At 69.9% G+C, this 42,419-nt stretch carries 39 protein-coding genes and 1 other RNA gene (1 of these 40 only partly in view); 14 read left to right on the top strand and 26 right to left on the bottom strand.

Annotation, left to right across the window (positions count from 1 at the left end; genetic code table 11):
• The coding region (locus BIU99_RS05180; RefSeq protein ID WP_175484353.1) for a 2-oxo acid dehydrogenase subunit E2 at positions 1 to 1,006 on the top strand (1,006 nt) is incomplete at its 5' end.
• A 30-nt stretch (positions 1,007 to 1,036) separates the two neighbouring features.
• On the opposite strand, the gene BIU99_RS05175 is transcribed toward BIU99_RS05180, so the two are convergent.
• Entirely contained in the window at positions 1,037 to 2,551 is a 1,515-nt protein-coding gene (locus BIU99_RS05175) for a hypothetical protein (protein ID WP_175484352.1), read from the bottom strand.
• Positions 2,552 to 2,682: 131 nt separating this feature from the next.
• Between BIU99_RS05175 and BIU99_RS05170 the strand changes: the two genes are divergently transcribed.
• Positions 2,683 to 3,387, top strand: coding sequence for a DUF4191 domain-containing protein (locus BIU99_RS05170; RefSeq protein ID WP_071260054.1), 705 nt, complete (start codon positions 2,683 to 2,685; stop codon positions 3,385 to 3,387).
• An 88-nt stretch (positions 3,388 to 3,475) separates the two neighbouring features.
• Here the strand turns inward: BIU99_RS05170 and BIU99_RS05165 are convergent, their stop codons facing one another.
• On the bottom strand, positions 3,476 to 3,907 hold the full coding sequence (locus BIU99_RS05165; RefSeq protein ID WP_064293768.1) for an RDD family protein: 432 nt from the start codon (positions 3,905 to 3,907) through the stop codon (positions 3,476 to 3,478).
• A gap of 139 nt (positions 3,908 to 4,046) precedes the next feature.
• On the opposite strand from BIU99_RS05165, the gene glnA reads away from it, so the two are divergent.
• On the top strand, positions 4,047 to 5,471 hold the full coding sequence (gene glnA, locus BIU99_RS05160) for a type I glutamate--ammonia ligase (RefSeq protein ID WP_056005986.1): 1,425 nt from the start codon (positions 4,047 to 4,049) through the stop codon (positions 5,469 to 5,471).
• A gap of 78 nt (positions 5,472 to 5,549) precedes the next feature.
• Here the strand turns inward: glnA and BIU99_RS05155 are convergent, their stop codons facing one another.
• The 4 genes from BIU99_RS05155 to BIU99_RS05140 all read right to left on the bottom strand — a co-directional run bounded on the left by BIU99_RS05155 (position 5,550) and on the right by BIU99_RS05140 (position 12,272).
• Positions 5,550 to 8,543 (bottom strand): bifunctional [glutamine synthetase] adenylyltransferase/[glutamine synthetase]-adenylyl-L-tyrosine phosphorylase, encoded by a 2,994-nt coding sequence (locus BIU99_RS05155; protein ID WP_071260052.1) that lies wholly within the window; start codon positions 8,541 to 8,543, stop codon positions 5,550 to 5,552.
• A 21-nt stretch (positions 8,544 to 8,564) separates the two neighbouring features.
• A complete protein-coding gene (locus BIU99_RS05150) occupies positions 8,565 to 9,920 on the bottom strand; it encodes a glutamine synthetase family protein (protein ID WP_064293766.1) in 1,356 nt (451 codons plus the stop codon).
• A 97-nt stretch (positions 9,921 to 10,017) separates the two neighbouring features.
• Positions 10,018 to 11,982 (bottom strand): hypothetical protein, encoded by a 1,965-nt coding sequence (locus BIU99_RS05145; protein ID WP_071260050.1) that lies wholly within the window; start codon positions 11,980 to 11,982, stop codon positions 10,018 to 10,020.
• 104 nt (positions 11,983 to 12,086) lie between these two features.
• Positions 12,087 to 12,272: a hypothetical protein gene (locus tag BIU99_RS05140; RefSeq protein ID WP_071260048.1), complete on the bottom strand. Its 186-nt coding sequence runs from the start codon at positions 12,270 to 12,272 to the stop codon at positions 12,087 to 12,089.
• Positions 12,273 to 12,306: 34 nt separating this feature from the next.
• Here BIU99_RS05140 and map point away from each other — a divergent pair, with 34 nt between their 5' ends.
• Both map and ppgK read left to right on the top strand, forming a co-directional pair.
• Positions 12,307 to 13,209, top strand: a complete 903-nt coding sequence (map, locus tag BIU99_RS05135) for a type I methionyl aminopeptidase (RefSeq protein ID WP_071260046.1) — start codon at positions 12,307 to 12,309, stop codon at positions 13,207 to 13,209.
• Positions 13,210 to 13,218: 9 nt separating this feature from the next.
• Positions 13,219 to 13,995: a polyphosphate--glucose phosphotransferase gene (gene ppgK, locus BIU99_RS05130; protein ID WP_071260044.1), complete on the top strand. Its 777-nt coding sequence runs from the start codon at positions 13,219 to 13,221 to the stop codon at positions 13,993 to 13,995.
• A gap of 139 nt (positions 13,996 to 14,134) precedes the next feature.
• Here the strand turns inward: ppgK and rnpB are convergent.
• From rnpB to BIU99_RS05110, 4 genes are all read right to left on the bottom strand, one after another.
• An RNA gene (rnpB, locus tag BIU99_RS05125) (RNase P RNA component class A) lies at positions 14,135 to 14,501 on the bottom strand.
• A gap of 71 nt (positions 14,502 to 14,572) precedes the next feature.
• Entirely contained in the window at positions 14,573 to 15,310 is a 738-nt protein-coding gene (locus BIU99_RS05120; protein ID WP_064293761.1) for a zinc ribbon domain-containing protein, read from the bottom strand.
• Between the two features lie 44 nt (positions 15,311 to 15,354).
• On the bottom strand, positions 15,355 to 16,170 hold the full coding sequence (locus tag BIU99_RS05115; RefSeq protein ID WP_064293760.1) for a Nif3-like dinuclear metal center hexameric protein: 816 nt from the start codon (positions 16,168 to 16,170) through the stop codon (positions 15,355 to 15,357).
• A gap of 36 nt (positions 16,171 to 16,206) precedes the next feature.
• Entirely contained in the window at positions 16,207 to 16,824 is a 618-nt protein-coding gene (locus tag BIU99_RS05110) for a LysE/ArgO family amino acid transporter (RefSeq protein WP_064293759.1), read from the bottom strand.
• 68 nt (positions 16,825 to 16,892) lie between these two features.
• Here BIU99_RS05110 and BIU99_RS05105 point away from each other — a divergent pair, with 68 nt between their 5' ends.
• The 3 genes from BIU99_RS05105 (at position 16,893) to BIU99_RS19905 (ending at position 18,520) form a co-directional block, all read left to right on the top strand.
• Positions 16,893 to 17,792, top strand: a complete 900-nt coding sequence (locus BIU99_RS05105; protein ID WP_071260042.1) for a LysR family transcriptional regulator ArgP — start codon at positions 16,893 to 16,895, stop codon at positions 17,790 to 17,792.
• Positions 17,793 to 17,855: 63 nt separating this feature from the next.
• Entirely contained in the window at positions 17,856 to 18,275 is a 420-nt protein-coding gene (locus BIU99_RS05100; protein ID WP_064293757.1) for an organic hydroperoxide resistance protein, read from the top strand.
• Positions 18,276 to 18,355: 80 nt separating this feature from the next.
• Positions 18,356 to 18,520 carry a hypothetical protein gene (locus tag BIU99_RS19905; protein WP_153303432.1) on the top strand — a complete coding sequence of 55 codons (165 nt, stop codon included), beginning with the start codon at positions 18,356 to 18,358 and terminating at the stop codon, positions 18,518 to 18,520.
• A gap of 14 nt (positions 18,521 to 18,534) precedes the next feature.
• On the opposite strand, the gene BIU99_RS05095 is transcribed toward BIU99_RS19905, so the two are convergent.
• The 3 genes from BIU99_RS05095 to BIU99_RS05085 form a co-directional block, all read right to left on the bottom strand.
• Positions 18,535 to 18,774 carry a hypothetical protein gene (locus tag BIU99_RS05095; RefSeq protein ID WP_064293756.1) on the bottom strand — a complete coding sequence of 80 codons (240 nt, stop codon included), beginning with the start codon at positions 18,772 to 18,774 and terminating at the stop codon, positions 18,535 to 18,537.
• Between the two features lie 133 nt (positions 18,775 to 18,907).
• On the bottom strand, positions 18,908 to 19,834 hold the full coding sequence (locus BIU99_RS05090; protein ID WP_064293755.1) for an aldose 1-epimerase family protein: 927 nt from the start codon (positions 19,832 to 19,834) through the stop codon (positions 18,908 to 18,910).
• A gap of 22 nt (positions 19,835 to 19,856) precedes the next feature.
• Positions 19,857 to 21,143: a kynureninase gene (locus BIU99_RS05085; RefSeq protein ID WP_071260040.1), complete on the bottom strand. Its 1,287-nt coding sequence runs from the start codon at positions 21,141 to 21,143 to the stop codon at positions 19,857 to 19,859.
• A 71-nt stretch (positions 21,144 to 21,214) separates the two neighbouring features.
• On the opposite strand from BIU99_RS05085, the gene BIU99_RS05080 reads away from it, so the two are divergent.
• The gene (locus BIU99_RS05080) at positions 21,215 to 21,859 is read left to right on the top strand and encodes an FMN-dependent NADH-azoreductase (RefSeq protein WP_064293753.1); all 645 of its coding nucleotides are present in this window, start codon (positions 21,215 to 21,217) and stop codon (positions 21,857 to 21,859) included.
• Between the two features lie 90 nt (positions 21,860 to 21,949).
• Positions 21,950 to 23,521, top strand: a complete 1,572-nt coding sequence (locus tag BIU99_RS05075) for a molybdopterin-dependent oxidoreductase (RefSeq protein WP_064293752.1) — start codon at positions 21,950 to 21,952, stop codon at positions 23,519 to 23,521.
• A gap of 24 nt (positions 23,522 to 23,545) precedes the next feature.
• On the opposite strand, the gene BIU99_RS05070 is transcribed toward BIU99_RS05075, so the two are convergent.
• From BIU99_RS05070 to BIU99_RS05055, 4 genes are all read right to left on the bottom strand, one after another.
• Positions 23,546 to 24,322: an SGNH/GDSL hydrolase family protein gene (locus tag BIU99_RS05070; RefSeq protein ID WP_071260038.1), complete on the bottom strand. Its 777-nt coding sequence runs from the start codon at positions 24,320 to 24,322 to the stop codon at positions 23,546 to 23,548.
• 45 nt (positions 24,323 to 24,367) lie between these two features.
• Positions 24,368 to 25,411, bottom strand: coding sequence for an LLM class flavin-dependent oxidoreductase (locus BIU99_RS05065; RefSeq protein ID WP_064293750.1), 1,044 nt, complete (start codon positions 25,409 to 25,411; stop codon positions 24,368 to 24,370).
• 69 nt (positions 25,412 to 25,480) lie between these two features.
• Positions 25,481 to 25,816, bottom strand: coding sequence for a hypothetical protein (locus tag BIU99_RS05060; protein ID WP_217634973.1), 336 nt, complete (start codon positions 25,814 to 25,816; stop codon positions 25,481 to 25,483).
• Between the two features lie 192 nt (positions 25,817 to 26,008).
• Positions 26,009 to 26,668, bottom strand: a complete 660-nt coding sequence (locus BIU99_RS05055; RefSeq protein WP_231884250.1) for a ThuA domain-containing protein — start codon at positions 26,666 to 26,668, stop codon at positions 26,009 to 26,011.
• Between the two features lie 211 nt (positions 26,669 to 26,879).
• On the opposite strand from BIU99_RS05055, the gene BIU99_RS05050 reads away from it, so the two are divergent.
• Both BIU99_RS05050 and BIU99_RS05045 read left to right on the top strand, forming a co-directional pair.
• Positions 26,880 to 28,235, top strand: a complete 1,356-nt coding sequence (locus BIU99_RS05050; protein WP_064293748.1) for an O-acetylhomoserine aminocarboxypropyltransferase/cysteine synthase family protein — start codon at positions 26,880 to 26,882, stop codon at positions 28,233 to 28,235.
• On the top strand, positions 28,232 to 29,563 hold the full coding sequence (locus tag BIU99_RS05045; RefSeq protein ID WP_064293747.1) for an LLM class flavin-dependent oxidoreductase: 1,332 nt from the start codon (positions 28,232 to 28,234) through the stop codon (positions 29,561 to 29,563). The genes BIU99_RS05050 and BIU99_RS05045 overlap by 4 nt, the downstream gene beginning before the upstream one ends.
• A 12-nt stretch (positions 29,564 to 29,575) precedes the next feature.
• Here BIU99_RS05045 and BIU99_RS05040 read toward each other — a convergent pair whose 3' ends face one another.
• Positions 29,576 to 30,562, bottom strand: coding sequence for an NAD(P)-dependent oxidoreductase (locus BIU99_RS05040; protein ID WP_064293746.1), 987 nt, complete (start codon positions 30,560 to 30,562; stop codon positions 29,576 to 29,578).
• A 111-nt stretch (positions 30,563 to 30,673) separates the two neighbouring features.
• Positions 30,674 to 31,096 (bottom strand): alternative ribosome rescue aminoacyl-tRNA hydrolase ArfB, encoded by a 423-nt coding sequence (gene arfB, locus BIU99_RS05035; RefSeq protein ID WP_064293745.1) that lies wholly within the window; start codon positions 31,094 to 31,096, stop codon positions 30,674 to 30,676.
• A gap of 79 nt (positions 31,097 to 31,175) precedes the next feature.
• On the opposite strand from arfB, the gene BIU99_RS05030 reads away from it, so the two are divergent.
• On the top strand, positions 31,176 to 32,183 hold the full coding sequence (locus BIU99_RS05030) for a diacylglycerol kinase family protein (protein WP_071260036.1): 1,008 nt from the start codon (positions 31,176 to 31,178) through the stop codon (positions 32,181 to 32,183).
• Positions 32,184 to 32,190: 7 nt separating this feature from the next.
• Here BIU99_RS05030 and BIU99_RS05025 read toward each other — a convergent pair whose 3' ends face one another.
• The 7 genes from BIU99_RS05025 to BIU99_RS04995 form a co-directional block, all read right to left on the bottom strand.
• Positions 32,191 to 32,895: a cyclodeaminase/cyclohydrolase family protein gene (locus BIU99_RS05025; RefSeq protein ID WP_083397222.1), complete on the bottom strand. Its 705-nt coding sequence runs from the start codon at positions 32,893 to 32,895 to the stop codon at positions 32,191 to 32,193.
• Positions 32,896 to 32,925: 30 nt separating this feature from the next.
• The gene (locus BIU99_RS05020; protein WP_071260034.1) at positions 32,926 to 33,936 is read right to left on the bottom strand and encodes a LacI family DNA-binding transcriptional regulator; all 1,011 of its coding nucleotides are present in this window, start codon (positions 33,934 to 33,936) and stop codon (positions 32,926 to 32,928) included.
• 49 nt (positions 33,937 to 33,985) lie between these two features.
• A complete protein-coding gene (locus BIU99_RS05015) occupies positions 33,986 to 36,238 on the bottom strand; it encodes a beta-L-arabinofuranosidase domain-containing protein (protein ID WP_071260032.1) in 2,253 nt (750 codons plus the stop codon).
• Positions 36,239 to 36,240: 2 nt separating this feature from the next.
• The gene (locus BIU99_RS05010; RefSeq protein ID WP_071260030.1) at positions 36,241 to 38,601 is read right to left on the bottom strand and encodes a beta-glucosidase; all 2,361 of its coding nucleotides are present in this window, start codon (positions 38,599 to 38,601) and stop codon (positions 36,241 to 36,243) included.
• Complete coding sequence (locus tag BIU99_RS05005) at positions 38,598 to 39,491, bottom strand: carbohydrate ABC transporter permease (protein WP_079002436.1); 894 nt, start codon at positions 39,489 to 39,491, stop codon at positions 38,598 to 38,600. Before BIU99_RS05005 ends, BIU99_RS05010 begins: the two co-directional genes overlap by 4 nt.
• Positions 39,491 to 40,450 carry a carbohydrate ABC transporter permease gene (locus BIU99_RS05000; protein WP_064293740.1) on the bottom strand — a complete coding sequence of 320 codons (960 nt, stop codon included), beginning with the start codon at positions 40,448 to 40,450 and terminating at the stop codon, positions 39,491 to 39,493. The genes BIU99_RS05005 and BIU99_RS05000 overlap by 1 nt, the downstream gene beginning before the upstream one ends.
• A gap of 82 nt (positions 40,451 to 40,532) precedes the next feature.
• On the bottom strand, positions 40,533 to 41,792 hold the full coding sequence (locus BIU99_RS04995; protein ID WP_158596573.1) for an ABC transporter substrate-binding protein: 1,260 nt from the start codon (positions 41,790 to 41,792) through the stop codon (positions 40,533 to 40,535).
• A 258-nt stretch (positions 41,793 to 42,050) separates the two neighbouring features.
• Here BIU99_RS04995 and BIU99_RS04990 point away from each other — a divergent pair, with 258 nt between their 5' ends.
• Positions 42,051 to 42,419: the 5' end (the start) of a LacI family DNA-binding transcriptional regulator gene (locus tag BIU99_RS04990; protein ID WP_071260028.1), read on the top strand. It continues 630 nt past the right edge of the window; only the first 369 of its 999 coding nucleotides appear in the window; the start codon lies at positions 42,051 to 42,053; its stop codon lies beyond the right edge, outside the window.

The raw sequence follows: 42,419 nt of genomic DNA, 5'->3' as shown, positions 1-42,419 counted from the left end.
TGCTGCTGCACCGGCTCCCGCTGCTGCACCGGCACCTGCTACTGCTCCGGCACCTGCTGCTCCCGCTGCTCCGGCACCTGCCGCCGCTTCGACGCCCGCCGCCGGCGGGGTCGTCAACTCCGGCTACGTCACGCCGCTGGTGCGTCGTCTCGCCAACCAGCACGGGGTCGACCTCAGCACGGTCACCGGCACCGGTGTCGGCGGACGTATCCGCAAGGAAGACGTCCTGCAGGCTCAGAGCGCCGATGGCGCCACGGAGTCGCCCGCTGCTCCGACCGTCCAGGTCTCCGAGCTGCGTGGCACGAGCAAGGCCATGTCGCGTCTGCGCAAGGTCGTCGCCGAGCGCGCCGTCGCTTCGATGCAGGGCACCGCCCAGCTGACGAGCGTCGTCGAGGTCGACGTCACGAAGGTCGCGGCACTCCGCACGGCCGTCAAGGACGAGTTCCTCGCCAAGACCGGCAACAAGCTGTCGTTCCTGCCGTTCTTCGCCCTTGCTGCCAGCGAGGCGCTCCAGACGTACCCGATCATCAACGCCACCGTCGACGGCGACCAGATCGTGTACCCGGAGACGGAGAACCTCGCGATCGCCGTGGACACCGAGCGTGGCCTGCTGACGCCGGTCATCCGCAACTCGGGCTCCAAGTCGATCGCCGAGCTCGGCGCCGAGATCGCCGACCTCGCGCAGCGCACCCGCGACAACAAGCTGCAGCCCGATGAGCTCTCGGGCGGCACGTTCACGCTGACCAACACCGGTTCGCGCGGCGCACTGTTCGACACCCCGATCGTGTTCCTGCCGCAGTCGGCGATCCTCGGTACGGGTATCGTCACGAAGAAGCCGGTCGTCGTGACGGTCGACGGTGCAGACGCGATCGCGATCCGTTCGACGGTCTACCTCGCGCTGAGCTACGACCACCGCATCATCGACGGCGCGGACGCTGCACGCTTCCTCGTCCAGGTGAAGAACCGCCTCGAAGCAGGCGACTTCCGCGGCTCGCTCGGGATCTGATCCCGAACCGACCGCACCGTGTCCACCGCCTCACCCGGCGGTGAACACCTCTCGCAGACGCCAGCCCGTCTCGCCCCTCACCACGAGGAGCGTGACGGGCTGTCGTCGTCCTGCGGTGGCGTCGTTCGTCTCGGACGGCTCGGCCGTGCCGCGAAGGACCGCCGCGTCGCCCTGACGGTCGACGAGGTCCAGACTCGCCGCATCGATCGAGCCGATCCCGACACCGAGGTGCTCGTCGTCGTCGAACGGGGACCCGCGTTCGACGGAGTCCCAGACGCACCCCTCCTCCCCCGTCGTGCGGCACTCATCACGTCGACGGACGAGCTCGCGGGCCGCGGCCGCCGGATCGTCACCGGTGACCACGTCGACGTCGCCGGCTTCGTCCGCCGCTGACGTCGGTGTCTCCACCGGTGGCGCGACCGTCGTGACCGCCGCGGACGCCGGGCCGCCCGGACCGGCCGGCGTCGGTGCGATCGCGGTGCTCGGGTCTTCGGACGGCAGGAACACCATCGCCGCCGACACCAGTGCCGCTGCCGCGCCTGCCGCTCCGATCATGAGTCGACGACGTCTCGGGCCGGTGTCGACGGACAGCGTCGAGCCGGTGGCCGCGGCCCGGGTACCTCGCCCGGGTCGCCAAGCCAGACGGCGGCGCAGCCGCGACACAGGATGCCGCGACAGACGCCTCGATTCGACCGCGGCTCGTCGGGTCGGCGGGAGCGGAGCGGCCCGCTGCGCGCGATCGGCGGAAGCACGGATGACATCGGCAGGCGATGCGGACGACGAATCGACCCGGTCGAGCAGGACCGGGAGCGGTCGTGCCAGGGCGTGGATCCGCTGTTGCAGTCGATTGGCGATCTCGTGGTCGGCGAGTTCATCCACGACGTCGGCCCAGGCCACGGTCGTGGGGGCTTCATCGGGGTCGGTCGCCTGCAGGACACCGTCCATGAGCCCTGCGAACGCCGTCCAATCGGCGGCGAACGCCGGCGCGGTGCGTCCGAGCCCACCATCGATGCTCTGTTGGTCCACGGGAGCTGCGCTCGACCACCCGGAGAGGACCGGTCGGCCATCGTCGGCGAAGCGCACGGCCGAAGCGCTGATCGACCCGTGACTGATCCCGGAGAGGTGCGCCGCGCGGATGGCGTCGACCAGCGGTGCCAGGATCGTGACGGCCTCACCGGGAGCGATCGACTCCCGGCGGCGCAGCAGTTCTCCCAACGTGCCGCCAGCGAGCCGCTCGACCAGCAGGCACGGGAGGCCGGTGGGATCCTCGGCGACGTCGACGAGTCTCACGATGTGCGGGTGGTCGAGTCGGGACAGGATGGCCGCGCGACGCCAGATGTCGCGTTCGGCGGCGTCGGCCCTCGCTCGGAGCAGCACGGCGTCGCCCGCCGGGGAGGCCTGGTCGGTACGCCCTCCGTGCGCGGAGCCGGCGTGGGCGAGCACCGTCGAGTAGGCCGTCCACTCCCGGCCCTCACCCAGGCACCGGACGAGACGACGGCCGGCCACTCGGGTCGTGGTCGCGGACGGGTCTGGCAGTGTTTCCATAGCTCGATCCTCCGACGCGGAGTCCCGTCCGACGGCGTCGGCGCACGCGGCTGTGGACAAGGTCCCCGCGTCACCGGCCTGTGGAGCAGAACGCAGCATCAGGACCCTCCGTCACCGGCTATCCTGGGAGCATGGCTCAGAAGGACGCGCCCCCGGCGGCGCAGAAGGAACCAGGGCGGATCAAGCAGCTCTGGCAGGTGTTCCAGCTCACCCGTCGCCACGACAAGGCGGCGCAGTGGTTGATGCTCGGCGGCTTCATCCTGCCGGTGCTCATCGGTGTCGCGGTCGCACTGCTGTTCTCGGCGGGCAACATCTTCGCGCTCGTCATGTGGATCATCGCGGGTGTGCTCGCCGGTATCCTCGCGGCCCTGTTCATCCTCACCCGGCGCGCGGACAAGGTCGTCTACACGCAGATCGAGGGTCGGCCGGGCGCGGTGGGCCAGGTGCTCCGCGCTGCTCCGCGCTCGTGGCAGACCAGCGAGATGCCCGTCGCCGTGAACCCGAAGACCCAGGACGCGATCTACCGGGCCGTCGGCCGCGGTGGCGTCGCACTGATCGCCGAAGGACCCCGATCGCGGACCTCACGCCTGCTCGAGGACGAGAAGCGCAAGGTCACCCGCATCCTCCCGAACGTGCCGATCACGGTGTTCCACGTCGGGCCCGACGCCGACTCGGTGCAGCTCCGTCAGCTCTCCGGCGCCCTCCGGAAGGTGAAGAAGTCCTTGACCAACCCCGAGGTGCTCGCGGTCAGCAACCGTCTGTCCTCCTTCGGTACGCAGCTCCCCATCCCGAAGGGTGTCGACCCGATGCGGGTCCGCCCGCAGCGCGCGCGCTGACCCACCGGCACCGCTCGGAACACTTCGCGGTGTCGGAACGACGGCCGCCCTCCTGACGGAGGGCGGCCGTTCGCGGTTCCGGCTGCGTTCAGCGCACCCGCAGGAGCACCGTGCCGGCCACTTTGTCGTGGAAGCCACGCTGGTCCGAATCCCAGACGAGCGCCGGAACGACCACGCAGAGGAGCACGGTTCGCACGGCCGGCCGCCAGAGCCCGACCCACCCGCCGGTCAACGGCATCAGACGCATCCCGCAGAGGCGATGGCCGAGACTGCCGCCGATGGTCGGGATGAACACGAACTGCATGATGGCGAAAATCACGAGTGTCGCGGTGGCGTCGTAGGCGAAGAACGCGACCGAGAGGACGACCGCCACGGCCCAGTCGATGACGAGCGCGGTGATCCGCCGACCGACCCGCGCGACCGATCGGACGCCGCTCTCCGGGAGTCCCAGGCGTTCACCGGGGAAGGCGCTGGGAGGAAGCTCTCCGAAGGTCCGTGGATTCTGCGGGGTGTGGGGCACTGTGCCATTCTATTCGGGCGGGGATTCTCGTAACATCCACGAAACATGGGTGTCATGGTGGGGTAACCCCCTCCCCGTAGTCTCACAGATGGCTGCGCTGTGCAGCCTCCCTGTACCAACCCCATTTGGAGCCATTCACATGTTCAGTGATTCTTCCGAAGTGCTCAAGTTCATCAAGGACACCGATGTCAAGTTCCTCGACATCCGCTTCACGGACCTTCCCGGCGTGCAGCAGCACTTCAACATCCCGGCCAGCACCGTCGACGAGGAGTTCTTCACCGTCGGCCAGCTCTTCGATGGTTCGTCCATCCGTGGCTTCGCCAACATCCACGAGTCGGACATGCAGCTCATCCCGGATGTCTCCACCGCTTACATCGACGCCTTCCGTGCCGAGCGCACGCTCATCATGGTGTTCGACATCTACAACCCCCGCAACGGCGAGATCTACTCCAAGGACCCGCGTCAGGTCGCCAAGAAGGCTGAGAAGTACCTCGCCTCGACCGGCATCGCCGACACCGCGTTCTTCGCCCCCGAGGCCGAGTTCTACATCTTCGACGACGTCCGCTACGAGGTGAACCAGCACTCGAGCTTCTACTCGGTGGACTCCGAAGAGGGAGCCTGGAACACCGGCCGCGCCGAAGAGGGCGGCAACCTCGGCAACAAGACCCCGTACAAGGGTGGCTACTTCCCCGTCAGCCCCGTCGACAAGCAGGCAGACCTCCGCGACGACATCAGCCTCAAGCTGATCGACGCCGGCCTCATCCTCGAGCGTGCGCACCACGAGGTGGGCACCGGCGGCCAGGCTGAGATCAACTACCGCTTCGACACCATGGTCGCCGCGGCGGACGACATCCTCAAGTTCAAGTACATCGTGAAGAACACGGCCGAGCTGTGGGGCAAGACCGCGACCTTCATGCCGAAGCCGCTCTTCGGCGACAACGGCTCGGGCATGCACACGCACCAGTCGCTGTGGAGCGACGGCAAGCCGCTCTTCTACGACGAGAACGGCTACGGCGGCCTCTCCGACCTCGCCCGCTGGTACATCGGCGGCCTGCTGAAGCACGCCCCGGCCGTCCTGGCGTTCACGAACCCGACGGTGAACTCGTACCACCGCCTGGTCCCCGGCTTCGAGGCTCCCGTCAACCTGGTCTACTCGGCCGGTAACCGCTCGGCGTCGATCCGTATCCCGATCACGGGCACGAACCCGAAGGCCAAGCGCATCGAGTTCCGCGCGCCCGACGCGTCCGGCAACCCGTACCTCGCGTTCGCCGCTCAGCTGATGGCGGGCCTCGACGGCATCAAGAACCGCATCGAGCCGCACGAGCCCGTCGACAAGGACCTCTACGAGCTTCCCCCCGAGGAGGCCAAGAACATCCCGCAGGTGCCCGCATCGCTCGGCGCTGCGCTCGAGGCGCTCGAGGCGGACCACGAGTTCCTCCTCGCCGGCAACGTCTTCACGCCGGAGCTCATCGAGACCTGGATCCAGTACAAGCGCGAGAACGAGATCAAGCCGCTGGCCCAGCGCCCGCACCCGTTCGAGTTCGAGCTCTACTACGGCGTCTGACGACCCCTGCTGCACCGCGAACCGCCCGCCATCCTCTCGGATGGCGGGCGGTTCCGTGTTGTGGTCGACGCGATCGGCTCAGATGCCGTAGAAGCCGAGCTCGAAGACCGTCCGGGCGCGCCGGGTGGCCGCGAGGTAGTCCTGTTCCAGGAGACTCGCCGATCCGGTCGGGTACTCCAGGAGTCGCGCCACGCCTTCGAGCTGTTGTCGGTCGCTCGGCAGCACGTCCTGCGTCTTGTTCAACCACAGCGTCATGGCCGAGCGGATCCGCGACGCGAGGATCCAGGCCTCTCGGAGTCGTTCGGCGGACTCCCGATCGACGAGATCCGCCTCCACCGCCGCGTCGAGCGCTCGGAGCGTCGAGGTGGTGCGCAACGATGGCACCGCCGCACCGTGCTCGAGCTGGAGGAGCTGCACGAACCACTCGACGTCGCTGAGCGAGCCGCGCCCGAGCTTCAGGTGTCTCGTCGGGTCGGCGCCCTGCGGCAGCCGCTCGTTCTCGACGCGTGCCTTGATCCGCTTGACCTCGCGGACGGACTGCTCGCTGATCGCGGCTGGGTAACGGACCGTGTCCGCCACCTCGGTGAACGCCTCGACGAGCTCGGTGTCGCCCACCACCCCGGCGGCGCGGAGCAGCGCCTGCGCCTCCCAGGTGAGGGACCAGCGCGCGTAGTAGTTCCGGTAGGAGTCGAGGGAGCGCACGAGTGGACCGTTCTTCCCCTCGGGACGGAGGTCGAGGTCGAGGTCGAGCGGGAGCCGGGCGTCCTCGCTCAGACGCTTGAGCTCTGCGGCGATCGCTCCGGCCTGGCGCTGTGCATCCTGGGTGTCGACCCCGTCCTTCGGACGGAACACGTAGAGGACGTCGAGGTCCGAACCGAGTCCGAGCTCTGCGCCGCCGTAGCGGCCCATGGCGATGATGGCGAACTCGATGTCCGCGCCGAGGCCGCCGATGCGTCTGACGGCGCCGAGGAGCCCTGCGAGCGTCGCCGACGACACGTCCGTCAGTCCGGCGGCGAGGCCCTGCACGTCCAGCATGCCGACGGTCGACGACATCGCCAGCCGGAGGACTTCGCGTCGCCGTACCGCTCGGATGGCGGCGGCTGCGGTGTCCGGTGAGTCGTGTCGTCTGAGGATGGCGGCGATCTCCTCACCGAGCGCGGTCGACGATCGCGGCAGGAGGTCCTCGTCTCCGGCGAGCCAAGCGGCCGACTCGGGGATGCGGTCCATGAGCTCTCCGATGAACCGGGACCCCGAGAGGACCCGTGTGAGCCGCTCGGCCGCGCCTGAGGAGTCGCGGAGCATCCGCAGGAACCAGTGCGACTCGCCGAGGGACTCGCTGAGCCGCCGGAACGCGAGCAATCCGTAGTCGGGATCAGCGCCGTCCGCGAACCAGCCGAGCATGACGGGGAGCAGATGCCGCTGGATGTTGGCGCGCCGCGACACGCCGGCGGTGAGCGCCCCGATGTGGGCGAGCGCGCCGCGGGGGTCGACGAAGCCGATCGCCGCGAGTCGCGCCTCCGCCTGACCGCTCGTCAGACTCAGACCGCTCTCGGGCAAGGCCGCGACCGCCGAGAGCAGCGGCCGGTAGAACAACCGCTCGTGCAGCTGCCGGACACCGTGTTTCGTGGTCTCCCATCGCGTGACGAGGGCCTGTGCGGTCGTCGCGAGCGTGCTCGACCGGGCCAGGGATCGGAGGGACGGCTCGTCGCGCGGCATCATGTGCGTGCGCTGCAGTCGCGTCAGCTGCAGGCGGTGTTCGAGCACGCGCAGCAGGCGGTAGTCATGAGCGAACTCCTGCGCCTCGGCGCGACCGATGTACCCGGCGGTCGCGAGGCCGTCGAGGGCGGCGAGGGTGCCGCGTTGATGCACGGAGTCGTCGAGCTGTCCGTGGACGAGCTGGAGCAGTTGCACCGTGAACTCGATGTCGCGGAGCCCGCCCGGGCCGAGCTTCAGTTGGTAGTGGACGTCTTCCGCGGGGATGTGTTCGGTGACCCGTTCGCGCATGCGCTGGACCGACTCGACGAACCCCTCGCGGGACGCACTCCCCCACACCTTCGGCTGCACCGCCTCGATGTAGCGGGCGCCGAGCTCGGGATCGCCGGCGAGGGCCCGTGCCTTGAGGAGCGCCTGGAACTCCCAGCTCTTCGCCCAGCGGTCGTAGTACACGAGATGCGACTCGAGCGTGCGGACGAGGGCGCCGGCCTTCCCCTCCGGGCGGAGGTTCGGATCGACCTCCCACAGGCTCGGTTCGAGACCCGCCTGTCCGAGACCGCGCATGGTGAGGACCGCGAGCCGGGTGGCGATCTCGACGGCACGCCCGTTGTCGAGCCCGTCCTCGCCGTCGCCCGAACCCTCACCGACGAAGATGACGTCGACGTCGGAGACGTAGTTCAGCTCCCGTGCGCCCGCCTTGCCCATGCCGATGATGGCGAAGCGGGTGGCCGCGACCTCCTCGCGCGGGTACACGCCGGGACCCCTCGGGCCGCTCGTCTGCGTGCGCGCGACGGCGATGGAGGCCTCCAACGCACCGGCAGCGAGGTCGGAGAGGGCACTGGCCACCCGGTCGAGCACGACGATCGGATCCGGGGCGCAGAGGTCGAAGAGGGCGACCTCGGCGAGCAGTCGTCGGTAGACCACGCGGATCGCGTCCCAGGCCGGCTCCTCGACCATCGCGGCGAAGCCGTCCTCGGCGCCGACGCTCGCGAGCAGTTCGTCGCGCGCCTCCTGCAGCGTCGGGACGCGGGTGACGGGCAACTCGAACACCGACAGCTGGTCGGGGTGGCGGAGGAAGAAGTCGATGAACCCCTGCGAGGCGCCGAACAGTCGGAACAGCCGCTCGGCCGAGGCCTGATCCGCCAGAAGGGCTGAGAGCTCGTCGGGTGACTTCCGACCGACCATCAGCACACCGACCAGCGCGGCGTCGGGGTCGGCCGCGACGGCGAAGGACGGAGACAGCGACGCCGGGTCGAGTCGGACGAGCTCCGCGAGCTCGTCCAGCCGGTCACGGGCCTCACCCAGACCGGTGAACCCGAGTCGGGCGAGCGTGCTCAGGGAGATGTTCTCGCGGACCATACGACCGACCGGTCCCCTCGTCTAGAGCATCTCCAGGTTGCTGGACAACTCGAAGGGGGTCACCTGGGCCCGGTACTCGTGCCATTCCTGTCGCTTGTTCAGCAGGACGTAGTTGAACACCTGCTCCCCGAGCGTCTCCGCCACGAGTTCGGAACCCTCCATGAGGCTGACGGCGCGATCCAGGCTGGCGGGCAGCGCATTGTATCCCAGCGCCCGACGCTCGGTGTCGGAGAGCGTCCAGACGTTGTCCTCGGCCTCCGGCGGGAGCTCGTAGCCCTCCTCGATGCCCTTCAGCCCAGCGGCGAGCATGAGCGAGAAGGCGAGGTACGGGTTGGCCGCGGAGTCGATGGCGCGGTACTCGACCCGAGCGCTCTGACCCTTGTTGGGCTTGTAGAGCGGCACGCGCACGAGTGCCGAGCGGTTGTTGTGGCCCCAGCAGACGAAGCTCGGAGCCTCGGACAGCTTGTTCGGCCCGACGCCACCCCAGAGTCGCTTGTAGGAGTTCACGAACTGGTTCGTCACCGCGGTGATCTCCGGAGCGTGCGTCAGGAGTCCGGCGATGAACTGCCGGCCCGTCTTCGAGAGCTGGTACTGCGCACCCGCCTCGTAGAAGGCGTTCGAGTCACCCTCGAACAACGACATGTGCGTGTGCATGCCGCTGCCGGGCTGGTGGACGAGCGGCTTCGGCATGAACGTCGCGTAGACGCCCTGCTCGATCGCCACCTCCTTCACGACGGTGCGGAAGGTCATGATGTTGTCGGCCGTCGTCAGGGCGTCGGCGTATCGCAGGTCGATCTCGTTCTGGCCGGGACCCGCCTCGTGGTGGCTGAACTCGACGGAGATCCCGAGGTCTTCGAGCATCCGGACGGAACGTCGACGGAAGTCATGAGCGGTGCCACCGGGGACGTTGTCGAAGTAGCCCGCGGAGTCGACCGGTTCCGGTCCGTCGACGCCGTACTGCGAGGACTTCAGCAGGTAGAACTCGATCTCGGGGTGCGTGTAGAACGTGAACCCCATGTCTGCGGCCTTCGCCAGGGTGCGCTTCAAGACGTTCCGCGGGTCGGCGACGGCGGGCTGGCCGTCGGGCGTCGTGATGTCGCAGAACATGCGCGCCGTCGGGTCGATCTCGCCGCGCCACGGCAGGATCTGGAAGGTCGTCGGATCGGGGTGGGCCAGGAGGTCCGACTCGTAGGAGCGGCTGAGCCCCTCGATCGCCGATCCGTCGAAGCCGAGGCCCTCGGAGAACGCGCCTTCCACTTCGGCCGGGGCGATCGCGACGGACTTCAGGGTCCCGACGACATCGGTGAACCACAGCCGGACGAACTTGACGCCCCGCTCCTCGATCGTGCGGAGAACGAAGTCGCGCTGCTTATCCATCTGCCCCTCTTCCTTCGGCCGGCGGCCCGTGTCTAGGCTACTGGCTCCGTCCCCGTTCCCGCTCATCAGCGCGCGCCGGGCGTGGGCGATCCACGGCTCACCACCAGGCGAGGACGAAGAGTGCGGTCCAGCCGGCCGTCGCCGCCCACAGCAGCGAGAGTGCGGCGATCCGTAGTCGTGATCCACGGTGGGCCCCTTGCCAGACGGGCACCAGCCCGAGGCAACTCACGAGGAGGGCGATGGAGAGCCACGGCAAGGCGGCGGGCACCCCGACGAGCGCGATCGCCGGACTCGAGGTGGCCGCACGGACGAGCACGACGGCTCCGCCGATCGCCCACGTCGCTCCGAACACCGGAGCGATCCCCAGCAGGAGACCGTCTTGCACCGGCTGGCGCCGAAGCGCCTGGGTGATCAACCGGTAGCCCCACGCCACGGACCATCCGATGGTCACGAGCCCGAACAGGATGGGCAGCACCAGCAGCGACCACCCGCCACCGGCGTCCGACGAGGTCTGCTGGGCCCATCGCGGGCTCGCCGCGACATCGGCTCGATCGACGACGGCGACGGCCGCGTCGTCGGCGTCGCAGAGCGCCGCCCGATAGCTCGCCGGATCGCTGAGCCACGCACGCATCGCGACCCGTGCGCACGCACTGCTGGCCGATGGGACGGCTCCCGACCCGGGGAAGACCGCCACGAGCGCGTCCGCCGTGCCGCCGGCGACGGGGCCGGCGAGGGCGGCTGCCTGTTCCGGGGCGCCGAGCACGAAGACCGACGTCCCGATCGCGCCCGGCGGCGGCGTCGCACCCACGGCGAACGAGGAGCAGGCAGCGGCCGCGACGTCCTCCAGCAGCGTCGTCGTGGTGACCTCCGCGTCCGAGCGTTCGGCGGCCCCGGGCCAGCCGGTCGTCGAACACCCGAGCACGCGGTCGAGGATGCCGCCGGAGTCGCCCAGCCGGGCGATCGCATCGTTCGCCACGGGATCCAGCACCGTGCTGTCGCCGTCCGCGATCGAGCTCAGGAGCACCGGGAGTGCCGCCTGGGCGATGGGTTCGGACAACGCGTGTGAGGCGATCGCCAAGAGCGCGTCGCCACCGAGGGTGATCGCGTGCGCGCCGGAGGTGCGGTGCGGTGCGGCGACGAGCGCATCGGTGGCGGCGGTGAGGATCCCGGCGGAACGTGTCGGCTCGCTCGGCGCGGTGTCCGGGGTCGCGGACTCCGGTTCCTCAGCGGCGGCGGCCTGTGGTGCCGCCGGCACGGACGGGACGGTGCCCTGCGGCTCGACGCGCGCACGGACGACGGCCAGGGCGGCCGCCACACCGCCTGCGGAGACGATCCCGGGTGCACCCAGGTCGGGGCCGTCGAGGACGACGCCGTCGACACCACCCGGATCGACGTCGGGGGCCGCGAGGGCCACGCCGGCCGACGTGCCCACGGCCAGGATGGTCCAACGCGCGTAGCCCAGCTGCTGCCGCAGGTCGCGGAGGTCCGCAGCCGCGGGGGCGACGCCGAAGTCGCTCGGCACGACGCCGTCCTCCTGCCAGGACGCGGTGCAGGACGCGAAGGCCGCGTCGACCGCGGCGACGCGGGCTGCACGGTCCCCATGAGCCCCGAGCGAAGCGCGGATGGCTGCGTTCGCCGGCGCGCAGTCGAGCGACGGTGTGGCGTCGAGACCGCCCCGGCGTTCGACGAACACCACGTCGCGGTCAGCGGCCAGCCCGTCCTCGACCGCGAGCCGCTGGATGTCGAGCGACGAGAGCGCCGACCCACCGGCGAGGTAGACGAGCGGCGGTCGTCCGGTCTCGAGGGCGGCCGGTACGAGCACGTACGGCAGGGTCGCCTCCGCCGAGTCCGGCACCGTGCGCGACAGAGGCACCGTCAACACACCGCAGCGGGAACCACCGGGGACCGTTGTGACGCACTCGGCTGCGGTGACCTCGGTGGCGACCATCGGCGCTGCAGCGGCCGGCGATGTCGGCATCAGCAGGAGTCCGAGGGTGAGGGCCGCGACGGCACCTCGTCCGACGGCGATCGGTCGACTCCGCGGACGGTCGATCCTGTGCATGTTCCCCCCGCTCGAGCTTCATCGCTCGGCCCATCCTGGCGGATCGCACCACGCCTGCGGAAGAGGGCAGACCCGCAATCCGCTCGCGACGCGACCCGGGTGGCTCACTCCTCGGCAGCCTCGTCGGCGTCCCACTTCGCGCTGTTGGCGCGGAGTCGCTCGAGTGCGTGCGAGGCCTCCGCAGCCGTCTCGAAGGGACCGACGCGGTCCACGACACTCGACTCGAAGCCGAACTCGACCTGGCCGGTCTTCGTGTTGTACCAGTACTGCTCGGATGGTTCCTTCGCCACGGCGCGTCTCCCCTGCTCGGTTAGGCTTGATCCTATGCCTTTCGACACCGCAGGTCACCTGGTCCCCGGTCGCGTCGGCCGCCCCCGATCGGTGCCGGAGACGATCGTCCGCCCCGAGTACGTCGGCCGCGCCGCACCGGCCACCGACACCCGGGGCGACCTGTATTCGGCTGAGGAGATCGAACGCATCCGGGTCGCCGGGACCATCGCCGCCGATGCGATCCAGGCCGTCGGTGCGGCGGTCCGTCCCGGGGTGACCACCGATGAACTGGACGCCATCGGACACGCGTTCGTCATCGGTGCGGGCGCCTATCCGTCGACGCTCGGGTACCGCGGCTACCCCAAGTCGATCTGCAGCTCGGTCAACGAGGTCGTCTGCCACGGCATCCCCGACGACACCGCCTTGCGCGAGGGCGACCTCGTGAACATCGACATCACCGCCTACCTCGACGGCGTGCACGGCGACAGCAACGTGACCTTCCTCGTCGGCGACGTCGCCGACGACACACGGCTCCTCGTCGAGCGCACCCGGGAAGCCCTCAACCGAGGCATCAAGGCCGTCGCCCCAGGTCGGCAGATCAACGTCATCGGTCGTGCGATCGAGTCCTACGCGAAGCGGTTCGGGTACGGCGTCGTCCGCGACTTCACGGGCCACGGCGTCGGCCGGTCCTTCCACTCCGGGTTGATCGTCCCCCACTACGACGCCGCGCCGCTGTACGACACGGTGATGGAGCCGGGCATGGTGTTCACGATCGAGCCGATGCTCACGATCGGTTCCCAGGACTGGGAGCAATGGGATGACGACTGGACGGTAACGACGCGCGACCGGTCACTCACCGCACAGTTCGAGCACACGCTCGTCGTCACCGAACGCGGGGCCGAGATCCTCACGCTTCCGAGCCCGATCGACACCGACGCAGCGCCCGCGGCGCTCTAGGCTGGACGCATGACGAACGCAGCTTCCCGGTCCGCCGTCGGCATCGATATCGGAGGGACCGGCATCAAAGGTGCGGTCGTCGACCTCACGACCGGTGCCCTCCTCACCGATCGGGTGAAGATCCCCACGCCGAAGGGTGGCGAGCCGAAGGACATCGTCGTGACGGTGCGCCAGGTGCTCGAGCAGCTCTCCCCGGCCTCGGACGGACTCCCGCTCGGCGTCTGCTTCCCCGCGATCGTCCGCAACGGCCGGACGATGTCCGCGGCGAACGTCTCCGACGCCTGGATCGGCCTCGAAGCCGAGCAGCTGTTCGAGCAGGGCCTCGGGCGTGAGATCACCTTCGTGAACGACGCCGACGCGGCCGGGTACGCCGAGACCGAGTTCGGCGCGGCCAAGGGCGCCAGCGGCCTCACGATCCTGACGACGCTCGGCACCGGCATCGGCACGGCGCTCATCTACAACCGCACGTTGATCCCGAACGCGGAACTCGGACACCTGGAGATCGACGGCAAGGACGCCGAGACGCGGGCGTCCTACGCGGTCAAGGAGCGCGAGGACCTGAGCTGGGAGAAGTGGGCCAAGCGCCTCCAGAAGTACTACGAGCGCCTCGAGTTCCTCTTCTCACCAGATCAGTTCGTGGTGGGCGGCGGCGTGTCCAAGCACGCGGACCACTTCCTGCCGCTGCTGAAGCTCGACACCCCGATCATCCCTGCCGTGCACCGCAACAACGCGGGCATCCTCGGCGCAGCCGCTCTCGCCGCCGGCCCCGCCGAACGCATCGCCTGAGCGCTGCGGGCGCGCTCTGGCGATTCCGTCGCGGCGCCCGGCGTTGAGTGTCAACGGGTCGACCGGTACGCCGGGTTCCGTCCCACGCTTGCGCGGGTGTCGCAGTACGGCTCGACGCAGTCGCGGCCGTGCTGGGGTGTGAACGGGTCGACCGGTACGCCGGGTTCTGTCCCACGCTCTCGCGTTTGGACGGCCATCTCTCTCGGGACGACGTTGCCGCCGCCCTCTAGCGGTCTACCCGGGAACTTGGCGAGCAGCCTCAGCGTTCCCTGTTGACCTTGCTCCGGACGAGGTTTACCGAGCCGACCGGGTCACCCCGGTCGCTGGTGGGCTCTTACCCCACCGTTTCACCCTGACCGTGGTCGCCCACGGCGGTCTGTTCTCTGTGGCACTGTCTCGCGGGTCACCCCGGGTGGGTGTTACCCACCGCCCTGCTCTGTGGAGCCCGGACGTTCCTCGGCACCGACACCCGGAGGTCTCGGTGACGCGACCGTCTGGCCGGCCCGTTCACGGAGACGAGTCTACCGGCCCGTGACAGCGGCCGCGGACCGCCGGTGTCGTGCAGCCCGCGTCCGACTCAGATGAGGCCTGACTCGTCCGTCCGGACGACGATCGCGGCGCACTCGGGGCACTGCACGACCTCTTCGGACGGCGCGGCGCGGACGGCCTGGAGGTCGTTGCCGGTGAGCGACATCTTGCATGCGCCGCAGGTGCCGGCGCGGAACAGTGCTGCACCGATGCCGCCGCGGGCGCGGCGCTGGTCGTAGAGGGCCAGGAGGTCGGCGGGGATGCCGGGTGCGAGTGACTCGCGGTCGGCGGTGAGTCGTGCCCGTTCGGCCTCGAGCTCGACGAGTTCTGCGTCGCGCTTGGCGACGACCTCGTCGAGGAGTTCCTGGAGTCCCGCGCGCTCGGCGTCGACCTGGGCGACGGCGTCCTCCGCGGCTTCGACCCGCTCCATGACGTTCAGCTGGATCTCTTCGAGGTTGTTCTGCCGGTTCTGCAACGAGGCGATCTCGCTCTGCAGCGCTTCGACGTCCTTGACGGAGGTCGACGACTGGAGACGGTCGGCGTCGCGCTTCATGCGGGCCGCGACGACGGCGACGTCGGACTCGATGCGCCCGAGCTCGGTCTGTGCGTCGTCGCGGACGCCGACCCGCTCCAGGCGACGGAGGCGGACGGTCTCGATCTCGGCCTGGAGCTGCGCGATGCGCGCGGCCTCGGGGAGGTTCGCCGCGCGGTGGGCGGTGCGCTGCACGCCGGTGTCGATGCTCTGCAGGGTGAGCAACGTCTTCTGGTCTGCTGGGCTGGCTTTCACGTCTGTTCCAAACTCTCGACTCATCACCCTACCGGCCGCGCCGACTACTGGGTGACGACGAAGTCCCACGGGTCGGTACGCAGCTCGCTGACCCGGACGTCGAGTCCCGGGAGCTCTCGTCGGAGCGCGTCGGCGGCCCCCTCGAGCCACAGCCACTCGCTCGCCCAGTGGGAGACGTCGACGAGGGCCGGCCCGCCGCCGAGGAGTGCCTGTTCCCGGGCCTCGGACGCCGGGTGGTGGCGGAGGTCGGCCGTGATGTACACGTCGGCCGCGCGGACCGCGGGGTGGGACAGGAGCGAATCCCCCGCTCCCCCGCAGAGCGCGATCCTCCGGACGGCCTGGTCGTAGTCGCCGGAGGCACGGACCCCGGTGGCGGTCGCCGGCAGGATCTCGGCGAGGGCACGCGCGATCGCGCCGAGCGTCGTCTCCTCCGGGAGGTCGCCGACCCGACCCAGCCCGGTCAGGCCGTCGGCGGCAGGGACGATCGGAGCCGGGTCGTGGAGGCCGAGACGTCGGGCGAGGACGTCCGAGGTCCCGTCGACGACGACGTCGGCGTTGGTGTGGGCGGCGATGAGTGCGGCGCCGCCACGGATCAGGCGTGTGATGAGCGACCCCTTGTACCGGTCACCCGCCACGGTCGTGACACCGCGCATCAGCAGCGGGTGGTGGACCAGCAGCAGACCGTCGGGGCGCTCGAGCACCTCGTCGACGGTCACGCCGACCGCGTCGACGGCCAGGAGCACATGCCCGACCGGCTGGTCCGGGTCGCCGACGAGGAGCCCCGGGGCGTCCCAGTCCTCGGCTCCGGACAGTGGCCAGAGGCGCTCGACGACCGTGTTGACCTCACGCAGGGTTCTCATCACCCGGCAATCCTAACCGGGCACCGTCGAGCACGCTCAGGGGCGCAGGACGAGCATGATCGCGAGGGCGATCATGACGACCGCGATCGCGACGTCGAGGATGCGCCAGGCCACGGGCTTCGCGAAGACCCCGCGGAGCAGTCGCGCGCCGTACCCCAGCGCGGTGAACCACAGGATGCTCCCGAGGACCGCGCCGGCGGCGAACCACCACCGCCCCAGCTCCCCGTGCGTGTTCGCGATCGAGCCGAGGAGGAGCACGGTGTCGAGGTACACGTGGGGGTTCAGCCAGGTGAGGCCGATGACGGTGAGTACCGCCGCCCTGAGCGAGAGGCTGTTGCCACCACGGTCGGCGGCGAGACCGGACGGGGCGAGTGCACGGCGTGCGGCCAGCAGGCCGTAGCCGAGCAGGAAGGCGGCCCCGGCCCAACGGAGGACGACGAGGACCACGGGGAACCGCTCCACGACGAAGCCGATGCCGCTGACACCGGCGATGATGAGCACCGCGTCGGAGAGTGCGCAGACCAGCACCACGGGAAGGACATGCTCGCGCCGGATGCCCTGCCGGAGGACGAAGGCGTTCTGTGCGCCGATGGCCACGATGAGGGAGAGGCCGAGGCCGAGGCCCGCGATCGCGGCCTGCAGTGCGGAGGTCATCCTTCGACCGTAGGAGGCGCAGCATGATGAATCCAGTTCAATATTCTGATGAATCGTAAGATCCTCTTATGATGGATTTTCATTTCGAGCAACTGCGGGCCTTCGTCGCCGCGGTCGACCACGGCACCTTCGAGTCGGCCGCCCGGGAGCTGATGGTCACGCCGTCGGCGATCAGCCAACGCATCAAGGCCCTCGAGCAGAGCGTCGGACGGGTCCTCCTGCTCCGGACCAAACCAATCACCATCACGGCGTCAGGTGAGATCGTGCTCCGCCTCGGCCGCGCGGTGCACCTGCTCGGTCACGACGCGGCGCTCGAGTTGCACGCCGACGACGCGCTCACGCCGGCCACCCCGGCGGTGATCCCGATCGTCGTGAACGCCGACTCCCTCGCCACCTGGCTGCTGCCCGTGCTGGCGGACGTCGCCGCACGGGAGTCGGTCGTCTTCGACCTCGCTCGCGAGGACCAGGACCATTCGACGGACCTCCTCCGTGCGGGCAGCGTCATGGCCGCGGTCACGTCGAACGCCGAACCGGTCCAGGGGTGCACGGTGCGGCCTCTCGGCCGGATGCGATACCGGCCGATGGCCTCACCCGCGTTCGCGGCGCGCTGGTTCGAGGACGGGGCGACCGCTCAGGCGCTCACCGCAGCGCCCGTCGTCGTGTTCGACCGGAAGGACGATCTCCAGGACGCCTACCTCCGACGACGTGGCGTCGACCCCGCCGACCCGCCGCGGCACCATGTTCCGGCCTCGGCGGACTTCGCGACCGCCGTCGGCCTCGGTCTCGGCTGGGGCATGCTCCCGGACGCGCAGTCCGACGCGCCGCTGCGCAGGGGCGATCTCGTCGTGCTCGACGAGACGGGCGGCGTCGACGTCCCCTTGTTCTGGCAGCAGTGGCGACTCCACTCCCGACTGCTCGAGCTCGTCACGACGGCGGTGGTCGACGCGGCTCGATCCACGCTGCACTGAACTCCTGCCGAGAGGTCCCGGAGAAGGTGCACCGGGCACGCACGACGGTGCAAGGATGGAGCAATGGATATCGCGTACACAGCAGTTGCCCATGCCACCGGAGGCGGACGAGACGGACACGTCCGCAGTGAGGACGACCTCCTCGACTTCGACACCCGTCCCCCGAAGGAACTCGGCGGCAGCGGCGAGGGCACCAACCCCGAGCAGTTGTTCGCCGCCGGCTTCGCCGCGTGCTTCCTCAGCGCCCTCCACGCCGTCGGGCGTACCGCGAAGCTCGACACGAAGGACGCCGAGGTGTCGGCCAGCGTCGGCATCGGATCGAACGGTGAGGGCGGCTTCGGCCTGGCCGTCGAGCTCGACGTCTACGTGCCGAACGTGACGCACGATGAAGCCCAGCAGCTGGCCGACCAGGCGCACCAGGTGTGCCCCTACTCGAACGCCACGCGCGGCAACATCGACGTGACGGTGTCGATCGTCGACTGACGAAGCTCCCGCCCGCAAGGGCTGTCGATCGTCGTGTCCGCCGGTTACCCTGGCGGGCACGACGATCGAGAGGAAGCATCATGTCTGATTTCGGGGCGGTCGAAGGCATTCGTGACGAGGGCGCGGCGGCCATGCTGCCGGGGCTCCCGGACGCCGTGGTCGAGGACGAGGCGCTGGATGACGACGCGCCCGCCGAGGACGCCGCGGACGATTCCGGAACGGGTCTCGCCGATTCAGGTGCCTGACGACGGGGTCGCGCTCAGCGCAACAGAGACGCGGCGATGACGCCGACGATGCCGAGCTGCAGTGCGAGCACGACACCGATCGTGATGAAGAGCGTGCTCCAGAGGACGATGTTCCCCAGGAGGACGCCCACGAACGCCCCGAACCGTCCGCGCGGTCGAGCCGTCGGCCGCGCCACCTGCAGCCGCTCGGTCTGTGCAACCCGGGGCGTGGACAGGGTGAAGAGGTTCGGGCTGGTGTCCAGGTGCGTGGTCATGCCACAAGTGTCCGTCGACACCCGGGGGCGGCACATCGGACGCCAGGGCGATCATCGTCCCCGCGGCGTCATCCTGTGAGCTGATCCTCCTCCGCCCGTGGGACGGTCGATCGTCCGCCGAACGGCGTGCCGGTCACACCTGCGTGAGTCGGATCCCCCAGGACAGCGACCACCGCTCGTCGGGCTCCAACCATCGGAGTCCTGTCCCGCTGTTCAGCGCATCGGCGGGGGCCGTCATGGGCTCGATGGCGATGGCCTGCGTCGGTCCGTCTGCCGCCGGGAAGTTCTTCGGCGTGTAGACCTGGACGAACCGGAAGTCGTCGTCCGCCCAGAGTTCGACGGTGTCGCCGTCGGGTGCGGTGAGACGGTGTCGGACGGCACCGTCGACCTGCTGGACCGAACCCAGGCCGACGTCGATCGAGAGGTCGCCCACGCGAGCACCCGAGCGCAGATCGTACGGGGTCCCGTCGACGGGACGGGAGGCGACCGGGATGCGCTGCTCGTCCGTCTCGAACCAGGTGTCGGCGGCCACCGTCACGGTGAGGTCGGCGGTCGGTACGTCGCCGAGCGCCAGGTAGGGGTGAGCACCGACGGCGACCGGCGCGGGGCGACTCGACCGGTTCACGATCGTGTGGGTCACCCGCAGGCCGTCGTCGTCCAACGTGTAGGCGACCGAGGTGTCGAGGCGGAACGGGTAGCCGTGCTGCGGGAACACCGAGGCGAGCAGGGTCACCGCGTGATCGGCGTGATCCCCCGCCCGGTACCCCGTGTTGCGCAGCAGACCATGGGAGGCGTTCCCGGTCGCCGCCTCGGTGACGTCGAGCTGCTGCGGTTCACCGTCGAGCGTCCACCGGGCATCGCGGACGCGGTTGGGCCACGGCACGAGCACCATCCCGCACCCCATCGGGGCGACGACGTCCTCACCGAAGGACTGCACGAGGGTGCGTCCGCCGACCGTCAGCTCGCGGAGTCCGGCGGCGAGTTCGGTGATCGTCGCTCGGACCTCGCCCTGCGGACCGGCGTGGTGGAGACGGTACTGGGTTCCAGAGGCAGCGGGCATGCCGCCAAGCCTACGACGGACGTCAGCCGGGCGGGGTGGAGCCGGGTGAGGCCGTCCACCGGTGGACGGCCTCGGCGATCCGGATCAGCCCGAGTTCGAGCTCGGCGAAGCCGGAGCTCAAGGGGGCGACCCCGATGCGAAGACCGTCCGGGTGCCGGAAGTCGGGGATCACACCCGCATTCCAGAGCAGCGGGGTGATCTCGCGGAACGACGGGTGACCGAGCGTCACATGACCACCGCGACGCGCCGGGTCACGAGGGGTCATCACCCTGACACCGGAGCCTGCGAGGTGCTCGTCGGCCCAGGAGATGGCGAACGTGGTGAGGGCCTCGGACTTCTCCCGGATGGCGGCGACCCCGGCGGACTCGATGAGCGTCAGCGAGTCCTCGAGCGGCAGCATGCCCACGATCGGTGGCGTCCCGCTGAGGAACCGGCGCATCCCGACGGCCGGCTGATAGGTGTCGGCCATGGCGAAGACGTCGGCGGCGCCCATCCACCCCTGGATGGGCTGGAGGAGCCGGTCCTGATGGCGTGCCGCGACGTAGGCGAACGCCGGAGCACCGGGCCCGCCACCGAGGTACTTGTAGGAGCAGCCCACCGCGAGGTCCACGCCCCACCCGTCGAGCTCGATCGGGACCGCACCGGCGGAGTGGCACAGGTCCCAGAGCACGAGTGCTCCCGCCTGATGCGCGATCGCGGTCAGCTCCTCGACGTCGAGCAGCGCTCCGGACCGGTAGTCGACCTGGCTGAGCACGACGAGAGCGGTCCGCTCGTGGACCACCTCGCGCAACTGGTGCGCGGCGACACCGTGGACCGGGTCGGCGTCGATCCATCGCACACGCAGACCGCGTTCAGCGGCGACCCCCTCGATCACGAAGCGGTCCGTCGGGAAGTTCTCCGCATCGATCGCGAGCTCGTCGCGCGGAGCGGTTCCTCCGGCAGACGACGTCACGTCGACCGCCGCGCGGATCAGCTTGTACAGCAGCACGGTCGTCGAGTCGGCGACGACCGTCTGGCCGGGTGCGGCACCGAGCACGACCGATCCCAGGCGGTCGCCGAGCGTCAGCGGCAGCTCGAACCAGCGGTCGTCCCACGACCGGATGAGCCTCGTCCCCCACTCCTCCGCGATGAACGACTGCAGCCGCTCCGCCGTGGCCCGCAACGGCCGCCCCAGGGAGTTCCCGTCCAGGTAGGCGACGACGCCCTCGGCCGGGAGGAACGCCGCGCGGTGTTCCGCGAGCGGGTCGGTCTCGTCGAGGACGCGTGCGTCCGGGCGGGCGGAGGTGGCTGGGGCTGGGGCGTCGACCATCCTGCGACGGTAACCGCCACCAGTGCGTGCCGCAAGGAAGCGGACGGGACCCGGCTTGCTAGCGTTGCCGCATGCCCACGCTCCTGCACCTCGACTCCTCCGCCGATCTCGACACCTCCCGGTCCCGCCGGCTCTCGCAGGCCGTCGTGGACGCCTGGTCGAACGCCGACCCCACCGGCGTCGTCGTCCGTCGCGACCTGCACCGCGATCCGGTCCCCCACCTCGCCGACGCGAGTCTCCACTGGGCGCCGGCCGACCGCCGCCCCGGTGCGAACCCGCCCGCCGAGGCCGAGACGCTCCAGCGCGTCCTGCTCGACGAGCTGCTCGGCGCCGACATCGTCGTGATCGGTGCGCCGCTGTACAACTTCTCGATCCCGTCGTCGCTCAAAGCGTGGATCGACCACATCCACGTGCCGGGCGTCACCTCCGCGGACACGGGAGCGCTCACCGGCCGGCCGGTCGTCATCGCCACCAGCCGCGGGATCGCCTACGACACGGGCAGCCCGACCGAGGGTTGGGATCACGAGGTGCCGGCGCTGCGGACGTTGTTCGGCGGCGCCCTCGGCATGGACGTCCACGTCATCACGACGAGTCTGACCCTCGCCGACCGTGACCCGGCGCTCGCAGCTCAGCGCGAACGGAGCGAACAGGAGTTCGCAGAGGCCCTCCGGTCGGCGTCCGAGACGGGACTGCGGCTGGCCGTCTCGACGGCCTGACAGCCGACACGACGGGCGGACGGCGGATCCGACCCGTCTGATCCGGGCAGTGCTCCGAACTCCTGTCGAGCCACGATCAGGGAGTAGCACATGCCATCGAAGCACCAGACCGGCACCACACGGGGCGGACGACGTCTCGTCTGGTTCGCGGCAGCACTGTCCGGGATCGTCGCAGCAGCGGTGTTCCTCGCGATCGCCGAGCTGGCGGCGCTGTTGTTCGCCCGCGGCAGCAGCCCCCTCCTCACCGTCGGATCGTTCGTGATCGACATCGTCCCGCGGTGGGCGAAGGAGTTCGCGATCGAGACGTTCGGCAGCAACGACAAGATCTTCCTCCTCGTGAGCCTCGGGGTCGCCGTCGTGATCGCCGCGGCGATCGCCGGGGTCCTGCAGCAGATCCGTCCACCGCTCGGTGTCGTGGTCCTGTTCGCGGCCGGCGTCTTCGCCGGAGCGACGACCGTCACCCGCGCCGGTGCCACCCCGCTCGCCGTCGTCCCGGTGATCCTCGGTCTCGCGGCGGGCGTCGTGATCCTCATCCTCCTGAGCCGTCGCCTGCCGAAGCGCGCCGCGAACGGTTCGGACGACGAGCGCGCGGCGTTCGACCGTCGAGGCTTCTTCCGCGTGGCCGGCATCGCGGCGGCCGGTGCTGTCGTCGTCGGCGTGGGCGCACGCCTCGTCAACGTCACCACCTCGTCGATCACGGCCGTCCGCGACGCCCTCAAGCTCCCGGCGCCGAAGTCGACCGTCACGATCCCCGACGGAGCCGAGGCGGACGTCGACGGCCTCAGCCCGCTCTTCACGCCGAACGACAAGTTCTACCGCGTCGACACCGCGCTGACCGTGCCGACGGTCGATCCGGCCACCTGGACGCTCACGATCGACGGCATGGTCGGTGAGCAGGTGCAGATCACGTTCGAGGAACTCCTCGCCATGGGTCTCGACGAATACGTCATCACCATGACCTGCGTCTCGAACGAGGTGGGCGGTAACCTCCTGGGCAACGCGAAGTGGCTCGGTATCCCTGTGCGCGACGTCCTCAAGCGGGCGATGCCGGACTCGAAGGCCGACATGGTCCTGTCCACGAGCGTCGACGGGTTCACGGCGAGCACGCCGCTCGAGTCACTCACCGACCCGAACCTGGACGCGATCCTCGCCGTGGCGATGAACGGCGAGCCGCTGCCGCTCGAGCACGGTTTCCCCGTGCGCATGGTCGTCCCGGGCCTCTACGGCTACGTGTCGGCGACGAAGTGGCTGACGAAGCTGACGGTCACGACGTTCGACAAGGACGAGGCCTACTGGACCCCGCGCGGCTACGACGCGAAGGCGCCCATCAAACTCTCCTCGCGGATCGACACACCCCGGATCGACAAGCAGGTTCCGGCGGGCCCGGCGAAGATCGCAGGTGTCGCCTGGGCGCAGACCGTCGGGATCGCCAAGGTCGAGGTCAGCATCGACAACGGCGACTGGCAGAGCGTCAATCTCACGACCGCCATCAACGACGACACCTGGGTGCAGTGGTGGATGGACTGGGAGGCGACGGCCGGCACGCACTACGTCGCCGTCCGCGCGACCGACAAGGCCGGGAACCTCCAGATCGAGAAGCAGGCGCCGATCGCTCCGAACGGATCCTCCGGTTGGCAGCGGACGCTCGTCCGCGTCGGCTGACGGTCCGCGGCTGACCGGTGACGGTCAGCCGCGGGTGTCGACCGGTCGCAGCTGGGCGATCTTCGGTTCGCGACCGTCGCCCGAGGACCGACCGGTCAGACGCCGCCCGATCCACGGGAGCACGTGTTCCCGGTAGTAGGCCGCGGTGCGACGTTGACGCGGACCGGGCGGGGCAGCAGCGACGTCGTCGATCCCCCACTCCTCCGGGACCGGCACGTCGAGCGCCGTCAGCACGTTGCCCGCCACCCGTGCATGGCCGAGGGCGTTGAGGTGCAAGCGGTCCACCGACCAGTACCTGAGGTCGGCGAGCGTCCGGTCAGCCCAGTTGTCGACGAAGGTCACCCCGTCACGCGGATACCGCACCCGCACGGCCTGGGCCAGCTGCTCGCCGCGGCGGGCGAGGAGCGAACCCATCGGGATGTGGGCGGAAGGGTTCGCGCCGCTCAACAGCAGCACGTGGGCTCCCCCGGCGCGCAGACGATCGACCGCACCGTCCAGGCGGTCGGCGACGCCGTCGATCGACACCCGCGGGCGCATGATGTCGTTGCCGCCGCCGTTGAAGCTGACGAGGTCCGGACCCATCTCGATCGCACGGTCCAGTTGTTCGTCGAGGATCGGGACGAGCTTCCTCCCGCGGATGGCGAGGTTCGCGTAGCTGACGGTCTCCGTGGACGCCCGGGCGAGGCCGAGGGCCACGAAGTCCGCCCACCCGCGGAGGGTGCCGTCCTCCCGGAGATCCCCGTAGCCCTCACTGAAGCTGTCGCCGATGGCCACGTACCGTCTGAACCCGTGCTGCGTCATACCTGCACTGTACGCGCGACCGGAAGGCGTCTCCGACTGGCCCGCTCAGGCGGGACGGGACTCTCCGTCCGCGGCCGGTCGCCAGCCGAGGGCGGGCCCGAGCGCGCCGGCGATGTCGGTGAGTAGTTGCGTGTAGTCGTCCGGTTCGAGTGTGAAGGGGAGGGCGAAGGCGACCTCGTCGACCTCCTGGAAGCCGGCGTGCTCGTGCAGTCGCTCAGCGATCTCCGCACTGCTGCCGACGAGGTCCTCCGCGAAGAGCATCCGCCGCGGCCCATGGGCGACGCCGACGCGGTGCCGTCTCGAGTCGACGTACTCCTGGTACCGGGCTCGCTGGGACGCCGTCGCGGAGTCCGTCGGGATGACCACGAGCCCCTGCGACACGCGGGCCCGCTCACCCGCCGGGTGGAGTTCTCGGAACCGACGGACCTGGGCGGCCTGGTTCGCGGCGAAGTCCGTCGTGCCGTCCTCGGCGGCGATGACGCTGCTCGTGAGCAGGTTGAAGGACTGCTCGCCGGCCCAACCCGCCGACCGCAGGCTGCCTGCTCCGTACCAGAGCCGCTCCGCCAGACCGTCGGCATGCGGCTCGACCCGTGAGGAGTAGTCCTCCTGGCCCTCACGACCGGCGCTGTCACTGACGACGTCACCGCGGATGAAGGAGCGGAGGCGCAGGACGCGGTCGTAGCCGAGGTCCTCCTGGTCGAGCGTCGACGGATAGATCGCGTGCTTGAACGCGTCGAACCGCATCGGCTCCCCGGTGCTGAAGCCGGGAAGCAGCCTGCCTCCCGAGAGGACGTCGACCGTGCCCAGGTCCTCCGCGAGCCGGAAGGGGTTCTCCGCGCCGAGCGGTGTGACCGCGGTGCCGAGTGCGATGCGCTTCGTGCGCTGCGTCGCCGCTGCGAGGACGGCGACCGGTGAGGAGATGCCGAACTGCAGGTGCCGGTGCCGCAACCAGGCGCTGTCGAATCCCAGGCGTTCACCGAGTTCGATGAGCTGCAGGGTCGCCTCGTGCCCGGCCGCCGGCTCATCGGGGTCGAACAGGCCCATCGTGAGGAAGCCGAGTCTGCGGAGCGGTGCTGAGGATCGGGCCATGCATCGACTCTACGACGCCGTTCCGACGCGATGCCGCTGCAGGAGCTGGACGTGCCCGCGAAGTGGGTGTCAGCTCGGCGATCCGGCCAACACGGTGAACATGGCGCCGATGCTCCCGAGGATGAAGAGCATCGTTCCGAGCTGCATGGTCAGCGACTTGTTGCGGGACGCCGTCGGGACGTCCACCTCCAGGATCGGACACCCGGACCAGCCGAGTAGGCCGATGCTCAAGCCCACGATGACCGAGCAGCACCACCACACCACGCGGAGTCCCTCGGCGAGGACGGCCGGCCTCCAGCCTGAGCTGAGGAGGAGCCCGAGGACGATCGCGGTGCTCCCGACCGCGACGCCGAACCAGACGGTTCCGGTGCGCATGATGCGCTGGACGTTGTTCTCGGGTGACATGAGGTCCTGTGACACGTGGTGCGGCTTTCTCGAGGTTCCGATTCCTGACGAGGGCCGCATCCGGCCATCATGGTCGCTCGCAGCCCCGAACAGGAGCATAGACCCGGTCGCGGGAGGCGACTCCCGTTCGACGGGGGCTTGCGCCGACGAGGGTCGCGACACAGACGAAGCCGATCGAGGATCCGTGACGGATCACGCAGACGGCGCCCGGGCCACCCACCGTGCCAGCGTCGCGAGCAGTGCACGGTGCTCAGCCGAGGCGTAGGACCGCTCGTCGTGTCCGAGTGCGTCGACGGCGACGCGCGAGGGCCCCACCTCGCGGACCCACACTGCGGGGAACCGCTCGCCGTCGACGTCGTGCTCGGCGACGGTGGTGCTCCGACCGACGGGTTGCAGCCGCAGGTACTGTTCGTCGTCCACGGGGATGTCGCCGAGCGCTCCGCCGTCGGGCGATGCCAGGCCGCGGACGACGGTCGGGCCCATCGGCGGATGCCAGGACACGCCGGGCAGCCAGAGCGCCCCGATCGTCGGCGCCCAGTCCGGGTAGTCGCGGAGTGAGGCGAGCGCCGCATGCATCGCGAGGACACCGATCCCCCGACCGAGTGCCTCCGCGAATCCGTCGATGGCGGCAGCGGGCGCTCGACCCTGGTCCTCGGACCGCCACGGGTCGCCTGCGTTGACCACCAGGAGCTCCACGCCCTCGAGTCGCGTCATCGCACGATCGACGTCCTCGTCGATCTCGACCGCGAAGCCGACCGTCTCCAGGACCTCCGCGATGAGCGGGCTCGTGCGCGCGTACGGGTGCCACGGATCCGCATACCGACCGCTCCCCGATGCGATGAGTGCTTTCACGGTTCCCCCTCGTCCGATCCGTCGACGCCGGTCACCGTGTCCGCGGCCGACGTCTCTCCAGGGTACGGGGCCTCTCCCGACGGCTGCGTCGCCGACCGATTGTGTCCGCACATGTCGTCGTCACCTGCGCCCGCCCCGATCCCGACCGTAGAGTGCCTGTCACCGACGCCGGGGCGTCGACGACGGCCGAGCTGACGGAGAGGACGAGGCGATGCACGAGCGGGATCGAGGGGGCTTCAGCACCCGACAGCTGCACGCCGGTGGTGCACCCGATGCGCCGCTCCAGCCGCGGGCTCTGCCGATCTACGCGAGTGCCGGGTTCGTGTTCGCGGACTTCGACGAGGCGGAGCAGCGGTTCGGCCCGGACCCTGGTGGCTACAGCTACAGCCGGGTCGGCAATCCGACGATCGACGCCGTCGAGCGCCGTCTCGCCGCCCTGGAGGGTGGTGTGGACGCGCTGCTCCTCGGCTCCGGACAGGCGGCCGTCGGCGTCGCCCTGCTCTCCCTGCTCGAGGCCGGCGACCACCTGCTCACCGCGCCGAGTCTGTACGAGGGCTCGCGCAGCCTCTTCACGGAGAACTTCGGTCGGCTGGGGATCACCACGAGCGAGGTCTCCGATCCGCTCGACGCCGACGCCTGGGAGCGTGCCATCCGACCCGAGACGCGCGCGATCTTCGTCGAGTCCATTCCGAACCCCCGCAACGACCTCACGGATCTCCGTCTCGTCGCCGACGTGGCCCATGCGCACGGGGTCCCGCTCGTCGTCGACAACACCTTCGCCACGCCCTACCTCCTGCGTCCCATCGAGCACGGCGCCGACATCGTCGTCCACTCGGCCAGCAAGTTCCTGGCGGGCCATGGCACCGTGCTGGGAGGGGTCGTCGTCGACGGTGGCACGTTCGACTGGGCCGCTCGCGCAGACCGCTACCGACACCTCACCTCGCCGCTCGCCGCGCTCGGCGGGCTCAGCCACGTCGAGGCGGGCGGGCGTGCAGCGCTGGCCGCCTACGCACGGGCATCGGTCGCGCTGCGTCTCGGCCCGACGCCGTCGCCGTTCAACGCGTTCCTCATCGCACAGGGCATCGAGACGCTGTCACTCCGCGTCCAGCGGCAGAGCGAGAACGCCCTCGCCCTCGCGACGTGGCTGGCGGGACGGACGGAAGTGGCCTCGGTCGACTACTCGGGGCTCAGCGACAGTCCGTTCCGCGGCCTGGCGGACCGGTATCTGCCGGATGGACAGGGATCGGTGTTCTCGTTCACCCTGCACGGCGGACGGGACGCAGCGCGGACGGTCATCGACCACGTCGGCCTGTTCACGCGGATGACGAACCTCGGCGACGTCCGGTCGCTGATCCTCCACCCGGCCTCGACCACGCACGCCCAGCGTTCGGTCGAGCAGCTCGCGGCGAGCGGCATCGGCCAAGGACTCGTGCGGATCTCCGTCGGCATCGAAGACGTCGCCGACCTCATCGCGGACCTCGCCTCGGCGTTCGACGCGCTCCCGATCCGGGAGCCGTCGACGAGCACCGGCGCGAGCGTCACGGCGGACGAGGCGGTCGCCGCGTGAGCGCCCGGCAACGCTTCGGCTGGTTCCTGTCACGTGGGTTCGGTCCGCACGGTTGGGGACATCCGTACCTCGACTGGGACTACCGCTGGCAGGAGCCCGCGCTCTACCAGCAGGCCGTGCGCGAGCTCGAGCAGGCGGGCCTGGACCTCCTGATCATCGAGGACGCCCTCTCGCTGGGGAACCCCGAGACGCTCGACCTCCGCATCCGCGGCGCCTACGGCGGGCCGAAGCACGACCCGCTGAGCCTCGCCCCGTTCCTCTTCGCAGTGACGGAGCGCATCGGCATCATCCCGACCGTGAACCCGTTGCAACTGCCGCCGTACCAGGCGGCGCGGCAGTTCGCGACCCTGCAGCACCTCAGTCGCGGGAGGTTCGGGGTGAACGTGGTGACCGACGTCGGCAGCAGCCGTCACTTCGGCGAGCCGGTCGTGCCGCACGACATCGCCTATGAGCGGGCGGAGGAGTGGCTGGACGGCGTGCGCGCGCTCTGGCGGAGCTGGCGACCTGGCGCGTACGTGGGCGACACCGCCTCCGGACGCTTCGCCGACGGCCGCCACCTCGACCGCATCGAGCATCGCGGCGCACACTACGACTTCGACGGGCCGCTCAACGCCCTGCCCTTCGAGGAGGACTCCGGTGGGGAGCCCGTCATCGTGTCGCCGGGCTCTTCGCCGCGAGGGCTCGCCTTCACCGGACGACAGTCGGACGTCCAGCTCGCCCTCGCACCGCTCGACATCGCGAGCCTCCGTGCGTACCGGAGGCGGGTCCTCGACGCGTCGGCTGCCGTCGGTCGGGACACCCCTCCCGCGATCCTGTTCGTGTTCAAGCCCGTCATCGTGTCGAGCCGTGCCGAGGCCGACCGTCTCGTCGCCGCCTCGGAACAGCCGGACGATGAGACGCTGCGCTCCGTCGCACTCGCGTGGTCGAGCGACCTGGAGACGGACCTCACCGCGCTCGACCTCGACCGACCGGTGGACCCGGCCGTCTTCGGCGACCACGTGTCGCGCGGCAGCCTCGACGCGTTGCGCGGCCAGCACGAGTCCTTCGCAGCGGCGACGCTCCGGGAGCTGCTCGTGCCGAAGGCACGACTCGGGCGGATCACCGACGGCAGCGGTGTCGTCGGCACGGCGGCTGAGGTGGCCGATCACATCGAACGCGCCGGCAGTGAGGCGGACAACGACGGGTTCATCTTCTCGGGCGACCTCCACCCGGTGACGGTGCACCGCATGCTCGACGAACTCGTGCCGATCCTGCGACGCCGCGGGATCCTGCAGCGTCCGAAGGTCGACGCACCGCACGGACTCCGGAGCTCGTTGCACGCCACCTGAAGGATCGCGTCGTCAGCGGCTCGTGTTCAGGGCTGCTCGTGGTTCGGGCACGTCCAACTCCCCGCGGGCGACGAGCGAACGGACGGACTCGAGGACCGCCTCCGTCGAGGTGTAGGCGGGCTCGTATCCGAGCAGCGACCGTGCCTTGTCGATCGACGCGCAATGGCTCCGCACCAGGTGCTCCCAGGTGGTGTCGGCGTGCTCCTTCGGTGTCTCTGCTCGGAAATGCTCCCAGGTCACCGACTCGAGCTCAGCCGAGCGTCCGAACCAGCCGGCGACGACCTCGGCGTAGCCGCGGACGGTCACCGCGGCGGCCGAGGTCACGTTGAGATCCTCGCCGGCGACACGATCCCGGTTCGCGACGGCGAGCTCGAAGGCCTGCGCGACGTCGTCGGCGTGCACGTGGTGCAGCAGCTCGGCACCGAGTCCGGGGATGCGCAGCGGTGAACCGAGTGCGAGGGTCCGCCAGACCCCGAGGTCGAGGTTGCCGAGCGGGTTGATGGGCGCCCACCCCGGTCCGACGATGTGCCCGGGATGCAGGGAGGTCGTCACCAGTCCTCCGTCGGCGCTCTCCTGCTGGAGCAGTCGGGCGATCTGATCCTTCTGGACACCGTAGTCGCCGAACGGCGCCGTCCCGGAGCCCTCGACGATGGGGACGGACGCGCTGGGACCGTAGCGCCAGATCGATCCGCAGTGGAGCAGCTGGCCCGTGTTGCCGCGCAGCCCCTCGACGAGTGCCGTCGCCGAGGCGACCGTGAAGCAGACCAGATCGATGACGACGTCCGGACCGAGATCCGCGATGCGTCGTGCGAAGACACCGTCCCGGTCCTCGGCCTCCCGATCGGCCCGGACCCGCTCGACCTGGTCCCACTCGGGAACCTCCGTGTAGGGCGAACGATCGCCGCGGCTCACGCTCACGACCTCGTGGCCGGCCCGGACGAGTCGCGGGACGAGGAAGGTGCCGATGTGGCCGGTCCCTCCGATGACGACGATGCGCATGGTGTTCCTCCGTTCGCGCACGACGACGGCGTCGACGGGTGCGCTCTCCGGGAACGCTAATGGACCGGACCGTCCGACGCACGCCCTTGCGGGAGGCGACGTGGTGACCCGCTAGTCGTCGGAGGGACGTCGTCGTTGCTGTTTGGTGGCGCTCCGCTGCTGTTTCGCGGCGAGGTGGCGTCGCGCCGATCCGCGGGTCGGACGCGTGGGCCGGCGCGTCGGCGCCGGCGGCGCGAGGGCCGACCTGATGCGCGTCGCGAGCGCTTCGAGTGCGAGTTCGCGGTTCCGGAGCTGCGATCGCTCGCGGGAGACGGTCACGGTGATGGCTCCGCCGACCAGCTGAGCGTCGAGCCGCTCGAGCAGTCGGTCTCGTTGCTCGTCGGTGAGGACGGCCGACTCGGCCACACTCCATGTCAATTGGACACGGCTGTCGGAGGTGTTCACGTGCTGTCCGCCCGGGCCGGACGACCGGGAGAAACGCCACTGCAGCTCGGCTGCTGGGATCGTCAGTCCGGGCGACACCTCGAGGTCCATGGGGCAAGCGTCTCACGAACCCGCGGCACGGCTCGCGTCCACCGCTGGTTCCGAGCCGGTGCCTCCTATCCTTGACGCTGTGAACGATGCACCAGCCGAACGCGGACGTCGACGCGCAGCCGTCGTCGTCAATCCCTCCAAGGTCGACATCGAGGTCCTCCGCTCGGCCGTCGCAGCCGCTGAATCGACGCACGGACTGGCACCCTCCACCTGGCACGAGACGAGCGCCGACGACGACGGCCGGGGTGCGTCCGCGGCCGCGATCGCCTCGGCACCCTCGTTCATCCTGGTCGCGGGAGGCGATGGGACACTGCGGGTCGCCGCCGAGGCCATCGCCTCCACCGGCATCCCCCTCGGGCTGGTCCCGGCCGGAACGGGGAACCTCTTCGCCCGCGCGCTCGGCCTGCCGTTGGGCGACCTCAAGCGGTCGGTCGACATCGCCTGTTCAGGGCGTGACCAGGTGGTCGACGTCGGTCAGGTCAGTCTCGGGCGCAGCGACGGCACGAACCGGGACGAGGTCTTCCTCGTCATGGCCGGTATCGGCCTCGACGCGCACATGGCGGGCCACACCAATGAGCGGCTGAAGCGACGGATCGGCTGGCTCGCCTACTCCGATCCGATCGCGCGGAGCATCATCGGCAACCGGCAGTTCGATCTGCACTATCGACTGGACGACCGTCCGGAGGCGGCTGCCCGAGCGCATACGATCATCGTCGGGAACTCCGGCACGCTCACCGGCGGGGTCCTGCTGCTCCCGGAGGCCGTCGTGGACGACGGCCTCCTCGATGCCGTCATGCTGCGCCCCGGCAAGGGTCCGGGTTGGGGGAACATCGGTTACCGTCTGACGTTCAACCGGATGCTGCACCGCACGCGGTTCGGCCGACTGGTCGGACGATTCTCGCCGAAGGCACGCGCGATCAGCTACGCACAGGCGCGGACGATGCATCTCAGACTCGAGGAGCCGCAGGAGATCCAACTGGACGGCGACTCGCACGGTTCGGTGATCTCGGTCTCGCTGAGGAACCTGCACCACGCCCTGATCGTCCGGGTTCCGAGCGGCCCGGCTGCGCGCCCCGGCGGGCGCTGACCAGCGGCTACGACGCCGCGTCGGTGGGAGCGGCGTCGGGGTCGATCGACGCCGCGAGCCGGTCGATACGCTCGAGGGCGCGGTCGAACACGGGGACGAGTTCCCAGAGGCGCGGCTCGTCGGCGCGGATCTCCTCGAGGGAGCCGTGTGCGCTGCGGACCGAACCGAGATCGAAGCTGACGTTGGTCCGCGCTCCCGTGATCGCCGCGCGGAGTGCACCGATCGCCACCGCCACGTCGGCGATCAACGCCGGGTTGCCGTGCTCGGTCAGCCAGGCGAGATCGTCGATCGCGTCGACGGCATGCTCGCCCAGCCGCGCCGAGGCCGCGGCCGCCTCGATGGACGCAACACGGATCGCTTCGTCGCGTCCGACGCCGGCCGGCAGATGGAAGGCACCGCCGAACGCTCGCGAGGCGTGGGCGTCCTCGTCGGCCAGACGCAACGCCAGCTCGGAGCGTGCCTCAGCGCGAGCGCGGAGTGCGGCGATCGTCGCCTCGGCCTCGGCCGAGTCCCGCCCGCTCGCGTCCTCGGTGGCGTGCGTGGTTCGGGTGTAGCCGGCGACCATCGCGCTGAGGCCTGCGGCGATCGCCAGCATGAGTCCGGATGCGGCCCCGCCGCCGGGGTTCCCGGTCGCCGTGCCGAGCGCCCGCATCCACGCCGACACGCTCGAGTGCTCGGTCGACACGTCTTCGGTATCCGATGGTCCCGTCATGGCGACCATTCTCCCGCGTCCGCGTCCGCGTCAGCTCGAGGCGCGGACGATGAGTTCGGTCGGGAACTCCGCGCGGTCCCCGGGGTCCGTCCCGGGCTCCGCCTCGAGGACGAGCTGGACCGCACGCGCGGCCATCACGCGCATCGGCTGGCGCACGGTCGTCATCGGCGGCGGCATCAACCTGGACTGCGGGAGGTCGTCGAAGCCGACGACCCTGATGTCGTCGGGGATGCGGAGCTGGAGCTCCTCAGCGGCGCGGTAGACGCCGTAGGCCATCTCGTCGTTGCAGCTGAAGACGCCGATCGGGAGCCCGCCCTGCCTGAGCAGCTTGCGCACGGAGACGAACGCACTCTCCGAGGACCAGGGCGACGAGATCTCCTCGACCGTCGCCCCGTCGGCGTGCCGTTCGACCGCCGCTCGGAAACCGGCCTCCCGCGCACGGCCGAACCGGTACTTCGGTCGGCCGGTGATGATGAGGAACCGACGTGTCCCCCGCCGGGCGAGATGCCGACCCGCGTCGAAGCCGCCCTGCCAGTCGGTGGACCCGACGCTCGGCAGGCTCCGCGCCGGCTCCGCACGCGGATCGAGGAGCGCGACGGGGATGTTGGCCGAGGCGAGGATGTCGAGCTGGGACACGTTGGGACGGATGAGGCACACGACGACACCGGCCGATCCCCGCGCACGTGCCCGACTGGGCCAGTCGTCGACCATCGACTCGCTCTCCGGCGTGAGCACCAGATCGTAGTTCGCCGCAGCGGCCGCCCGCCGCACACTCGTCACGACCGTGTTCGCCCAGGGGTCGTCCCACTGACTCATCGCCAGGTCGAGCAGGCGCGGGACCGAGCGAGGTCGCCCGCGACGTTGTGCTGCGCGGTCGTAGCCGAGGTCGTGCGCTGCAGCGAGGATGCGGTCCCTGGTGTCCGGGGATGCATGGCGCTTCCCGGCGAGCACCCGGGAGACGAGCGACACCGAGCATCCCGACCTCGCGGCGACGTCCGCGAGCGTCACGCTGGGATCGTCCCGCTCCGGCTTCGTCGTCATGGCTCCATGCTCCCGCACCCCGGGGTGCTGTGTGCGCCGGTACCGGTGGTCAGGCGCCCTCTGCGGTCAGCACTCGGAGCTCGGTGCACCGCGGGGTCTCGCGATCCGGCTGCGCGACGAGCGCGAACCGCCGGACACCCCACCCGGCGCTGGTGGGTGTCAGCGGGTACTCCGCCCACTCCAGGTCGTCGTCTCGCCCGACCTCCTGCGGAGCGACCGGCGTGCCGTCGATCTCCAGGGTGAGACCGTGGCCCGCCTGGTCGTGCAGCCAGGTCACTCTGACGACCCGGCCGAGGAGATGCGGATCGACGAGCCTCACGGACAGACGCTCGGCCGTGCTCCGCCAGCGGATCCCACCCACCGCGCCACTGACGCTGGAGCGCCCCTCGAACCCGTGATCCGCCTCCGGCTGCTGCTCGCCCAGAGCGACCCGGTCGACCGTCCGTCCGTCGATGCTCGCGGCGCGTCGGTCCCGCTCGACCAAGGCGGTGCGGCGCCGGTCGACGGCGTCCTCGTCCGCCGACGACGCCACGGGGAACGTGACGGTGTACCGCGCGTCGTGCAGGCCTGCGAACGGTTCCAACGGGATCGGTCCTCGGTCCGAGTCGACCCGGAGTCGCCCGTCGGCGTCCCGGTAGGGCACAGCCGTCCGCGTGACGATCGGTGCCGAGGCGAGCGGGGTGAGCGGGCCGACCGCCGTGTGCGGGGCGTGCGGCCGATCGGCCAGCACGACGCCGGTCGGGAGCGACTCGCCACGGGCCGCCAGGACGGACGGACCCCAGAGGAACGAGGTCCAGTCCGAGCCGTCCGGGTACGGTTCCGCACGACCGCCCATGGTGAGCTCGAACGACACGGTGTCGCCGTCGCTCCACTCACGCTCCACGACGAGATGGCCGCGTTCGCGTTCGGCGGTCACCGGAGCGCCGTTGAGAAACATCTCGGGTGTCGGATCACTCCACCCGGGGACCCGGACGCGGAGACGGAACCGCCGCGAGCCGGTGAGCCCGAGGGTGAGTCCGACCACGCCGTCGGACGGGAAGGCCGTCCGTTGCTGCAGCTCGAGACCGAGTTCCGGGATCCGCACGACGGAGGGCGCGAAGAGCTCGACCGACACCGTGTCGTCGTCGAACCGGTACAGCGACTCGCCGTGTTTCGCGTGACTCTCCAGACCGGTCCCGACGCAGCACCAGAAGCTGTGCTCCGGCGAGGAGTAGACGCGGTAGTGGTCGGGTCGCATGGAGGTGAAGTAGACGAGGCCGCCGTGCTCGGGGTGCTGCGATGACAGGAGGTGGTTGAAGAGGATCCGTTCGAGCGCGTCGGCGATCGCCGGGTCGGACTCGTCGGCACTGAGCCGTCGGCCCAGCTTGATGAGGTTGTAGCTGTTGCAGGTCTCCGGCCCCTCCCGATCCTCGGTCATCGGGGTGAAGTCGTCGATGGCATGGAAGTGCTCCCGGACACTGTTGCCGCCGATCGCGACCGTGCGCCGCGTCAGGATCGTCTCCCAGGCGAACCGGGCCGCGCGGGCGAGGGCCGGATCGTCGCTCCGCGTGGCGAGGGCGGCGAAGCCGACGAACTGCGGGATACGGGTGTTGGCGTGCAGGCCGGTCAGTTCGTCGGACCGGCGCGACAGCGGTTCGCTGAGGGCGACGGATGTGAAGCGGGCGGCCATCGCGAGATGTCGGGCGTCGCCCGTGAGGTCGAAGAGGTCGACGTACGCCTCGTTCATCCCTCCGATCTCGGTCTCGAGCATGAGCTGGAAGTGCTCGTCGTCGATCCCCGCGGCAAGCTCCTCCCACCAGGTGGCGAGGCGCAGGACCACATCACGTGCCGCGTGGTCCCCCGTCAAGCGGGCCGCGTCGATGAGCCCGGCGTACAGCTTGTGCAGGTTGTACCAGGGCACCCAGCGCCCGGCACGGAAGGTCGATTCGGTGATCCCCGCTGCGACCTCGGCCCAGAGCTCGGCACTCCGAGGGACACCACCGACGTATCCGGTCCCCAGATGGTCCTGTGCGCGGGCCAGTTCGGCGACCGTGTACTCGAGCCGGGAACGCAGGACGTCGTCCCCGGTGGAGGCGACCATCAGGGAGCAGGCCGAGAGGTAGTGTCCGGCGGTATGGCCGTCGAGTCCGCGCACCTCCCAGTCGTCGTAGGACGCCGCCCGGGGCTCCAGGCCCGCCTCACGGAGGAACGGGGCGAGCAGACGATCGGGCTCGAGGGCTCTCAGGTAGGCGCGGTCGGCCTCCTGCGCTCGGAACAGGGGCCCACCCGTGAGGGTGACCTGGGTGATCGGGACGAACGGCATGGTCAGGCCTTCCTCGCGCCCGCACCGACGGGCCGCCAGTCCACGCGGAGCTCGCGCGGCCCGACCAGCTCCCGCCGGTCGCCGGTCACCTCGATCGTGCGGGTGAGCGGACGCTCGAGCGCCGATGGCCCGGCGGACAGCACGTACGTCCCCGGTTCGACCACCCGGCGGCCGTCGACCCCGGTGAAGGACAAGCGGTCGGCCGACACCGAGAAACGCACGGTCGTCGACGTCCCGGCAGCGACCGTGAGGCGTGCGAACGCGAGCAGCTCGACCGACGGGCGCACGACCGAGGCCAACGGATCCGTGCCGTAGAGCTGGATCACCTCGACGGCGTCCTCGACACCCATGTTCTCGACCGTGACGTCGACGAGGACCTCGCCGTCGACGGCGAGCTCCGCTGCACTCGTGAGCGATCGGTAGCGGACGTCCCCGGCGGTGAGGCCGTGACCGAACGGGAAGAGCGGCGTGGGGTCGAGCACGCTGATCCCGCGGGACGCCAGACCGAGCGGCGGCTGCAGGTACGTGCCCGGCATGGCCGGTGAGCGAGGGATCTGCACCGGGAGCCGTCCGCTCGGCCTCACGCGGCCGGACAGCAGCCCCGCGACGGCCGCCGCGCCCTCCTGGCCGGGGAAGAAGGCCTGGACCAGTGCATCGGCCCGGTCGTAGTCCCCCAGCGCGTAGGGTCGCCCGGACAGCACGGTCAGGACGACGGGCGTCCCGGTCTCGAGGACGGCGAGCACGAGGTCGTGCTGACCCCCGGGGAGGCGCAGGTCCTCGGCGTCGCAGCCTTCTCCCGAGGTGCCATCGCCGAACAGGCCCGCGATGTCACCCACGGCCAGCACGACGACGTCTGCCGAACGGGCGGCTTCGACCGCGGCCGGAACGTCCTCCTGACCGGTCCCGGTGATGCTGCATCCCGGTTCGACGACGATGTCCGCCGTGGGGAACTCGGCACGAACCGCGTCCAGGATCGTCGGGATGGTGATGCCGAGATCGTGCCCGGGGTGTTTCGACAACACGTGGTTGGGGAATGCGTAACAGCCCACGAGACTGCGGAACTGGTCGGCCGCCGGCCCGATCACGGCGATGCGCGCGGTGGTCCGGAGCGGGAGAACTGCGCGGTTCCTGAGGAGGACGACCGACTCCTCGGCCAGACGCGTCGCGATGGCGCGGTTGCGGGGGCCGTCGAGGTCGGTCGATGCGGCGTGCTCCGGCACGAGCGGGCCCCCGTCGAGCAGGCCGTGCTCGATCTTCTGCCGCAGGTGCCGGAGCACGGCTCGGTCGACCAGCCGCTCGTCGAGCGCCCCGTCCTGGACGAGCCCGACGAGACCGGCGCCGTAGCCGGCGGTCTCCGGGAGTTCGACGTCGATCCCGGCGGTGAGGGCGAGCGCGCCGGCCTCCGCCGCACCGCTCGCGACGTGGTGCATGGTCGCGAGGAACGGGATCGCCCAGTAGTCGGCGACGACGGTGCCGTCGAAACCCCAGTCGTCGCGCAGGATGTCGGTGAGCAATTCGACACTGGCACCGGCGGGGACGCCGTCGAGATCGGTGTAGGCGTTCATCACGCTTCGCGCTCCCCCGAGCCGGATCGCCGTCTCGAACGGCGGAAGCACGACATCGGCGAGCTCGCGGCGCCCCATGCTCACCGGGGCATGGTTCTTCGCGCCTCGGGACGCGGCGTAGCCGGCGAAGTGCTTGAGCGTCGCCACGACCCCGGACCGCTCGAGACCACGCACGTACGCGGCGCCGAGCTGGCCGACGAGGTAGGGGTCCTCCCCCAGCGTCTCCTCGACCCGGCCCCAGCGGTAGTCGCGCACGACGTCGAGGACCGGCGCGAGCCCCTGATGGACCCCGACCGAGCGGAGGTCGTCTCCGATCGCCTCCGCCATCCGCTCCACGAGCTCCTCGTCGAACGAGGCGGCCCAGGCGAGCGGCGTCGGGAAGGCGGTCGCACCGAACGCGGCGAACCCCGTCAGACACTCCTCGTGCGCGATCGCGGGGATGCCGAACCGGTTGCCGGCCACGACCTGCCGTTGCCGTTCCCGCAGGCGATCGACGCCCTCGGCCACCGTCACCGGTTCGGTCCCGAAGATGCGCGTCAACTGCCCGAGGCCACCCGTGAAGTCGCCGGTGGGCGCCGATGTCGGCGTAGCCGGGTCGTCGGAGCCGTCCACGCTCGGCGCGAAGTCGCCCGCCGTCTCGGTGAACCAGACCGAACCGAGCTGACCGACCTTCTCCTCGAGGGTCATCTCATCGAGGAGTGCTCGCGCCCGCTCGTCGGGTGACGCCCGTCGGTCGTTCCAGACGCCGCGGACGATACCCGACGTGGTCGGCGTGACGCCGTCGTGTTGCAGGGTCATCCCTTGAACGCTCCATCCATGATCCCGGTCACCATGCGCTTGCCGACGAAGATGAACGCGATGAGCAGCGGGATGGTGGCCAGGAACGACCCGGCCATCGCCAGGCCGAGGTCGATCGACCGCTGCGACTGCAAGGCCTTGATCGCGATCTGGACCGTGTACATCTCGGGCGACTTCAGGACGATGAACGGCCAGAGGAAGTCGTTCCAGGATCCGACGAAGCCGAGCAGTCCCAGGACGAACGCCGCCGGTCGGATGACCGGGAAGACGATCCGCCAGAAGATCTGCCAGGTGTTGGCACCGTCGAGTCTCGCCGCCTGGAGCAGCTCGTCGCTCACGGAACTCGAGATGTGCTGACGCATCCAGAAGATGCCGAACGCGCTCGCGAGGCCGGGGACGATGAGCGCCTGAAGCGTGTCCACCCAGTCGAGCGCGGAGATGATCAGGTACTGCGGGATCACGCTCAGCTGCGTCGGCACGGTCATGGTGAGGACCACGAGGATGAACAGTGCGTTGCGGCCGCGGAACTCCAGTTTCGCGAAGGCGAACCCGGCCAGGGCGCAGAGCAGGGCCGATCCGACGCCGATCGACAGCGCGACGATGAGACTGTTGATCATCGATTGGATGAACGGCACGGTCTCGAGCACGAGCCCCACGAGGTGGAACAGGTTGTCGCCCGGGTACAGCCGCGGTGGCAGGGTGGTCGCCGTCGCCGAGTCCGTGGTCGCGACGACGAACATGAAGTACAGCGGGAACATGCTCACGACGACGGCGCACACGAGGAGGACGTAGGTGTACCAGGGGATGCGGCCGATCCGGCCGCCGTTCCGTTTCCGGCCGGCGGAGGTCGCGCTCGCCATCAGCTGGGTGGAGTTGAGCGTCTCGGACATCAGCGTCCTCCTCGGGTGCGGGTGGACAGGAAGAAGTTCAGCAGGGCGACGAGGACGACGATCACGAACAGCGCGACGCCGATCGCCGAGCCGTATCCGAACTCGAACTGGCCGAAGCCCTGCTCGTAGAGGAACAGCGTGAGCGTCTGGCACTGTCGTGCCGCACCGCAGGTGAGGCCGGTGGCCGGGTTCACCAGCAGTGGTTCGGTGAACACCTGGAGCCCGCCGATCGTCGACGTGACGATCGTGAACACGATGATGGGACGCAACGACGGGATGGTGATGTAGACGAACTGCTTCCAACCGCCGGCACCGTCGACGGCGGCCGCCTCGTACACGTCGCGAGGGATCGCCTGCAGTGCCGCCAGGTAGAGCAGCGTGGTGTAGCCCGTCCACCGCCAGACGACCATGAGCGCGACGAGGAACCACGAGCCGACCTTGTCGTTGAGGAAGTCGACGTGGTCACCGCCGAAGAAGCTGATGAGGTAGTTGAAGAGCCCGTAGTCACGGTCGAACAGCTGGGCGAACACGATCGTGGTCGCGGCGACCGAGGTGATGTACGGCACGAGCATCGCCATCCGGAACCCCGTGGCGAAGCGCAGGCGGACGTGGTTCAGCAGATGGGCGAGGCCCAGGGCGATGACCAGCTGCGGCACCGTGGAGATGATGAAGATCGCGAAGGTGTTGAGCATCGCGTTCCAGAACCGTGGGTCGGCCGCGAGCCTGGTGAAGTTGTCGAAGCCGATGAAGGTCTGCTGACCGATCGGGTTCCAGTCGAAGAGGGACACGACGAAGGTGAACAGGAGCGGGATCAGCCCGAAGACGGCGAAGATCAGGAAGAACGGGGCGATGTAGACGTAGGGGGCGAAGCGTTCCGGCAGGGTGTTGCGGATGCGCGTCCCGATACCGGGTGGCGACTGTTTGGGCAGCAGCCGAGGTGGAGTGATGTGCGTGGTCACGATGATCCTTCAGGGGCGTTCCGGCGTGTTGCTCGGCCGGAACGCCCCGGGTCGGAGCGGACGAGTGGACGGGGCCGTCGGGTCAGCCGCCGAGGGCGTCCTTCACGGCCTTCATCGCGACGTCCCAGGCCTTGTCCGGTGGGGTGTTGCCGGCTTCGACGTCCGTCACGGTGTTGATCATCGCCGAACCGATCGTCGCCGTCTCCGGACCGTTGAAGAACGGCTTGAACTCCTGCAAGGACTTGCCGAGCACGGCACCGATCTTCGAGTCGCCGAAGAACGGATCGGTGTAGTCGGCGATCGCCGTGGATTCGTACGCGGAGACCGTGCTGGGCAGGGCGCCGGTGTCGGTGAAGTTCTGCAGCTGCGACTCGGGTGACTGCATCTCCTTGATGTAGGCCCACGCCGCCTCGGGGTTCGCCGCGCGCTTCGGGATGGCGAGGTAGCTGCCGCCCCAGTTGCCGGCGACCTTGGGCACCGTCGTCACGCGCCACTGGCCCGAGGTGTCGGGCGCGTCCGTCTTGATGCTCTTCAGCATCCAGGAGGGAGCCGCCATCGCGGCGAAGGCGCCGTTGGTCTTGCCCGTGCTCCAGCCGGTGGAGAAGGCGGGGACGTTCGCAGTGATGCCGGCCTCGATCGCCTTGATCGAGATGTCGAACGCCTCCTTCACCTGCGGATTCGTGTCGTACACGAGCTCACCCTCCGGCGTGTAGTACTTCTCGTCGACCTGGTTCACGGTCTGGAAGAAGACCGAGGTGCCGGCGTTGTCCAGGAACGGCTTCCCGGTGGCGGCGACGTACTGCTGGCCGACGGAGATGAAGTCGTCCCAGGTGGGCCAGAGCGCAGCGACCGCGTCCGGTTCCGATGGCAGGCCGGCGGCCTCGAAGAGGTCGGCACGGTACGCCATCGACATCCCGCCCACGTCGGTCGGTACCCCGATGACGGCGTCGTTCTGAGCCACGGCCTGGTCCCAGACCCACGGCAGGTAGTCCCCGGAGATGTCGTCGGCGCCCATCGTGCTCAGGTCGACGAAGTTGTCGGGGTTCGCGACGAAGTTGGGCATGTCGTCCCCCTGGATGAGCACCAGGTCGGGGACCTTACCGCCGGCCAACGCCGCGGTGAGCGCCTGGGCGGTCTCCTGCGTGCTTCCGACCTCGGTGAGCTTGACGGTGATGTCGGGGTGCGCTTCCTTGTACTTCTCGACATCGGCCTTCTGGTTGATGCCCGTGAAGGACCAGAACTGGAAGGTCTTGTCATCGCCGCCGCCGGACCCGGAACAACCGGTGACCAGGGCGCCGACCATGACGGTGACGGTTGCTGCTGCTGCAAGACGGAATCTCACTGGAAATCCCCCTCCTATGCGGGATCGTGTTCCGCGGTGTCGCGCTACGTTGCGGTCACCGGCCGGAGATCGCTCTCCGGCTCGCGCCGATGTCGACTGGATCGGGGAGCATCCGGACCGTTCGGGCGTGGTGATCACCATAGGCAGCGGGGTTCCGCGGCACCAGGGCAATATTGCGCAACTCGGAGAACGCTCTCTCAGATTCTGCGATGCTCGTTGCCAGACCACCGGCAGGTGGACGATCGCAAAGGAGCGAGGATGCGCAAACCGACCCTGGTCGACGTCGCCCGAGAGGCCGGCGTCTCCCGAGCGACCGCGTCGCGGGTCCTCGCCGGTGCCTCGACGGTCGACGCCTCGATGGTCGTCGCGGTGCGCGAAGCGGCCGCGAAACTGGCCTACCGCACGAATGTCGCAGCCCGGTCGCTCGCCGGGGGCAGGACGGGCGCCGTCGCGATCGTCCTCGCGGCGGGTGAGCTCGAACCCTTCTCCGGATCGTTCGTCGCGGCACCGCTCAAGGGCGCCACCGCCGCGCTCCTGTCGGCGGCCCAGCAGCCCGCGCTCTTCCTCGCCGACCCGCGCCAACTCGACGCGCTCGTCGCCTACCTGGCGGCGCACTACGTGGACGGG

This window comes from Plantibacter sp. MMLR14_011 (genome assembly GCF_001865025.1).
In the GTDB taxonomy this organism is placed as follows: Bacteria; Actinomycetota; Actinomycetes; order Actinomycetales; family Microbacteriaceae; genus Plantibacter; species Plantibacter flavus_A.
This window is presented reverse-complemented; position numbering and strand designations above follow the sequence as displayed.

Excerpts from the sequence above, each read along its gene's own strand:
- BIU99_RS05065 (WP_064293750.1), bottom strand. The coding sequence starts at position 25,411 with ATGGCCCGATCCTCAGCACCGCTCCGCAGACTCGGCTTCCTCACGATG.
- BIU99_RS05015 (WP_071260032.1), bottom strand. The coding sequence starts at position 36,238 with ATGCCGTTCGTCCCGATCACCCAGGTCACCCTCACGGGTGGGCCCCTG.
- BIU99_RS05025 (WP_083397222.1), bottom strand. The coding sequence starts at position 32,895 with ATGACGGGACCATCGGATACCGAAGACGTGTCGACCGAGCACTCGAGC.
- BIU99_RS05145 (WP_071260050.1), bottom strand. The coding sequence starts at position 11,982 with ATGCACAGGATCGACCGTCCGCGGAGTCGACCGATCGCCGTCGGACGA.
- BIU99_RS05095 (WP_064293756.1), bottom strand. The coding sequence starts at position 18,774 with ATGACCACGCACCTGGACACCAGCCCGAACCTCTTCACCCTGTCCACG.
- BIU99_RS05100 (WP_064293757.1), top strand. The coding sequence starts at position 17,856 with ATGGATATCGCGTACACAGCAGTTGCCCATGCCACCGGAGGCGGACGA.
- BIU99_RS05010 (WP_071260030.1), bottom strand. The coding sequence starts at position 38,601 with ATGACCCTGCAACACGACGGCGTCACGCCGACCACGTCGGGTATCGTC.
- BIU99_RS05170 (WP_071260054.1), top strand. The coding sequence starts at position 2,683 with ATGGCTCAGAAGGACGCGCCCCCGGCGGCGCAGAAGGAACCAGGGCGG.
- map (WP_071260046.1), top strand. The coding sequence starts at position 12,307 with ATGCCTTTCGACACCGCAGGTCACCTGGTCCCCGGTCGCGTCGGCCGC.
- ppgK (WP_071260044.1), top strand. The coding sequence starts at position 13,219 with ATGACGAACGCAGCTTCCCGGTCCGCCGTCGGCATCGATATCGGAGGG.
- BIU99_RS05075 (WP_064293752.1), top strand. The coding sequence starts at position 21,950 with ATGCCATCGAAGCACCAGACCGGCACCACACGGGGCGGACGACGTCTC.
- BIU99_RS05150 (WP_064293766.1), bottom strand. The coding sequence starts at position 9,920 with ATGGATAAGCAGCGCGACTTCGTTCTCCGCACGATCGAGGAGCGGGGC.
- BIU99_RS05110 (WP_064293759.1), bottom strand. The coding sequence starts at position 16,824 with ATGACCTCCGCACTGCAGGCCGCGATCGCGGGCCTCGGCCTCGGCCTC.
- BIU99_RS19905 (WP_153303432.1), top strand. The coding sequence starts at position 18,356 with ATGTCTGATTTCGGGGCGGTCGAAGGCATTCGTGACGAGGGCGCGGCG.
- BIU99_RS05115 (WP_064293760.1), bottom strand. The coding sequence starts at position 16,170 with ATGAGAACCCTGCGTGAGGTCAACACGGTCGTCGAGCGCCTCTGGCCA.
- BIU99_RS05155 (WP_071260052.1), bottom strand. The coding sequence starts at position 8,543 with ATGGTCCGCGAGAACATCTCCCTGAGCACGCTCGCCCGACTCGGGTTC.
- BIU99_RS05085 (WP_071260040.1), bottom strand. The coding sequence starts at position 21,143 with ATGGTCGACGCCCCAGCCCCAGCCACCTCCGCCCGCCCGGACGCACGC.
- BIU99_RS05040 (WP_064293746.1), bottom strand. The coding sequence starts at position 30,562 with ATGCGCATCGTCGTCATCGGAGGGACCGGCCACATCGGCACCTTCCTC.
- glnA (WP_056005986.1), top strand. The coding sequence starts at position 4,047 with ATGTTCAGTGATTCTTCCGAAGTGCTCAAGTTCATCAAGGACACCGAT.
- BIU99_RS05020 (WP_071260034.1), bottom strand. The coding sequence starts at position 33,936 with ATGACGACGAAGCCGGAGCGGGACGATCCCAGCGTGACGCTCGCGGAC.
- BIU99_RS05050 (WP_064293748.1), top strand. The coding sequence starts at position 26,880 with ATGCACGAGCGGGATCGAGGGGGCTTCAGCACCCGACAGCTGCACGCC.
- BIU99_RS05175 (WP_175484352.1), bottom strand. The coding sequence starts at position 2,551 with ATGGAAACACTGCCAGACCCGTCCGCGACCACGACCCGAGTGGCCGGC.
- BIU99_RS05005 (WP_079002436.1), bottom strand. The coding sequence starts at position 39,491 with ATGTCCGAGACGCTCAACTCCACCCAGCTGATGGCGAGCGCGACCTCC.
- BIU99_RS05105 (WP_071260042.1), top strand. The coding sequence starts at position 16,893 with ATGATGGATTTTCATTTCGAGCAACTGCGGGCCTTCGTCGCCGCGGTC.
- arfB (WP_064293745.1), bottom strand. The coding sequence starts at position 31,096 with ATGGACCTCGAGGTGTCGCCCGGACTGACGATCCCAGCAGCCGAGCTG.
- BIU99_RS05060 (WP_217634973.1), bottom strand. The coding sequence starts at position 25,816 with ATGTCACCCGAGAACAACGTCCAGCGCATCATGCGCACCGGAACCGTC.
- BIU99_RS05090 (WP_064293755.1), bottom strand. The coding sequence starts at position 19,834 with ATGCCCGCTGCCTCTGGAACCCAGTACCGTCTCCACCACGCCGGTCCG.
- BIU99_RS05080 (WP_064293753.1), top strand. The coding sequence starts at position 21,215 with ATGCCCACGCTCCTGCACCTCGACTCCTCCGCCGATCTCGACACCTCC.
- BIU99_RS05070 (WP_071260038.1), bottom strand. The coding sequence starts at position 24,322 with ATGACGCAGCACGGGTTCAGACGGTACGTGGCCATCGGCGACAGCTTC.